Here is a 56,442-nt window from a genome sequence, read left to right as displayed (position 1 = left end):
TCGGACAGCCGCGATTCGTCTTCGTCGTAGCTGCCGCCGATGTCGGAATGGCAGCCGGCGAACCAGACCTGGCGCAACCACTCCGGTTCGCCGGGCTCGTGCGCCACGTGCTGGCCTTTCACGCCCCATTCGACGCGGGCGAAGTCGGCGCGGCGCTCGTCGATGGACAGCGCATGGCGTGCGTAACGGACGCGGCGGCCGAGCAGGCGGTCGTAGAAGCCCGAACGCCAGCCGGCGAAATGCCAGCGAAAATCGCCCGGGTTCGGAAAGTCGCGGATCGACCGGTAGTGTTGCTTGAACAACTGGTAGACGCCGGCCAGGATCAACCCGCCGAGGTAGGGGACGATGTAACGCCCCAGATCGAAGCCGTACAGGACGGCGCAAGGCAGCAGGATGGTCAGCGCGACCAGCAGAGACACCATGACGAAGCGCAGCAGGCCCTTGGCCCCGAGCGCGGCAACGGTGTCGAACACGCCGATGAAATACGGCACGACGTTCGACTGGCCGTCGATGTCGCAGCCGTACTTGAGGCGGAAGCGCCGGGCTTTCTCCTTGCGTTCGGGCTCGTACTTGCCGCGGTCCTTACCCGCGCCATGCTCGTAGACCTGCAGTACCGCCTCGCGCGCGACCCGCATCAGGCCGCGTCCGTAGCGAGGGACCGGCTTGCCGTCCGCGTCGTGGGTGGGCACGCCGCACAGATTGAGTACGCCGCCGACGCAGCGCGCGGTGTAAGCGCCACGGCTGAAACCGAACAGATAAATGCGGTCGCCGGGCTCGTAGTGTTTCAAGATCGCCGCATAACATTCGACGATGTTGGTGCTGATGCCGGTGCCCATCGCCGAGCTGAAGAACTTGCGCAGGGTGCGTAGGAAACGCAGGCGGACCTGGCCGGCATCGGCGTCGGTGCCCAGGCCGGCGTCGTAGAAGGCGACTTGCTCGGCCGGGTCGATCGGGCTCTCGGGGCCGTTGCGGGTGGCCCGGTACAGTTTGTAGACGTTGCTCAGGCGCTGGTCGGGCCGCAGCCCACCGGCCTGTCCGGTGCCATCGGCGAAGATGAGGATGTTTTTCGATCGGTCCACGGCCGACATTGCGATCTTCCCTGTAGCCCTGTGGCTATGGGTAGGCAACGTGGATCGGGGCGCAGGTCGGCCATGGACCCGCGATCGGGGCCGGCGGCCGCATCGGCAGCGCGCCGGCCCGCATGCGCAGCGGTCACTGCTTGGCGTCGTCCTTGGCCAGCGGTCGCACGTATTGCAACAGACTGGCCAGGACCTTGCCGGGTTCTTCCCACTGGATCATGTGCGAGGAGTGCTCGAACCACACGCCCTGCTTGTACGGCGCCTTGACCTGGGCCAGCCAGTCCGCGGTCGGTTGCGACGGCGTGGTGTAGTCGTGGCGGCCCATGAACATCACCACCGGGATCGGGAATTCGCGGACCTTGCTGAAGTCGACGGTGACGAATTCCGGCAGCACGCGGCCGAGGCTGAACTCGTTGCCGCGGTTGACCGCGGCGCGGTCGCAGTCGTTGTACTCGGGCGACAGCAGTGGGGCGCGGTAAAAGTACAGCGACTCGTCGCGGTAGGCGGTCATGCCGCCGTAGTACTGCGACCACTTGCGTGCGGCGATGATGCGTTCGCGGGTGATCGGCTGGTCGCCGGGGTAGGGTGCGATGGCCTCCATCTCCTTGACCGCTTCGGTGTTGCCGTGGGCTTTGGCCTGCTGCATGCCGTAGTCGAAGCTGATGCGCTCGTTCTCGCGCACGTTGATGGCCTGGCCCACGCCGAGGTAGGCATGGAACAGGTCCGGCCGCTTCAGCGCCGCGGTCATCGCGACGATGGTGCCCCAGCTGTGGCCGGCCAGCACCACCTTGCGCTTGCCGTAGCGCTTGCGCACGTACTCGGCGATTTCGATGGCGTCGTCGGCATAGCGTTCGACCTGCAGGGTGTCGGCATAAGCCTGCGGATCGTGGGAGGCGAAGGTCTTGCCGGCGCCGCGCTGGTCCCAGTTGACCACGGTGAAGAATTCCTCCATCGGACGCTGGAACTGCCACATCGTTGGGATCAGCGGCGAGGCCGGGCCGCCGTGGGCGAACAGCAGGATGGGGTTGGCCTTGTCCTGGCCGCGCACGTTGAGCCACTGGTCGATGCCGCCGATGCGCACGGCATAGGCTTCCTGGACCCCGTTCGGGGCGACGATGCGGCTGAGGTCTTGGACCACGGCGCGGGCGCGCTCGTAGTCCGAGGTGTTCTTGCATTCCTCGGCCATGGTCAGGCCGGGGACGGACAGCAACAGGGCGAACAAAGCAGGCATCGTCTTCATAGGCAGTTTCCGGATCGGTGGTCGACAGGACGACGCAGCGAACGGATCGGTGGCGCCGGCCGAGGCTTCGTTGCGTGGTGCAAGTGATGCGGCGATGGCGGAAACGGTTGCATCGACGGCGGCGTCGCGCGAGGGGCGATACCTGCAATGTTCAGACGTGGCCGGTCTTATCCACGGGCCGACGCCGGGCGATGCCTCGAGGCCTCATGAGCGGATCCAAGCGCGGTTCGGGCGCACTACGCGCACGCCGGCAGGGAGGTCGGCCAGTTCGGCCGGTCGGGAAGGATCGTCGCGTCCCAGGGGCAGGCCAATGGCGAAGCGGGGTCGGAGACTCTAGCGGTGATGGCGGTCTCCGACCCGGTTCTTACTCGGAAGTCTTCGAATCGGCTCAGGGAACATAACTGCAGGTGACGCTCACCGCACTTTGAGCGGCGGAGAACTGCATCTCGTTCGGGGTGGCGGTGCGGCTGGTCCAACTGTCGCTGCGATAGTCGTAGATGGCGTCGAGATACACGGCATCGTCCACGCCGAACTTGATCACGGCGTTGGCGCTGAGCGTGACCGTGAAGCTCTTTCGGTCCTGGCCCAGCGTATAGCTTTGATTGATGACGCCTTCGGAATAGATGGTCCACTCCTGGTCGGCTCTGGTGTCGTTGTAGATAAAAAGAGTCTTGTTTCTGGACATCGGACGCTCCCATCGGCAATCGCGGAAAGGCAGGACGCGCTGCAAGGTTCGCCATTGCCCGCAGCCGCGCCTGGTCGGAACAGGCGCTAAAGCGCCTCGTCCGTTGCCTGTTGGAACGTGGGCCAGGCCGGTGCGTGAACCCGCCGGGGAGTTTTCTCGCGGTCCGCTTGCGTCTGCGATGATGCGGCCGCTGCGGTCCGATCAGTAGTCTTTCAGTTCGCCGAGCGGGATGCGCTGGATGTGCGTGCGCGGTTCGACGCCGCTGTCGCGGTAGTCGTCGGCGGCGCTTTCGTAGGTCACCCAGACTTCGTTGTCGATGACGTTGATGCCTTCGGCGTAATGGTCGAGACGGTAGACGCTCTGCGCATCCTTGGCCGCTTCGAGTCGGAAGTTCGCGCCGTTGCCGGTGAACTGCTGAAAGACCAGCTCGCGCGGCGATTCGTCCTGGCCCCCGAAGGAGGTGCTGAAGAGCAGGCCCCGGTCGGTCGCGGTCACGCCCTGGGCGTAGTAGGGCGTCTCGACCGGGGCGCTGGGGTTGACGAACTCGCCCTTGGCGCCGATATCGAAACGCACCAGGCTGGGTTTGCCGTCGAAATCCTGTTTGGCCTGGTCCGAGCCGAAGCCGTTCGGGTCGACCGCGAACTGGCCGACATAGGCCTGGCCGTCCTTGACGGTCAGGTAGCTGGCGTTGCTGCCCTCCGGCATGCGGTTGATCCACACTGGCTCGACCGAGCCGCCGTTCTGGGCGGCATCGATGTCTTCGCGCCGATACACGTAGACCGATTCCGTATCGGCCAGGTACACGAACTTGCCGTCGGTCGCCACGCCGCCGCCCTTGTCCGGCGCGATCGCGCACAGGTTCTCGGCGCTGCCGCCGTCGAGCTTGACGTGCTTGACCTCGGGGCCGCCGTCCTGGTTCTGGATCGACAACAGGACGCCGTCGTCCTTGTTGTAGTAGGTCGTCAGGACTTGCCGACGCTGGGCATCGTAGCCCTGGCCCTGGGGGATGAACTCGCCGACGTGGATCAGCTCCGGGCCGTCGGGCAGGGTGGGGCGGGCGGATTCTTGGACGGGAACCGACGTCTGGGGAATCCAGGCGCTGCCGCTGGTGCCGGAGACGTGCATGGGAAGGCTCCTCTCGCCGACAGGGCACTGCCGATGCGGGCACTTTAGGCCGCGCCCGCCGCGGGCACAGCTAGGGTTGCCCCTATCGGAACGTCATCTTCAACGCGGTTTCTTGATACCGGTCGTAAAACAGGCAAGGATTCAGGCCCGATCCGCCGGTTCTGGGGCGGGCACGACTACATGACGACGGGAGAGGCGAGCATGGAAACGCAGGAACTGCACCGCGGCCGTTTGATCGATCACATCCAGTTGGTGGTGCGCGATATCGAGGCGAGCCGGAAGTTCTACACCGCGGTCTTCGCCGCCTTGAAGGTGCCGATAGCCGGCAGCGGCGACGATCATTTCTGGGCCGACGAGTTGTTCGTGTCGACCGCCGACAGCCCGGCCGCCCAAGGCAGCCTGACCGGGCGCCATCACCTCGCGTTCCAGGCGCAGGACTGGGCGATGGTCGATGCCTTCCACCGCGCCGCGATGACCAACGGCGGCAAGGACAACGGTTCGCCCGGAGGCCGCGACTATCACCCCGGTTATTACGCCGCGTTCGTGCTGGACCCGGACGGCAACAACATCGAGGCGGTGTATCACGGCGAAGCCGAGCGCAGCGCGCCGTCGGTGAAGATCACCTTCTGAGGCGCACCACCCGGCCCGCAGCGCACACGGCGGGGTTTGCGGCGATGGCGCGGATATCGCGCCATCGCCGCATTCAAACGAAACCGGTTTCCCCTCCGGAAAACCCGGGCGAGTGCTTGCGATGAATGCGCGTTCGTGCAGTGCGGCGCACGCGGCTCGATGAAGTTTCAAACAGCGAAAATCACGCATCGTGAATGCGGGCTAATGTGCTTTGTGCGCAGCGTATGCGCCGTCGATTCGCAGGGGATGAAATCTCGATACGCGACTGACATCGAATACATCTGCAGCGATTCGCTGCCATATGACGATTCGAAATGAAGGAAGTGCAGGAGCAGTCTCACCGCAAGTGAGCAACTGCGCTGCGATCGCACGACAGCGTTGTTGACGAACCCTAGAGTCGGGACATCGCATCACTCAGGGTGGCCGATGCGAACGAGAAAGCACACTGCGCTCGATGCCGGATCTGTCGTTGCGGACAGGGCATGCATGCCACCCCACATTCGACGAGAGCGATACGATGAAGGCGATTTCTAAAGCACGACTGGGGTTGTTGGCCTGCTGTATCGCAGCGGCCATCGGCGGCACGGCGACGGCCGGCGGGCGCGATGCGAACGCCGCTGCCGGGTTGAGCGGCCAGGACCTGGTGTATTCCTACGACGAGATGTTCGACTTCGACACCGCGGCCTATCTGGCCAAGCACGCGCCGCATCTGGTGCGGCACAGCGAGTCGATTTCGCACTGGGCCGGTTACAGCAGCATCAGCCCGAAGGTGTTGATCGCGCTGATGGAGCAGCAGAGCGGCGTGGTGTCGCGTCAGCGCGCCAGCGCCGATGCGATGCGCCGTCCGTTCGGCAAGCTGTCGACGGCGAAGGATTTCAATGGCCAGACCCGCGAGGTCGCCACGGCCTTGCGCCAGGCTCTGTACGAGCAGGAAGACGCGTCGCTGGCGCCGCAAGGCCGCGTGCCGCTGGCGCGCAGCAATCCCTTGCAAGCCCTGTACCTGCAGGCTGGCGAGAGCCAGGCCAGTGCCGCGCTGCGCGGCGACGGCGAGTTCCAGCAGGTCTACGGCCGCTTGTTCAACGAGCCGCGCAAGGCAGTGCCGGCGTCGGCGCGTTTCGCCGATACCAGCGACGTCAACGCCCTGGCCGGGCCGGCCAACGGTTTCCTGCAGTTCCCGTACCCGCGCGGCGCGTCCTGGCATGTCGGCGGCGCGCACACCAACACCGGCTCGGGCAATTACCCGATGTCGTCGCTGGACATGTCGCGCGGCGGTGGCTGGGGCAGCAACCAGAGCGGGAACTGGGTGTCGGCCTCGGCCGGCGGCTCGTTCAAGCGCCATTCCTCGTGCTTCGCCGAAGTGGTGCACAGCGGCGGTTGGTCGACGACCTACTACCACATGATGAACCTGCAGTACGGCACCGGCGCGAGCGTCGCCGCCAACAGCCGTATCGGCAACCCGGCCAACACCCGCGCCCAGGCGCTGTGCAACGGCGGTGCCTCCACCGGCCCGCACGAGCATTGGTCGCTGAAGTACAACGGCAGCCACTATCACCTCAACGGGGTATATCTGTCGGGCTTCCAGATCACCGCGCTGGGCAGCAGCTACGACACCAACTGCAGCCGCTTCTATCTGAGCAAGAACGGCTCGCGTTATTGCTCGGGTTATTTCACCAACCCCTGAGCGAAGCCGCGCATCCGGCGAGCTCGTCGCCATCGCGAACGAGCCCGCCGGGTGAATTTTCGCGTCCGCCCGAAGCCGACGCGGCTTCGGGCGGATCCGTTTGCGGCGCCGTGCCCGACGAAGCGCATCGAGGCTTCAGCGTTTTTTAGCCGCTGCCGGTCTGACCGCCATCGCCGGCTTGGCCTTGCCGGCGTTGCCGCGGTTGAGGCATTGCCAGGTGATGCGACCGACTTCCTCGCCTTCGAACAGTTGGCGGATGGCGATGCTGGCGCCCTGCATCTGTTCGGGCTTGGCGCCGCGCACCAGGAAGCGCGCCGGCAGGCGCGCGCCGCGCGGCAGCGGCAGGCCGCACAAAGGCAGGCGCGGCAGGCCCGGCAAGGCGATGGTGGCGCGATCGCCTTTACGCGGTACATCGACCTTCCAGGGCACCCGGGCACCGATGCGTCGGGCGAGGTCGCGCGGCAGTTCCAGGTGCACCGTGACGCCCTTGGGCAAGCGCCGCACGATCTCGAAATCGAAGGCGCGGGCGCGATCGGGCGTGCCGGTGATCAGGAGCGGCAACGACAACCAGGCCTGCGGATCCGGCGGCGGGTCGACGACGTTGAAGTTGCGCCAGGTGATGTTGTTGTGGGCGCGGATGTAGTCGCGGAAGGCATCCCAGTCGAAGTTGGGCGGACCGGGCGGCAGCGGCGGCGCGGCGTCGCTCGGATGGTCGAGGCTGGCGACGAAGCAGTAATGGCCGGGCGCGGGGATGTCGGCTTGCGGCCAGGTGATCGCATCGGCGACCACCAGGGTGTCGCCCATCGGCACGTCGACCGGCGCCGAGGTGCCGATCAGGTTCCACAGGTCCGGGGTCAGCAAGGTCGCGACCGGGCTCCAGTACACCGTCGCGCGGACGTCGTCGGCATCGGCGGCACCGCGATTGCGCATGCGCACGTAGAGGAAATTGTCCTGCCCGGTTTCGGCCTCGTGGCCGAGGGTGTTGCTGTTCTCGGTGCCGCTGCCTTCGCCGAAGGCCGCGTCGGGGTTGGCCACCGCGGTCGGGCGCAGGATCACGTCGGGGCTGGAGCTGATGGCGCCGGTGGACGGCACCGCGCCGCTGTCGCCGACGGCGTCGCGCAGGTAAACATCGGGCACCAGGCCCAGGGTGTCCTCGATGATCGCGCGCAGGTCCGGCATTACGCCGATGGCGCCGGCCACGCCGCCGCCCTGCGGGGTATTGATCGCCGGGTCGGACAGCAGGCTGCGCATCTGCCCCGGCGACAGGCGCGTGCCGGTCGTCGCGGCGTACATGCCCTGGGTGACGAGCGCGGCGCCGGTGACGATCGGCGAGGCCGAACTGGTGCCGTTGAAACCGGCGGTGTAGGTGCGGTTGTCGTCGCCGCCGCCGTTGTCGAGATCGCCGTAGGCGCAGGTGGTGACGTTCTCGCCCCAGGCATAGCAATCCACGCGCGAGCCGAAGCTGGAGAAACCGGCGCGGTTGTGCGGCAGCGGCGACAGTGCTGCGCCGACCACGATCGCGCCGGAATCGCGGAAATCGGCGCTGGCGCGGTTGAATACCTGGAAACCGCCGCCGTCGGTGTAGGCGTCGAGGTCGTTGCTGCCGTTGCCGGCGGCTTCGACCACGATCACGCCCAGGGCGCTGGCCAGGCGGATCGCATCGAAGTCGGCGTTGTCGACTTCGGTCAGGATCGCGCCGCCGCGTTGCACTTCCAGCAATAGCACGTCGCCGACCGCCATGCTCGGCAGCGCGGCGACGATCGCATCGGCCACGTGCAGGTTGGTGTCGGTGCCGGCGTCGTAATGCGAGGTCACCCGCACCGATCCCACGTCGGGGGCGATGCCGACCACGCCGAGGGTGTTGTCGATGCCGGCGATTTCGCCGAGCACGGCGGTGCCGTGATTGCCCTTGTAGGTGCTCACGCCATCGCGGTTGTCGCCGAAGATCAGGCTGGGCGCGTGCCCGACCAGGTCTTCGTGGCCGAGGAACCAACCTTGTTCGAGATCGACCACGCCGATGCCGCCGCCGGTGCCGTTGGCCTGGGTCCAGGCCCAGCGCGCGTCGATGCCGGTCGGAGCGGCATCCAGGTAGTCCTGGCCGGCGCAATACGGGTCGTCGGCGTCGTTGACCGGTTCGGTGACTTCGAGTTCGCGGTAGGCGTCTGCGATTTCGGCGAGCCGGCGCAAGCGTGCGACCAGGGCTTCGGCGTCGTCGGGACGATGGCGCAGATCCAGGCGCCAGTAACCGGTCAGGCTGCGCAACGGCGGAAACGGCGATTGCGCGGCGCGGCGCTCCATTTCGATCAAGCGCTTGGCATCGACGCTGCGGATCACCGGCCGGGTCGATTCGACCGTCGCCTCTTCCAGCAACTTGGACAGCGCCACCAGCTTGTGCTTGCGTGCGAGGCTGCGCAGGTCTTTGTCGGAACCCGGCGCAATGCGATCGGACAAACGCAGGATGACGAAGCCGCTGTAGCGCGGCGTCGGCGAAGCGGTGGGCGGATGTTGCGGTGGACGCGTCGGACCGGCCGCGCAATGCAGCGCGGGCGTGCAGTGTCTGGATTTCATCGGACCTCTCCTGGTGGCGACCGCAGTCCTGCGCGCTGGTTGGCGATGACGCATGCGGACGTCCGTGTTTCTGCGGCCGGTGAAACAGGGCGAGCCGAGCAGTCCAGTGAAGCCGGCCGTTCTCCGCGGCCGCCGAAGAGACGCTGCGCGCGGCTCCTCACCGGAAGCGAACGCCAAGACCCGAAGCGGGCGGCCAAACCGGGCCTGTCCTCGGCCGGCGGAGATCCGCATTCCTCGACGCGGCACTGTCGCACTCGCACCTGCGAAGCCTGTGCTCCGGAAAAAGCAAAGGCGGCCGTAGCCGCCTTTGCGCCGTGCCTATGGCGGAACGACCGCCGCCACGCATGCCGTCACGGCGGCAGCTTGGTGCCCTGGTCGGCGATCGCGAGCCACTTGCGGCCGTCGTGGCTGTAGGTGACGCCGGTCAGGGCTTTCTGGCGATAACCGATACGCGGGATCTCGTAGACGGTTTCGTACAGGATGTAGGCCGAGTTGCAGCCGTCGACCACGCGATAGCGTTCGGTCCAACTCCACTTGGCTTCGCGGTTGGTGAAGTGGCCGGCCAATGCGGTCATGATCGCGTCGATGCCGATGCGCACGCCGCCGCTGTCGAACACGGTGATGGCGCGTTCGTCGTGGATGGCGCGGAAGGTTTCGGCGTCGTAGTCGCGGAAGGATTCCATGTCGGTGCGCTGGGCGACGTCGAACTGGCGGGCGCAGATGCGGGTGAGGATGTCGCTGACCCAGCCGGACGCGGCGGGTTGCGGGGCGCTGCTTGCGGCTGCGTTGCTTGCAGGGGCCGCGGCGAACGCCATAGGGGCGGTGGACAGGGCGAGCATGGACACGGCGATCAGCGCCGACGTGCGGGCAGAGCGGGGAGTGCGGTGGGTCATCGTCTTGTCTCGGTGGTTGGGACGATGGCGACCTTAGGTGCGCCAGCGGTTCCAATGGAGGCCCAATCGGTTGACGAGCGATGGAGCCAATTTGCGACCTGGGAGGAAGATGTTGAACGATTCCTTCGAGCCCGCGTTTGCACTCGCGTCCGTCGTGGCATGGATTGCCGGTTGCAGCGTATTTCCTGCACTTTCGCCGTGCTCCGGTTGTTCCGTCTGCGCGCTTTCGACAAGGCGGTCTGACCGGAGTCAGCCTGCTTCCACGTTGAATGAATCGGCAGGCTCGGTCGGCGAGGGTATGTTCCTCGGTGCCGTTCGGTCCCGCGCCGAATGCAGCGACGCGGTCCCGAGGTTTCGGCCCCGGGCCATCCGTGCGTGCGTCCGCGCCGCAAGCGTCCGCGAGAGCGAGAGCGATGGCCGCCGGGCCGAATCGGGCGCGGCATTCATTGCAGGGTTCCGTGGATTTCGCTGCGGAGCAGCGTCGTGACTCAGCCAGGGGGCGGGATGAACACGCAAGTCGAGGAGCGTTCGCGGACGTTGGTGGTACTGCTGCACGCCTATATGCACACCGCGGCCAGGCTAGAGTCGGTGCAAGCCCTGGTGCGCGGCGCCTGGCCGGATGCGGAAATCTATTGCCCGGAGCTGCCGGCATCGCGCTTGTCGATGGCGGATCCGAACGAGATCGTCGCAGGCTTGTTGACGGAGATCGATCGCAAATACGCCCAGGCCTACGCTCAGGCCACGCGCTACGGCAATATCGTGCTGGTCGGGCACAGCCTCGGCGCGCTGCTGGCGCGAAAACTTTACGTGGTGGCCTGCGGCGAAGTCGAAGGCGCTCCGTTCGAGGCCGTGTTCAAGCCGGCATCCGCCGACGAAGCGGCACTCGTTCCGGCGCGGCCCTGGGCCGGCTGCGTGTCGCGGATCGTGCTGCTGGCCGGCATGAACCGCGGTTGGCGCGTGTCGCATCACCTCAGCCTCGCCAACGCGCCGGTGTGGAGCCTGGGCAGCTTGTTGTGCCATGTCATCCATGCCTTCAGCCGGCGCTGGCCCTTGGTCTTCACCTTTCGCCGCGGCGCCGAATTCATCACCCAATTGCGCATCCAGTGGTTGCTGATGCGCCGCCGCGCCAGCCGCACCGGTCCATCGATGCAGGGCGATGCGAGTGCGCCGGCCGCGCCCGGCAGCGCCTTGACGATCCAGTTGCTGGGTTCGCGCGACGACATGGTTGCGCCCGAAGACAACGTCGATCTCGTCTCGGGAGGCGATTTCGTTTACCTCGACGTGCCTCATTCCGGGCATGCCGACATCATCGACATGGCCGACCCGATCGTCGGCGCGGGCCGCACCCGCGCCTTCGTGCTGGCCTTGCAAGCCGACAGTGCGCAACTGCAGCGCGAAGCCGTGGTGCCGTCCGACGAGCGTTTCGCCGCGCCCGACGAGAGCATCGAGCGCGTGGTCTTCGTCATGCACGGCATTCGCGACGTCGGCTACTGGACCCACAAGATCGCGCGCCGCATCAAGCAACGCGCCGGCGACCGCCTGGCCACCTGGGCCACCGAGACCTCCAGCTACGGCTATTTCCCGATGCTGCCGTTCCTGTTCCCGTGGTATCGGCGACAGAAAGTGGAATGGCTGATGGACCAGTACACCGAAGCCCTGGCGCGTTATCCGAACGCGAGCTTTTCCTATGTCGGACACAGCAACGGCACCTATCTGCTGGCCCGCGCGCTGGAGCTGTATCCCTGCTGCCGTTTCGATCGCGTCGTGTTCGCCGGCAGCGTGGTGCGCCGCAGTTACGACTGGCGGCGCTTCCTCGACGGCAAGCGGCCGAGGGTCCGGGGCGTGCTCAACTTCGTCGCCACCGGCGACTGGGTGGTGGCGTTCTTCCCGAAATTCTTCCAGTTCTTCAGGCTGCAGGACCTCGGCAGCGCCGGACACGACGGCTTCCTCCTCTCGCAACCGGATGCCGGCGTCAGCCAGGTGACCTACGTCAAAGGCGGGCACGGTGCGGCGATCGTGGAGTCGGTATGGAACGTGATCGCCGGCTTCGTCGTCGACGGACGCGTCGACATGGACGAGATCCAGCCGGTGCCGAGGCGGCAGAATGTGTTGGTCAAGGCGCTGGGGTTATTTCCGCCGTTGGTGTGGCTGGTGTTGATCGCGGCGGCGTATTTTCTTTGGCAGGGCATTGCGGCGGCGATCTGCCTGCTCGGCATGGCGCCGGCGACGCAGGCCTTCGTCACCGGCTTCTCGTTCGCGCTGTATTTGTTGTTGCTGTGGTTGGTGGTGACGCGGGTCTAGTCCCTGCGTCACTGGGGACGGCTGCGAACGGGCGTGCTTGCCCAAGCGTGTTTGCCAAAACGTGCTTGCCCAATCGGGCGGCTGTCGCGCGGGAGGACGCGTCCGCGCCGCTCGACGGCCCACCGAGTTACCATGCACGGCGGCCGCAGGCTGGTTTCCTTTTCGCGGCTCCTCAAGGGCTCGCGCATCGTCCACTGGCACCGATCCCGTCCCGCTGGATACCCCGGCGGCACGGCGTCGTGTCGGTGCGGGGATCCCGACCCGGCCGCGCAAGCATCGCTCCGGTTCCCCACGGGTGGCGCTCAGGCGCCGCTGCGCATCGGACGCATCTCTCATCAGCAAAAGGACATTGTCTTGAAGAAACTCAATCGCCTCGTTTCGATCTGCTTGTTGGCCTTCCTCGCTGCCGCCTGCAGCAGCGGTGGACGCAGCACCATGACCGCCGAGGAATACCTGGAGCAGAACGTCTCGGTGTGGAACTCCGCCAGCACGCCCGCGGTCCGCTGGCTCGGCGGCGATCGCGCCGACGAGTTCAGCAAGGTGCTGCAGACGCGCAAGGGCATGAGCCGCTATCAGCCCCAGTTCGCCGGCCTGCGCCGCGAGCTGGCCGCCAACACCACGGTGACGCAGGCGTTTCCGCCGCCGGAGGACGCCGCTGCGCTGCACGCGAGCATGCTCGACTACCTCAAGAGTGTCGACGCAGCGTTCGCCAAGCTGGAAGAAATGGGCAAGCTGCCCGACGGTTACAGCGATCAGCAGTTCGGTTCGCTGGGCACCGACATGGAGCGCCTGATCGGCGATGTGGATAGCAAGGCCATCGCCTGGAATGCGGCGCAGGAGGCCTACGCCAAGCAGCACGGCGTCACTTTGCGCGAAACCGGCGGCTGATCGGTCCGGCCTTGCGTTCGGTGCGCATTTCGATAAAGAAAAGCCCGCCACTCGGCAGGCAGGTCCACTTCGATAAAGAAAGGCCCGCCATTCGGCGGGCAGGCGCACTTCGATAAAGAAAGGCCCGCCATTCGGCGGGCAGGCGCATTTCGATAAAGAAAGGCCCGCCATTCGGCGGGCCTTTGCGTTCAAGCGCTATGGCAGGGCTTGGAGCACCAATAGCAGCCGTTGGTCTGGGCGAAGTAGCGTTTAGCCGCGACCACCGCCGATTGGCAATGCAGGTAATACCCCAGATCTTGTTTGTTGAACGGCACGAACGGGCAGTCGGAGCGATGCACCTCGTGGTTTCCGTTCGGCTGTGCGTTGCGGTTCACGTAATAGACGTACATGGCGGCCTCTGCGATCCCATGGCATTCCCGAATGCCTGGATACGTCACCTGCATCGCAATGCCTGCGACGATGAGCCCTCGGACCGCCGGGCGTGATGCAGGCCCGGAACCGGAAGCGTACAGCAGTGCGCCGCCATTCTTGCTTCACACCCTTGCGGCAGGCCCCGCCGGAGCCTGCCGCTTATGGCCTGCCTGGTTTACGGTTTGGCGATCGGCGTGGTGGTGTCGGCGCTCAACCGCCATTGACCGCGCACCCGCGCCCAGTTGGCGACATCGATTGCGTGCAGGGTGATGCCGGCCGAGGGAATGGTGAATTCGATGCGGTCGACGACCACGGCGCTGGAGCATTGGCTGATCGTCTGCGCCAGCAGGGTACGCTTGAACACATACTCGTTGGCCATCACCGCGCGATAGAAGGCAGTGATCGCCGGCTTGCCGTTGAGCACCTGGCCGAGGCTGTTGACCTGGACCGCATCTTCGGCGAAACCGGCCATGAAACGATTGAGATCGCGCCGGGCGAAGGCATCGCCAAGCGCTTCGGAGGTGCGTTCGAACTCGCGTTCGCAGTGACGGTGCTGCGCCGCCATCGGGTCCTGCGCCGCCGCGGCGAACGGAGTCAAACCGGACAACGCGAGCGTCATGCCGAGAGCGGCCATCGAAGTACGACTCTTCATGTTCGGTCCTTGCTGGAGTGGTTGGAGACTGAACGTTATCGAAGGCGTTCGCGCGACGATGTACCCGGATCGCGAAAGGAACTGACCGAGTTGTTCAATGCGCGATGCGTCGTTGAGCGTGGTGAGCCGACGGCGAAGAGTTCCTTTGTCTGATGCATTCCTCCTCTGGAGTTCGGGGGGCGACGCGATTCCCTCCGCGAAGAGCTTCCCCTTTGATGAGGGGGCAGGGGGATCGGCTCTCGATCGAAAGAGCCGGCCGCTCGGATGCCAATAGCGAAGCCCCGCGCTGTGCAGCGAGATCGAACGTCCTTGCGCTGTCGGAAGCCACGCTCCATCGCAGATCGCCACCCCGGAATCATGCGCCCGGTCACAATTTTTATGGCCGATCCCTCGCCGATGTGGATGCGAACGCGACATCGTGGCCGGTCGTCGGACCCCATTGCGTGCTGTGGTGGCGAGAGCGGTGCGGTCGGCTGCTCGCATCTGCCTACCGAGAGGAAAAATCCGATGACCACCGATTCCACGAACGCATCCACCCAAGCGACGCTCGACGCAACGCTGACGATCGCACTCGCCGTAGCCTCGAAGGCCGCTTACGACTACTACCAGGGCCAGCCGTTCCAGTCGCCCGAGGGCTATCAGCAGATCGACGCGTGGACCGGTTGGGACGCCTTCCTGATCAGCGGCTCGGAAGAGAAGTACGGGTTGGTGTTCCAGTCGATCGCCGACCCCGGCACCTTTATCTTCGCGTTCCGCGGCACCGACTCGGACATGGACATCTACGAGGACGTACGTTTCCTCACCACCGAGTTCGTACCGAGCAGCGGCACGGTCGCGCCGACGCCGCATGTCGCCTCGGGCTTCTACAGCATCTACGACGACAAGGGCGGTTCGATGGCCCAGTCGATGCGGCAGCAACTGTTCGCCTTGTTGGCCAAATACACGCCGAGCGAGCTCTACGTCACCGGTCACAGCCTGGGCGCCGCGCTGAGCCAGTTGTTCTCGCTCGACCTGGCGGTCAGCCAGTCGATGAGCACGACCAACATCAATTTCTCCAGCCCGATGGTCGGCACCCTCGACTGGCAGACCGCCTATAACGCCACCATCCCGGCGGCGAACAGCATTCGCGTCTACAACTATTGGGACTACGTGCCGACGCTGCCGCCTAGCGACCTGGGTTTCCATGCGGTGGGTTCGGCGTTCCAGACCGCTTTCTACGTCAAAGGCGAGTGGTTTCCGCACGAATTGTCGCGGCACTCGGTGGTCAACCTGACCACGGTGCTGAGCCACGCCTTGCCGGCGAATCCGCAGCAGTGGGTCGGCCAGTTCCCCGATTACATCCAGCCCAAGTGGACGATGCTGAGCAAGCTGCCGCCAGCCGGCGGCGACGTCAGCTGGGTCGACAAAATCGGCGAGCACATGCGCTTCGAGCGCTCGTTGCGCGCGGCCGCCTGAGCCGCCCGCAGCCGGAAGGATGCGGCGGGCCCCCGGGCCCCGTTGCATCCACCGGCGGCCTCGATCGCGCCTACGCGTCTTGACCGGGCCTTGTCGGGCGGCGGGTATAGTGAGGCCTCGTTTCCCCGAGGCCCTCGCCATGCAAAACCTGCCCCGTTTCGCCCTGTTGCTGACCGCCGTGATGGCCTTGGCCGCCTGCGCCACGCCGGCCGACACCACGCCCGCCGATAGCGCGGCCAGCCTGACCCCGAAGATCGGTATGCCGAACCCGGCCTCGGTGCATTGCAAGGACCTGGGCGGCACGCTTGAGATCCGCACCGGCAAGGACGGCGGGCAGTTCGGTGTATGTACCTTGCCCGACGGCAAGGTCTGCGAGGAGTGGGCGCTGTTCCGCGACAAGAAGTGCGTGACGCCGAGCGAGTAAGCCCGGCGGTGCCCATGCCGGTCGACACCGGCATGGGAGCCCGGAGCCGGGAGGCGATCCTGGCCGATCCGGCGGGTGGCGCCCCGGGGCTGGTTGCGGACGGCTACGGATGCCCGGCCGATTGGATCGGATGCGGCGGCGCGCTATCGTAGCGGCGAAGGATCGTCTGCACTGGCCACCAAGGAGAGCGCCCGATGTCACGTACCAACGCAACAAGCCTGCTGAGCATGGCTGTCCTCTTGCTGATGGCGTCGCCCGCGAGCGGGGCGCTGGAGAAGGCGCGCATCGACCAGGCCGTCAAAGCCCAGATGGCCATGTTCTACAGCGACGACATCGTCCAGGAGCGTTTCTCCAGTCGTGCGCAAGCCGCCGACCTGGACGGCGATGGCAAGGAGGAAATCCTGTTCCTGGCCACCGCCCGTTGCGTCGGCGCGAACTTCGACTGCCCCAACGAACTCGTCGTGCTGGTCGCGGGCCCGCCGGCGCCCGTCGTCTCTGCCTTGAGCCCCGACGAATTGGCGCTGCGCGATGCGGCGGCGCGCACCGGCTATCGTTTCGGCCATAACGAACAGGTCCCGGGCGAAGTCGAACGCATACGCGTCCTGGATCGCCAGGTCGAAGTGTCGTTCCTGGTCAAAGAGGATTCGCCGATCTGCAAGCGTCTTTATACGACCGGGAACGGTGAGCAGAAGGAGACCATCCATTGCCCCGATCCGGGCCGCTATCGTTGGAGCTACCGTTGGACCGGCGGAAAACTGGTGAAAGCCCAGCCCTGACAGCCGCTGTCCAGAAAGCCAATGAATTCATCCATCGAACGTTTCGCCGAGACCGCGCGGCGTTTCTGCGCCTGGGCCGAGGGTGAGCCGCAAGCGGCGGCGATCGAGGCGAATATCGCGCTGCGGTTGCTGTACGAGCTTCAGGAACGCGCGTTGCAGCTGCCGGAAGGCGTCGTTCATGGAGACCCTGACGAGCTGTCGCATGAAGCCTGGACCGTGGTGTTCCGCCGTTTCGGGTCGCTACCGTTCAATTACTACGTGCAGCAGACCGATCCCTTCGTCTTCGAAGACGCTGGGCACGAAGTCGGCGATATCGCCGACGACCTCGCCGATATCTGGCGCGACCTCAAAGGCGGGCTGTCCCTGTTCGATGCCGGGCTCAAGGATGCCGCCGCGTCGCATTGGTGGCAGTACTTCTGGATACATTGGGGCAGGCATGCGGCCAGTTGTCTTTACCCTCTGCAGTACTGGATCGCAGAGCGTCGCGAAGATATCTATGAACCCCGCGCCGATGTGGGGGTGGATGCGCAGTGATCGACAATCTCTTGCGAGGCCGGGTGTCGCCGATGTGGCCGCGAGCCCAGGGTAGGAGCAGCGCAAGCTGCGACCACGGCAATGCGCGCGGCGGCGAAGCGGCCTGCGACCGGAATCATCACGGTCGCGGCTTGCGCCGCTCCTACCCGGGAGCGCGATGAACCGGCCCGGGTGGATGCTCGCGGCATTGGTGCTGATGCCGATGACGGTGCAGGCGCATGTCGACCGCGTTCTGCATCGACGCTCCGACGGCAGCGTCGCGGGTGTTCCGCAGCGGTTCGGCCCGGTCGCTCTCGACCTGCGATTTCCCGAAAACCAACCGCCGCTCGTCACACTCAGGATCGGTCCGAACGCCATCAGGCTGCCGAACTGCATTGCCGAGCTGATCAAGGCGCGGCGTGTCGAGGATATCGAACTGAGTGGTTCCTGGTATCACGAACAAAGCAACATTCCGTACTACATCTCGGTCGATTTCTATGCGCCGGGCGTCAAGCACGAGCAGATGTCGGGTGACTACGTCAACGTGCTTTTCAGCCTGCACGATGCGCGTGTCCTCTCGATCGGCGAACTGAGGCCCGGGTGGTTGTGGTTCGGACCGCGCTATCGCCAATTGGAGCCAGAGCAATTATGTCGCAAGCACGAGCTGCGTTCGGCGCGATTGCGGTGAGCATCTGTCGAGCGCCGAGGCGAAACTCGATGAGTGTGGTTCGGTTTGCCCTGAAGCGCCTGGTTCTGGCGGCGGTGCTGGCGGCTTGCACCGGTTGCAATGGCTCGGGTAGTGACCCGGCTCACCGTGAGGGATCGGACAAAAAACCAGCCGTACAGCAGCGCGTGCCGGCCGGCCAAGCCCCGGTCGAGGTCTTCGAGACCGAGCATTACGCGATAGCGACCACGGCGACGCCGGAGCAGACCCAGGCCATCGGCGCTGCGGTCGAAAGCCTGCATCGGGCCTATAGCGGGTTCTTCGCCAAGGAGCTCGCCGCCAATCGTGAGCCGGGCAGGCTGCAACTGCGCCTGTACCGTAACCGCGGCGAGTTCGTCGCCCATAACCGCAGCATGCCTTGGGCCGAGGCCTATTACCGTGCGCCGATCTGCCACGCCTATTACTCGGGCGGCGGGCAGAACCCCTATCACTGGATGGTCCACGAAGCGACCCATCAGTTGAACAACGAAGTCGCCGGCTTCAAGAACCGGCGCTGGATGAACGAAGGGCTGGCGACCTACTTCGGTGCGAGCCGAATCGAGAACGGCGTGCTGCTTCCCGGCACCGTCGATGCGACGGCGTATCCGATCTGGTGGCTGACCCGGATTCCGTTGAGCGGCGATCTCGGCCGCGACATCGCGCAGCGCCGCTGGATACCGCTGCGCGACCTGCTCGCCGACACCGGGCCGGAGATCGGCCGTCATCTCAATCTGTACTACGTCGAGTACTGGAGCCTCAGTCATTTCCTGTTCCACTATGGCGACGGCAAATACGCGCAAGGCTATCGGGCGCTGATCCGCGACGGCGGTTCGCCGGAGGCGTTCGAACGACGGATCGGGCCGATCGATCGCGTGCAAGAGGAGTGGTACGGCTACTTGCGCGACAGACAAGCCGAGGCCGCGGTGCGGACGCCGGACGAGGCCTGGTTCGTGCCCGCGGGCGGTTAGCGTTCCGAAGCCGTCGCGTTCGGTTGCTACACTCTCGGGCGACGGCTTGAATCGCCGACCTGACACCGCTCGAATCGTCGTTCGCATGCGATTCGCCGGGCGCAACACCCCTGTTCGCATTCATACGGAGCCGCGATGGCCCATCCCCGGATCAATCTCGGTTCGCTGAAAGTGTTCGAGGCCGCCGCGCGCGCGCTGAGCCTGACCCGCGCCGCCGAAGAACTCAACGTCACCCAGGCCGCGGTCAGCCAGCAGGTTCGCCAGCTCGAAGCGCAGTTGGGCGTGGAATTGTTCCGGCGCCTGCCACGCGGGCTCGCCCTTACCGATGAGGGCCTGGGCCTGTTGCCGGTGCTGCAGGAAGCCTTCGACCGCATCGACGATGCGCTCGACCGGGTCGGCGACGGCCTGGCGCGCGAAGTCGTGCATGTCGGCGTGGTCGGCACTTTCGCGAGCGGTTGGCTGTTGCCGCGGCTGGCCGATTTCATGCGTCGTCATGCCGCGGTCGACGTCCGCGTCAGCACCCACAACAACCGCGTCGATCCGGCCGGCGAAGGGCTGGATTACGCGATCCGTTACGGCCGCGGCAACTGGCCGGGCATGGAAAGCCGTTTCCTGATGGCGGCGCCGTTGACCCCCTTGTGCACGCCGAGCCTCGCCGCGCAATTGCGCGGTCCGGCCGATCTGTCGCGTTTTCCGCTGCTGCGTTCCTACTTCGTCGACGATTGGCGGTTGTGGTTCGAGGCGGCGCAGGTCGTGCCGAACGGGCCGGTCAACGGGCCGATCTTCGATTCGTCGGTGACGATGGTGCAATGCGCCTTGCAGGGGCTCGGCATCGCCCTGGCGCCGCCGGCGATGTTCGAGCGCGAGATCGCCGAAGGACGCTTGCTGCAACCGTTCGAGCCGATGCTCGACGCCGGTGGCTATTGGTTGACCCGGCTTGCGCTGAAGCCGGCGAGCGTCGGCGCGACGGCGTTCGCGGCCTGGCTGGAAGGCGAGTGCGGTGGCCAGGCCGGCGATAGCGCCTAGCTACTCCGGTGCGATGGATGCAGGCGTGCATCCCGTTCGTCGTCGCGGGCCAATACCTATTTACGCTTGCGCGCCGTTTTGTCGCCGCCTTTGCCGAGCGCCCGCTGCAACAACCACAGCATCGCCGCCTTGATCACTTCGGGGTCGCCGCCGGCATCGATCTCCAGGGCCGCACGATCGAACGCGGCCGAGAGCAGTTTGGACAGGGCGTCGATGGATACGTCGTCGCCGCCGCCGATTGCCGCGGAGAGGCCCGCATGCAGGGTCTCGGCCGCATTGGACTCGTCGATCGCCGCGGTCTCGGCCAGTCCGAGCACGGCCGGGCCTTCCAGCAACAGCAAACGGGTGCGGCCGGGCACGGCCATGGCCTGCAGATAGGCCTCGCTGCCGGCGATCAACGCCTCGTACGCGCCCAAGCCGGCCGGCGCCGCGGCGACGATGTCGCTGCGGACGGCCTCGGCTTCGCGTTGCAGCACGTGCCGGAACAGGTCGCGCTTATCGACGAAGTGGTGATAGAGCGCCCCGCGCGTGGTGCCGGCCGCGACCGATACCTCGGGCGTGGAGGTGTCGCCATAGCCCTTGCTGACGAACAGGGCCCGCGCGGCCTCGAGCAAGCCGTGGCGGGTGGCTTCGGTGCGTTCGCGGTTGGAGCGGGGCGATCGGGGCTGGCTAGGTTGTTGCATACATACAGCCTGTATGTTAATTTGGATTTACATACAGACTGTATGTCAAATCCCAGAGAGCAGACAAGATGAAAGTCACCAGCTACTACCCCGTGATCATGACCCACGACGTTGCCGGCACCGCATCTTTCTACGAGGCCCATTTCGGCTTCGTGGCCTTGTTCAACAGCGACTGGTACGTGCATCTGCAGTCGGCGCAGGACCCGTCGATCAATCTGGCCGTGCTGGACGGTCGCCACCACACCATCCCCGAGTCCGGACGCGGCCGCGTCGGCGGCCTGCTGTTGAACTTCGAGGTCGAGGATGTCGACGCGGTCCACGCTCAACTGCAGGACGCCGGCTTGCCGATTCTGTTGAGCCTGCGCGACGAGGCCTTCGGTCAGCGCCATTTCATTACCAGCGACCCGAACGGCGTGCTGATCGATATCATCAAGCCGATTCCGCCGAGCGGCGAGTTCGTCGAACAGTACGATGCGAGCGCATTGCCGGTGGTGTGATCGTACGAGCAGCCGATGCGATTCCTGCGATGGCTGCCGTGCGCAGCACGGTCTGGGCTCGCCGAGATAGCTGCGGAGGCAGCGCCTATCGGTTTGGGCGCCGCCACCGCGATGCGATCAGCAGCCCCGTCCCAAGCAGCGTCAAGGCGATGCCGACAGGTAATGCATAAGGACCCTGCGTCGGCACGATCCGCAGATAGCTATGGCTCGATGATTGCACCAGCAGTATCGGCCGATTGCCCAGAACGTCGGCGAGGATCGCGCACGTACCGGCCGCGGTCAGCGCCACGCCAGATAAGGTCAACAGGATCCGGCCGGTTCGAGCGGGTTTCGGTGTCTGCATGAGCGGGGGCGGGACTTGCTATCGGTCGAGAATGGGCGGCAAGCATAGCTGCTCGACGAAGCGGCCCGCTGCTCGCGGGCCAAGCCGGCAGTCCGGGCTTGGCCGCTTGCGCTGCCCTTTGCTCAAGCCTCGATCGCGCTTACTTCGTCTGCGGCGGATACATTTCGCCGTACTTCAGTTCGGTGTCGACGAAGCTGGTGAGGTTGATCGGGCAGTTGTAGTAGTCCGAATGCGCGCACAGGAAGCTGTAGAGCGTGTTCAAGTTGAGCGTCATCGTGTTCGGCGCTTCGCCGGCGGGGAAGTGCGTTTCGAGCACGCGGCCACCGCCGTAAGTGGTCTTCTTCGAGGTCTTGTCGGTCAGGAACAGCAGGACGTGGTTGATCTTGGTCCAGTCCTTTTCCTTATTGAAGGCGCGCAGGCGGTAGGTCTTGCCGTGCACCGGCAGTTCGATGTCGCCGATCCAGTACATCAGGCCGGTGTGGTTGCGCGAGTCCAGGTGGCTCACGCCGACCGGCACGTTCTTGCGCTTGAAGGTCGCGGTGACCACACCCTTGGGGTCGTAGGGAAAGAAGCTCAGGCTCTTGAAGCGCTGGGCCGGCAGCTTCGGGTTGTAGAGCCAGGCCTTGATCGACTTTTCGTAGACGGTGCCGCGCACGATGAGCCCGTCCGGCAGCGCCTGTTGCTGTTCCTTGGCTTTCAACAGATCGACCTCGGCCAGCCCCGGGCCGCGGAGGAGGGCGCGGCCGTTCTCGTAGGAGACGCTGAACTGGCCCTTGCCGCCGGCCTGTTCGGCCCAGCGGATGTCGGCGGGCGCGCGCGCCGCTGCGAGATGCACGGTCTTGCCGGCATCGACGACGGCGACGTCCTGGATCGCATACATGCCGGTGGGGCCGCCGGCATGTTGGGTCATCGCCGCGCGGAAATCGTCCCAATCCTTGCGCGGATCGGCGATCGCGAGGCTGGGCAGGCTGAGCAACAGGATCAAGCAGAGCAAGGAGCGCATGGCGGGGTCCTGGAGTGGAAGCGTGAATGGGCGGTCGAGGACAGAGCACGCTAGCGCGGCCCAAGCGGCCGTGTGTGCGCTGTCTTGATGATCCGACGAACGGGGAGGGCGGGAATCGACAGCGGTTGTGCAGCGAGGTGGGCGGCCTATTGCGGTTCAAGCCGCGCTGGCGCGCTCGATCGCCCGTATACCGGCCTCCATGCGCAGGCGTGCGGACGGATTCGCCGAGTGCACGCTGATCGCCGGCGGCCGGAATCCGCGTGTGACGACGGCTTCTTCTATCCATACGATCACGTCGTAGCCGGTGCCGCGCTCGTCGTCACCGAGGTCATGATCGAGGCTGATCTGACTGACTTCGCCGGTTTCGAGCAGGGCGATGGCTTCGTCGGGCCAGAACACGCGCACCCAGCCCTCGGGGGTGGTGCGTTCGTCGTCCAGATACACGCGCATCCTGCTGCCCTGTCGGGAATGAGCCGTCATGCTGCCATGGGCCGCATCGCCGTGGAATGTTCGCTGCAACCGCTCCACTCCGGCCCGTATCTCTGGTGTCTCCACAATGGAGACCGACCGAGATGCGTAGCGATTGGCAGAACAAGGCGACGAGCTGGATCGTCGCGGCGGCCCTGGGCCTGAGCGCAGTCACGAATGCCGCGGCGCAGCAGGCGGCGAAGCCGGCCAGCCGCGCCGAGGCCACTCGGCTGATCGCCGATCTGCGCCGGATCGTCACTCCGGAAGGCGTGGAGCGGGCCGAGAAGGTGAAAATCGGCGGCATCGAGCAGTGGGTGTCGATCCGCGGCGTCGACAAGCGCAATCCGGTGCTGTTGATGCTGCACGGCGGGCCGGGTTTCGTGGAAATGCCCTACAGCTGGTACTTCCAACGCGGTTGGGAGGACTACTTCACCGTCGTGCAGTGGGACCAGCGCGGCGCCGGCAAGACCTATCTGCTCAACGATCCGGCCCAGCTCGAGCCGACCATGACGCGCGAGCGCCTGGTCGAGGACACCGAGGAGATGGTGGCCTGGTTGCGCAAAGAATTCGGCAAGGACAAGATTTTCCTGCTCGGCCATTCCTGGGGCAGCGTGCTCGGTCTCGAATTCGCCCAGCGCCGCCCGCAGTGGCTGCATGCTTACATCGGCATGGGCCAGGTCACCAATTCGCCGGAAAGCGAACGCCGAGGCCTGCAGTTCGCGCTCGAACGCGCCAAGCGCGACGGCAATGCCGAAGCGCTGCGCGAACTCGCCACGATCGAGGGCTATGCGCAACCGGGCAAGCCGCTCGCGGCCAAGGACCTGTACCTGCAGCGCAAATGGCTGGGCCATTACGGCGGCGCCCTGCGCAGTCTGCAGGGCTACGACACGGTCTCGGCCGCGGTGGCGCTGGCGCCGGAATACAGCGACGCCGAGATCGCGCGCATCTGGGAGGGCAACGAGTTCTCGGAAAAGCGCTTGCTGGTCGAGGCGATGCAGCGCGACTACAGCTCGGTCCAGCGCCTGGACTGCCCGGTGATCCTGTTCAACGGCCGCGACGACTACAACGTCTCTTCCGAACTCGCGGCCGAATGGTTCGGACGCCTGCAGGCGCCGTCCAAGCAATTGGTCTGGTTCGAGCGGTCCGCGCACGTCATGTTCACCGAAGAGCCCGGCAAGACCCTGGTCTCGCTGGTGCGTTATGCCCGCCCGATCGCCGAGCGGGCCGGAGATGCCGCGCCGGAATGAGCGCTCGCGCACGGTTCCGGACATTGGCGGGCGGTCGGCTGTCCTCCTGATTCGGCCTGCCGGCGTTAGCTGGAGGACACGTCGCGGATGCGGCGTTCCCTTCCGTTTGCGGGGTCCTGCCGAGCCGGCACCGCCCCGCCTCGCCGAGCCTGCCCATGTCGCCTTTGTTGTCCGCCGAACTCGCCTGGTACGTCACCGGACGTTTCTATCGCACGCCTGCCGGATCGCTGGCCGATTACGGCTACTTCCTGCACCTGTCCGGCATCGAGGGCGCCTTGTTCTCCGGCGCGGTCGGCGAAACCACCGCGTACTTCACCTTCGCCGCGTGCCCCTTCGTGGCGCCCGACGTCGACAACGGCGCGCTGACGCTCGGGCTGGACCCGGCCGGCGAGTTCTCGGTGTACCTGCAGCGCGAGCCGGCCGGCGATTTCGATCGGCCCGATTCGTTCGCGCAGGGCGAACGCATCGCGACCTTCCGCCGCACCGGCCTGGTGGTTGGCACCACGCTGGCGGCGCAGATCGGCGCGACCTCGACCTCGGTGTTCGCCAACAACGTGTTCAGCGCGCGCCTGATCGACAGCTGGCCCTTCGAGTTCGGCGGCCGCCGCTACGACCTCAGCACGATCCTCGACGGCGTGACCCAGTTCGGCACCGCCGCGACCACGCCGATCGCATTTCCGGCGACGCCGCCGGCCGCGCCGATCTACGACCTGGTGCTGCCGTTCACCGGGTCGGCGATCGCCTTGTCGGCCTCGCAGCCGGGACGTTGACGATATGCGCAACTTTCGATTGCTCTCGAATACCGCGGGGAAGACCGTTCGACATGACGCGCGTCCGGAAATGCGGAACCGACGATCGCGCGGCGATTCACGCTGCGATCGTTGCGCCGTTTTCTTGCCTGAGGTCTGACCAAGTCGAGAGCGGAGGTGGGCGATGGTTCGGCATTGGATAATGGTCGGCGATACGACCAGCAGCGGTGGCACGGTGCTGACCGGTTCGACGCCGGAGCGCGCCGGCGGCTTCAGTTGGGCGCGCGTCGGCGACGAGGTGCATTGCCACGAGCACGGCCTGACGATCGTCCTGACCGGCGACCCGACCCATCGGGTCGAGGGCAGCCCGGCGGCGCGCCACGGCGACTTCTGCCTGTGCGGCTGCATTCTGATTTCCCTGCGGCAGGTGCGTTCCATCGTCGAATCCGAACGCGGTTTCGGCTTGATGCCGTACGGGCCGATGACCGATTGATGGATAGGGCCTTAGGGCGCTCAAGAGCAAATCCCCCGCGCTACAAGTCGCTTGCTTTCGGCCGATGCGCTGGGCGCTAGCCCCCTTTGTCAAAGGGGGCAAAGGTTCGGCGGCTTCGGTGTCTGAGTTCGGTGCTGCGGTTGGTTCTGAGTCGACCGACTGCCGAATCCGATTCAGCCATCTCGAACCCCATCCGAAGAGTTCCCCCCTTTGAAAAAGGGGGGCGGGGGATATGCTCTCGATCGAGAACCACCCTTATTGAACGGCAACAGCACCCTCCCACGCTGCAGCCCAACTCAATCCGGCTAGACTTCGCCGGGCCGGCGATCGTCCATGCAAGTCATCCGCTGCCGATGACAGGGCCGCCCGGCGGGCATGGATCTGGCGCTTTTCGATTTCGACGGCACCATCACCTTCGACGAAACCTTTCCGGGCTTCGTGCGCGCCACGATCGACCGGCGTACCTTGGCCCTGGGCCAGGTGCTGCTGGCGCCGTACGTGGTCGGCTACAAGCTCGGCCTAGTGTCCGGGCTGACGGTGCGCAAGCGCATCGTGGCTTTCGGCTATCGCGGACGCCCTGAGCACGAAGTGCGTGCCGCCGGCGCGCGCCTTGCGCGCGAGGTGGTCGCACGGCAGATCCGGCCGGAAGCGCTGGAGCGCATCCAATGGCATCGCCAGCGCGGCGATCGCGTGGTCGTGGTGACCGCTTCGCTGGATCTGTTCGTCGCCGCCTGGTGCGAGGACCAGGGCCTGGAGTTCATCTGTTCGTATCTGGAGTCGCGCGACGGCGTGCTGACAGGGCGCTATCGCGACCGCGACTGCTGCGGACCGGAAAAACCGCGGCGTGTGCGCGAGCGGATCGATCTGGACGACTATGCAACGGTGTATGCCTATGGCGATACCGTCGAAGACCTGGATCTGCTCGATCTGGCGCACCGCAAGTATTACCGCTGGCAGGAAGTGGCCTGAGCCGCGAGGCGCGGCGATTCGGGTATTCGCGGTTCATCGCCAGAGACCGCTGAGGTCGGATCGCGACGGTGCGGATGCGGCTTGCATCGTATCCGCGGTTTCATGACCGCGACCCTTCCGACGCAGAGAAGGTTTCGTGACCTGCATCGCGCCACCATCATGACGATGCGCACGGCGCTTAACCGCGCCGTCATGCGTATAGCCATCGGCTATCGCTGCCATCGAATCAAACGATTTCATTCGTGCCTGCGCGAGGACTAGCCTCGAGCAGCGCACCGCGTCCGCGGTGCCCGACAGCGACGTCTTCGCCATCCAGGGAGAAAGACCATGAGGCAGCAGAAGTCTCCACGGCTTCGGCCACTGTGGCTGTTATGTCTAGGCGCACTCGGCGTGTCCGGCATCGCCTTGGCCGCCGATCCTCCGAGCAGCTACATGCCGGTGGTGATCAAGGAAACCTTCGCCGCGATCAAGTCGCGCATGGAGCGCGACAAGCCGGCGGTGATGCAACGCCATCGCAGCCTGCTCGAACAACGCTACGACCTGGGCAACAAACCGGTGCGCGGCGTGAGTATGTCGGGCGGCAAGCCGGTGCAGGGCGGGGTGCGCGCGCGGCTGCCGTCGGGGACGAGTTGGGAGGAGCTTGGCGCGATGAGCCCGGAACAGATCCGCGAGCGCGGCCTGTTTCCGGTCGGGTTCCTGCCCTTGCCGCATCCGAACCATCCCGAGGGCGGCATGCTGTTTCCGCAGTTTCACATCGATGCGGTCAAGCGCGCCGAGCAGCGCGACCTGACCCGCTTCGATCTGGATTTCGACTTGCCCGATCATTTTCTTCCGGACTTTCCCGCGCCGATTTATCTGACCACGCGGCCCGACCTGGGCGATGTGTCGAAGGGCCAATTGGTCACGATCAACAACTACTTCGAGCTGTTCAACGGTGTGTTGAACCCCAAGCAGTTGGAAGGCTTGCGCTTGCTGGTGACTCCGTTCGCGCAGCAGCAGTTCAACCAGACCGAGGACAGGCGTTCGGCCCTGCCGAGCCGCGGCGTCGCCTGCCTGGACTGCCACAGCAACGGGCATACGGTCGCGGCGACGCATCTGGTCGGCGATATTCGGCCACAGCCGTTCCGTCATCGCATCGACACCCCGACCTTGCGCGGCGTCAACATCCAGCGCCTGTTCGGTTCGCAGCGGGCCTTGAAGACGGTCGAGGATTTCACCGAGTTCGAGCAGCGCGCGGCCTATTTCGACGGCGACCCGGTGATCGCGACCAAGAAGGGCATCAACATCCTCGACCGCGGTCATCAGGTACACGCGATGGGCGAGTTCCAGGCGCTGCTGGATTTCCCGCCGGCGCCGAAGCTCGACGTGTTCGGGCGCCTCAAGGCCGATGCCGGCGAGGCCGAGAAGCGCGGCGAGGCCCTGTTCTTCGGCAAGGCGCAATGCTCGGCCTGTCACACGCCGCCGTATTACACCGACAACAGCATGCATAACCTGCAAGTCGAGCGCTTCTTCAAGCCGCACACGATCAACGGCCGCTATGCCAGCGCTGACGGACCGATCAAGACCTTTCCACTGCGCGGCATCAAGGACTCGCCGCCGTACCTGCACGACGGTCGTCTGTTGACCCTGGAGGACACGGTCGAGTTCTTCAACGTCGTATTGCAGACGCGTCTGGAGCAGCAGGAGAAGGAAGACCTGGTCGCGTTCCTGCGCGAGCTGTGATCGGGCGCAGAGCGTCGGCAGCCCGGCCGGAGGCGGATGATAGGGGTCGCCGACGCAGGCTGCGACGCTCTGCACAGACAACAAACGCAGGCCCGGCGGGCCTGTGAAGGACGACGCGCGGCGCGATGCCGCCGCGCGTCGCCGGCAGGCCGTGCTGATACGGCCGCTTCAACGCCCACCATTTCAACGCCCGCCGCTTCAGCGCCTGTAGCGGTTGGCGCTGCCGTCCGGGCGCAGGGTTTCCAGTGCGGCCACGCGACCGTCGCCGTTGCGCTCGAAGCGCACCCGCACGCTCGGGTCGTCGACGAGGTAGAACAGGTCGCGTTCCAGCGCGGCCAGGGGCTGCTGCGGGCGTTTGCCGTTGCGCAGATACAGACGGCCGGCGTCTTCTTCGATGCGCATGCGATCGTATTGGCCGGTGTACTCGGCGTGGGCCGGCGCCGGCACGGATGCGGACTCGGCGCGCACCGCGTCGAGCGCCCAGCGCGCATCGATCGCATCGCCGCCGCTCAGGCCTTTCTTCAGCAGGCTGTCCAGGGCGAGCGCTTGCGCCGTGCGCAAGGCCTCGCGTTGCGGCACGGCGACGTCGGGGGCGATGCCGCTGCCCTCCCAGTTGCGATGGGTGATCGGGCTGGTCGGTGTGCCGGTCGCGACGAAGACGCTGAAGCCGTTGCCGGCGTCGATCTCGGCGCCGGGATTGGCGGCGCCGGCGCTGGTCTCGCCGATCACCACCGCGCGGCCGACGTTCTTGAGCGTATAGACCAGGGCCTCGGCGGCCGAGGCGGTGCGCGGGCTGGTCAGCAGATACAGCGGCACGTCCAGGCGCGGGTTCGGGTACCAGTCCACAGGCGCTTCGGAGGTGCTGCCGAGGCTGTCGCCGTCGCGCCAGTGGAAGCTGCTGTAGATGTCGGCGCCTTTCGGGGTGAACGCGCTGACCAGATAGCCGACCGAGACCGGCGAGCCGCCGCCGTTGTCGCGCAGGTCGATGATCAGCGCATCGGTGGAGGCCAGCAGTTGCAGCGCCGATTCGAGGGCGACGCGCGCCGGTGCGCGTGGCTCGCCGAAGCGGAAGTCGGCGAACTCTTTCAGATCCAGATAGCCGAGATTGCCGGGCAGGACCTCGACCCGATGCACGCCGTAGTTGCGGCGACGCGCGTAATCGACGGGCTGGGCCACGTTCGGGCCGGGCCGCCCGCGCACGCGGGGTCCCGCACCCGGGCCGGCACCGACACCCGCAGGGGCGAGTCGCGGCCCGGCGTCGGCACCTTGCGTCGGCCCACGTGGATCGGCAGCGCGTTGTTCGGGCGCGAGCCAATTGACCCGGAAATGGCCATCGTGGGACTTGATGCGTTCGGTCAAGGCGGTGGCGAGGTCGCGCGGGTCGGTGTAGCGGTCGAATTCGCCTTCGGCCGCGGCCTTGCGCAGGCTCTCGCCGATCTTCGCCGCGCGATCGACGTCGTAGTAATGATCCTGGATGCGGCGGGCGACGTCGGCGACGCTGTCGCGCGGCGTCGCGGCGGCGGCATGGACGGTGCCGGGCAGGCACAGCAACAACAGCGGTGCGAGCAGGGAATGGATCAGACGCTGGGCGGTGCGCATGAGGGTCTCCGGGGAAGGCCGCCGCAACGGAACGATTCCGCCGCGGCGGTCGGCGAGGGGCCATGTCTTCCGTGGATGCCCTCGGGCGCCGATGCGTCGCAACCCGTGCCAACAGGCTGTCTGTTGGCGCCGGATACGGCCTTCGGTATCCGCAGCCGGCGCGACCGTTGCTTTCGGCACTCGCGCACAGTTTTCGTGTCCGCCAGGATCGCTCGATGCCGATCCGATCTCTCTACTTCGTCCATGCTTCCGGGCCCGAAGCCGCATGATGTCGCAGCTCTCGCAGCCCTGGTTGTTGTTCGCCGCGGTCCTCAATGGGCTGGCGGCGTTGGCCCATGTCGCGGTGATCTTCGGCGGCGCCGCCTGGTATCGCTTCTTCGGCGCCGGCGAAGGCATGGCGCGCATGGACGAAGCCGGGCGCCTGTATCCGGCCGCGCTCACCGCCTGCATCGCCCTCATGCTGGCGATCTGGGGCGGCTATGCCTTGTCGGGCTCGGGCCTGATCGCGCCGTGGCCCTGGGCCAAACCGGCACTGTGCGCGATTACCGCGGTGTATCTGCTGCGCGGGCTCGTGGTCGTGCCGATGGCGGTGGCTTCGGTGCCGCAGCCGGCGACCCCGTTCTGGTATTGGAGCTCGGCGATCTGCTTCGCCATCGGCCTGGTCCATCTGTTCGGATTGATCGGCGCCTGGCGCAACCTGTAGGCCGCGCCTTCGGCCGATCTCTGCGCTGCCGCACAGGTCCGGCCCGGGTTTGCGTTTAGGCTGGACGCCGATACGGCAGGCGAGGGCTGAATACGATGAATCGGACGATCAGTCGGAGGACGGTTCCGAGCATTCGACCATCGATGAAACAGCGGTTGCTGGGCTGGGGATTGGCGGCGATGGCGCTCGCGTCGAGCGCGACCGCCATGGCCGCGGCCTCGACAGCGGCACCGGACACGTCGGGCCATCGCATCGATTACAGCCAGGTCTGGCCCGACTATCGCCAGCGCCAGGCGCGTGTGCCGCTGCGTTACGAAAGCCTCGGCAGCACGCCGCTGGAGGGCGTGGAGAAACGCAGTTATCGCCTGGCTTCGCAGCATTGGCCCGAGAACGGCGGCGCCATCCCGCCCGAATGGACGCATCGGGTCGACATCTACATTCCCGATGTGGCCCGGCCGAAGTCGGCTTTGCTGGTGATCAACAACGGCAGCAACCGCGCCAGCGGCAACGACCCGGTGCGGCCGCCGAGCGATTTCGACGAGACCCTGGCGCTCGAAGTCGCCCGCAGCACCCACACCATCGTGGTTTCGGTGTCGGACGTGCCGAACCAATACCTGACCCTGCCCGGCGAGACGGTCGCGAAGAAAGAGGACGTGCTGGTCGCCGCGACCTGGCGCCGTTTCCTCGACGACCCGGCGGCGAATACGACCCTGCCGCTGCACGTGCCGATGGCCGAAAGCGCGGTCAAGGCGATGGACCTGGCCGAGCGCGAACTGCGCGGCTGGCGGGTGCGTTCGTTCGTCGTCACCGGTGCGTCCAAGCGCGCCTGGACCGCGTGGCTGACCGCGATCGGCGACCCGCGCGTGGAGGCGATCGTCTCCTACGTCATCGACATGCGCATCCAGGCCCTGATCGAACACATCAACCGCAGCTACGGCGGCGGTTGGCCGATCGCCTTGCAGCCCTACCACCAGGAAGGCATCACCACGCGCTACCGGCAGCCCGAGTTCGACGACCTGATGAAGATCGAAGACCCTTACGCCTACCTGCGCACGCGCCACCGTCAGCGTCTGCGCATTCCGAAGTACCTGGTCAGCGCCAGCGGCGACGATTTCTTCCCGCCCGATGCGCAGCGGCTCTATGTCGACGATCTGCCCGGCGCGACCAGCCTGCGCGCGGCGCCGAACTCCGATCACGGCGGGGTGCGCCGGCATATGCGCGAGACCCTGATCCCGGCCTTGCAACGCTGGGGGCGCAACGAATCCTTGCCGAGCGTGCGCGCGCGGCTCAACCAGCGTGGCGGCCAGCTGCGACTGAGCGCGCGCGCCTCGGAGCGGCCGGTCAGCGCCAAGCTGTGGGTCGCCGACAATCCGGGCGGGCGCGATTTTCGCTATGCCTGCGGCATCCGTTACCGCGAATCGCCGTTGCCGCTGACCCGCAACAGCGTCGAGGCCGCGTTGACGCTGCCCGCCACGGGCTGGTCGGCGGCCTTCGTCGAATTCGCCTTCGCCGACGGCTTCGTCGCCACCACGCCGGTGCATGTGTATCCGGAAAAGACCTTTCCGCAGCAACCGCCGCCGAACGGCAACGGCGCTTGCCTGATGGTGCCTCAATAGCGCGTGCCGCGGTAAACAGAGCCACGGCGATGCGCCTGGCGCGCATCGCCTTGTGCACAGGCAGACCGAAAACGCGCCCACGGACGACCTTGTCCGAAACCAGCGAGTAATCGCCCGGCACGCAGCCTAGCTTCGCGCCGAGGGTGCTTGCTGGATGGCGATCCGTTGCCGAACCCTCCCGATGCGGCCCGCTATCGCGGGTGGCCGCCGGGAGCGCTTGCGCCTTCGCCAAGGCAATCGCCCGAGGCCTGCGCGCGCGTCCGCACTCCATCGCATCCGCTCGCGCAGGCACCGTCGCCGTATCCACCTCAGCCGAGGGATCGTCCCATGCGCCAGCCCCGTATCTCCGTCCTGCTTTCCGTCCTGCTCGCCTGCAACGCTTCGGCGCAGGCCGGCAGCCCCGCCGTCGACAACGGCAGCCACCACGCCAACCAGCGCGTGTTGTATCCACGCGATTCGAGACCCTTCGGCAAGAGCATGTCGACCTGGGGCGAAACCGCTTCGCAATGGGTGTACGCGCAACCCTTGGAGCGCAGCCCGCTGTACGACCCGACCGGCGCCAACTGCGCGGTCGACCAGCACGGGCCGGTCTGGTACATCGCCCGCATCGCCGGGCCGCCGGTGTTCAGCGGCACGCGCCACTGCACGATCCCGCGCGGCAAGTCGATCCTGCTCTACATCGGCGCGGTGGTGAACACCTATCCCTGTCCCGACCCCAACTTCGAGCCGGCGCCGGGCCAATCCCTGTACGACTTCCTGCGCCAGGATGCGGCCGCGGCGATGGACACGGTGAACCTGCTCGAAGTGAGCCTGGACGGGCGCCCGATCCGCGATGTGTTCGGCTATCGCTACGCGTCCGACAACCTGTTCTCGATCAAGGGCGATCTGAGTCTGCGCCCGCGCATGGACGGCTGCATCACCGGCGCCTGGCAGCCGGCGGTGGTCGACGGTTTCTTCATGATGTTCAAGCCGCTCGCACCGGGTTCGCATACGTTGGTCGTGCACGGCACCAATACGATCGGCCACGACAAGACTTTCACCTATTACCTCACCGCGGAATGATCGGATAGGCGGAACCCGGCCTTTCGGCCCGTGCCGGCGGTCGTGACACGCGCAAGCCGCGCGCTTCACGACCGCCGGCTTCACGCCCGTCAGTCTCCGGCGTTCTGTGTCCCGATGTCGCCCTGCGGGGTAGGCTGTGGCCATCGGATTACGGAGGCGGGGACATGGAAGGCAAGATCCTGAGCAAGGGGGCATGGTTGCTGGCGTTGGCCTTGTCGGCCTGCGTCGGCCCGGACGACGAGAACGCGAAGTCGCCGGTCGCCGCCGCACCGCCATCGCCGCCCGCGACCGTGCCCGCGGCGGCCGCGGCGTTCGATTTCGCCGCCTGGGTCGCCGCCAATGCGGCTTGCCAGGGCGAGTACTTCGCCGATGTGCAGGACGCTGCATTCGCGCAGACCCTGCGCCAAGCCGGCGTGGCGATCGACCCGGACAGCAATCTCGGCGACGTCGGCCCCGGCTGGGGCACGCTCACCCCCAGCCGTCCCACGCGTCTGCACGGTTTCCCGGTGCGCCGCGTCGATTACGACTTCGGCAGCGGTTCGACCTTCGCCGTGGTCGTCGAGGCGAGCGCGGAACAAGCGCGCGCGGCGATCGGCGCGCAGCCGGTGCCCGAGGCCTATCGCGAGTACTTCAAGCTCGGGGTGCCGACCGCGAAGCCGAGCGAGGACGTGCCGATGCCGGATCTGCGCTTCGTGCGTGCCGGCGAGCAGGCGGGCACGCAGGAGATCGGCTGCGCCGCCTTCGACGGCTGACGCGCGCGTCACCTCCGCCACCGCGAAACGTCCGGCCGCGCATGCGGCGGCCGGACGCGGCATCGATCGAGACGCGGTGCCGATCAACAGGTGAGGTTGTTGCCCGGCGGCACGCCGAGGATCGCGGCGAAATTGCGGTAGTAGGTGCCGCGGTTGAGCATCTGCTGGTGGCCCAGGCCGCTGGCGTTGCATTCGATGCCGCCGTTGATCGCACGGATGGTTTCGCCGAACGCGCGCAGGTTCACCATCGCTTGGTGCGGCGTATTGCTGGCGCCGCCGCGTTGGGTCATCCAGTACCACAGCGCGGTCTGCCAGGCGATCGCGGCGTTGGTCGCGACCAGGTCGGGGTTGTTGAGCAGGTCTAGGCCGAGCGCGTTGCCGGCGGCGGCGTAGTTGTAGTTCCAGCTGAGCTGGATCGGCCCGCGCCCGTAGTACTGCTTGTTGCCGCAGGTGCCGGCCGGTGCGCAGTAATGGTTCCAGTTGGCCTGGTTTAGCTCGCGGATATGCACCAGCCCGCCGGTTTCCTGGTTGACGTTGGCGAGGAAGGCCGCCGCTTCCTGGCGGGCGATGGTGTCGCCGCCTTCGTGGGCGAAGTTCGGATACGACTTGATCGCCGCGACCAGGCCGGCGTAGGTATAGAACGGGTTGCGGTTCGGGAACATCTGGTTGAACTGCGCCTGGGTGACGATGAAGCCGCCGCCGCCCGGCGGGGTGGTGTTGTCGCAACTGGTCGGCTGCCAGTACCAGGTGCTGATGGTCGGGTCGGTGCCGTCGCTGCCGTTGCTGCCGACGTTGACCAGCTTGTAGTACTGGCCGTTGGGCAGGTATTTCACGATGGTGCCGAGTGTGTAGTTGATGCCGCGGCTCCAGTCGACATAGCTGCAGGTCGCGCTGGGCCCGGCCTGCGTCGTCGTGTTCGGTGCAGCGGACAGGTCTTCGCGCGGTGCCTGCGGTGCGGCGAAAGCGCCGTGGGCGCAGAGCAGGCCGGCGACGGCCCAGGCGGTGCGGCGGCGCTTGCCGTAGGGGGCGGTCTGGTTGGGTGCGTTCATTACGTATCCTCGGTTGTGGACGCTCGGTCCCCCCGGGGTACGCATGCGGTCGATCCGGATGCGAGGCGTTGCATGCGGCTTGCTTATGCTTATGGGCCTTGCCTGCGCTCAGGCACCGTCGCTGCGACCGGTGCGATAGCCGGCCGTTCCCAGGATCGGCATGCGTCCATTCAGGCCGCATGCGGGTGGCGACGGTCGCGAACGACCTGCAAACGACTGTAGCGGCGCGGTCGCCGGCGAATCCGGGACGCGGTCGCGAAACGCGTCCCGGCCCGGCCCGCGCTTGCATCGAAGCGGCCGAGGCGCGACCGCGGTCGCATTTGCGTTGCGATGCGGCAACCGTTCCGGGCCGTCGCGGGGTATAAAGCGGTCGGGGCGGCCAAGGCCCGGCCGATCGATACGGGCCGTCCTCACTGCACGAGGTGATGCGATGAAACGTGGCGCAAATGCAGTTGGCGCAGTTCTCTGCGGCTTGATGTTGTCCGTGGCGCTGTGCGCCTGCAGCGGCCAGGCCGAGCGCGAGGTGGCGCAGAAACCGGCGCGCGCCGGCGTGCCGATCGACCGCAGCGAAACCGCCGAGCGCCTGGCGAAGATGCGCGGTCAGGCGATCGCCGGCGACCAGGTCGCCTTGCACCAGAACGTCGAAGCGCTCGACCGCGACCTGCGTCGCGCGATCCGCCTGGTCGACCCGGCCCGCCGTATCGACCGCGAGAATGCGCGCATCGCCGCCAAGAGCGTGGCCGGCGTGCGTTCGGCGGTATGGGTGGACGGCGAAAACCTGTTGGCCATCGTCGACCGTAACGGCCAGCGCAGCTACGGCACCATCGATGCGATCTGCAACCGGCTCGAACCGATGGGCGACACGCTCGGGGTGGTGATCAATCTGCAGAGCGGCGCGGCGCAGACCGGCGACGAGCTCGAGATCCTCAGCCGCAACTGCCAGCTCAAGCCCGGCGAACGCGCGGTGGCCCAGGCGCACCGCCAGATCGACGTGCTGCCGCCGGACGTGCGCGCCCAGCATCGCGCCAATGCCGACGCCGCGCTGAGCGGCCCGGACCGCAGCCACGAGCGCGAGGAAAGCGAGCGCATCATCGAGGCCAGCACGCCGGAGCTGTAGCGCCGTCCGGGATGTGCGAGAGAATGTGCCAGAGGACAAGGCCGCCGGTCACGGCGGTCCGGTGAGGCATTGTGCGTGTGCGCGGCGCCGGTTTGACCGACAATGGCCGCCCCACATCCAGGAGGTGATGCATGATCCAGCGATTCGACGTCGGCGCGCGTTTGTCGGAAATGGCGATCCATAACGGCGTGGCCTATCTGGCCGGCCAGGTGCCCGACAGCGAGGACCTCGACATCGCCGGCCAGACCCGCGAAACCCTGGCCTCGATCGATGCCTTGCTCGCGCGCGCCGGCACCGACAAGACCCGCATCCTGATGGCGCAGATCTTCCTGGCCGACATGGAAGATTTCGCCGGCATGAACGCAGTGTGGGACCGCTGGGTCGCGCCCGGGCATACGCCGCCGCGCGCGACCGTGCAGGCACCGCTGGCCAATCCGAAATTCCGCGTCGAGATCGTGGTGACGGCCGCGCTGTAAGCGGCCGTTCGCCACGGCGACTCCTCTCTCCGTCGGCTGATTTGGCGACGTGAAGAAAGCTGCGCATGTATTTCCGCGAAACGAACTGCTACCGGTGCAAACGCGATCTGGCCGGATCGATGACTGCATTGGAAAGCATGTTGTCGGCTTACTTCTGTATGACCTGGACTAGTTACTTCCATCGCTATTGTTTGAGAAGAGGGGCGACATAGATGCCGCTCTTCTATTGACTCTGACGTTGGTAGCGTCGGGTTCCGCAAGCGCATCCATGAGAATAATTTCTACAGCTCCTGTGCCGTACAGTCCACCACTTGGCAAGTCTGTGTCGTGGCAAGCAGGTTCTTCCCTGGCTATGCGGTTTGGATCGTCGTCGGCATAGGTTAGTGCCCACACGGCCCCTAAATGAGGCGATGGCTTCTGAAAACTGCGACGTTATTGATCTATAAGGACGCCATCTCAGTTGATCGTTACTTAGAAGATGGTTAACAAAGGTAGAGTCACCGATCATTTGGAGTTTTGGCATTCCGTTGGCACGAAGTCTGACGGAAGAATATGATCGGGCAGCTGGGAACAAACCGGAATGGAGCCAGCGTAACGCCCGAATTGGCGTGGACCTAACCTGATGCCTATGGAGTCGAGTCAGGGACGCCGCTTCAGAGTCATGCGGTGGGTGGATGGCCGATACGGCAGCACACTCATCGAAAAGTAGTGCGCCTTTCGCCTTAATCCCTCATCGGGACGTATCTTTATGATTCTGTGGTTAACAGAGTCATAGGTCAGTCCGGCAACCAGGCAGTCCGCGGCGACGCGCGGTTGCCGCTCATGCAGGTACGCGAAGTTGCGTCTCGTCCAATTGAGCACTAATTTGTGAAATCTCCGACTCTCTCTTTCGATCTTGCCCTTCGATAAACGTAAGCCAAGGACATTCAAAAAGAAGGCTAAGATTTTTGCACCCTTGAAATTTGGAAAATCGTCATTCCCTCAATTTCGTCGTACAGCAGGCGCCGGAGCTTACGCTTAACTACCCTTCCCGCAGGGCCGTCTAGATCTCTGATCGCCCTCCAAACAGTGTTGTGCTGAATTGTCCAGCACTCCCACCACGGCGATCGAATGGAGCCTGCCAAATAAATCGTTTCGAATGCCAACTCCGCAATGCGATCGTAGTAGTTATTTTCCGGCCAAAAGCCTTCTTTGGTGCGATACCGAATCCCGTCAGGTATGCCCCGTCCATTAAGAATATCGACAGATCGCTCGATGAATCTCAGCATGACCTCAAGGCGCCGCACTGCGTCGCTATCCCAAGTGTCGCCTTGTCCTTCTAGCCGATAAAGATCGAATGCAGCGTGCTCAATGCTCTCTATTGCTCCCGTGAGCGTTGACGAGAGTTCATGAAAGTGGTTGTTCACGTAATCGCGAAACGTTATTAATACGATCCGGCAGTACGCTTCCCACTGAGCCGCGTCCCACTTCCACCGGTCCTCGTAATCTGGTGAAAGCAGAGTTCCCAAGCCTTCCACTAAGCGAAAATTTCCGAACATTGCTTGGCTTAGTGGCTTGTGGTGCCCCAGTAATCCCGTTTGGAAGCCTTCGGTTTCGTGGTAAAGAAACGAATTCTTATTGCGCAGCGCGTAGGTGACGATGTTTCTGGCGAATGTACTCGCCCCGATGTGATATTTCCTTAAGTCGTTAATCGCTTGAAATATGGCAAGTGCTGTGACAGGCGATGACTCCACTACTACTTGGCAAAATCTCCTGTCTGCTATTAACTGGAAAATATCGTTGGCGAGTTGGGCTGTTTTTGTTAATTGTATTGGTTCATCTGACTCCATCAAGTCGCGTCGGCGAGCGTATTCAGGCGAAAACTTGACGAGAGGGTGCGCAGAGGACACAAGTTCGTCGGCCACGACTGCCAGTTCTGTGGGTGAACCCTGAAGAACGTATCGATAGAGTGCCCGCCCGAAACGCTCAGCATTATGCTTGCCAAATTTGGGGCGCCCGACAAACGCAAACCACACCCACCCTAGGAATGTCAGCAGAAAAATGCCAGCCAAGAGGCACTGCCACATCGCGGGCGTCAACAAATCACCAGTCGGAACTAACCATTCCTCCGCTCGCCATAAGTCCGTAAGTAAGGTAAAAGCACCTACTAAGGCGACTGTCCAGTACGTTACGCGCTGGAGCGGTAGAGGAGCAATTTGGACGCGAAACCGATAGCGACTATCTGCGATAGTCCAGGCCAAAACAAGCAAAGCTAGTCCAGCTAGCAGTTCGGGGAATCCAAATAGTTTTGGACTGGTTGAGGCGAGCGGAACGAAACATAATTTCCATACACAAGTTTCAATCGATGGTATCGGCATTCCTTTTTCCGCCCTGATCGTCCACTGGGGCAGATGTTAGCAGTTCTCCGGATTGCAGCTTCCTAGCGGCACCACAAAAGATCGCCTGACTGGCGGCTTCATGATCCAAGCTGTTTCTAGGGGAGTATTCAAGTGCCTATTTCAAGCGGCCCTTAAAAGCTCGCGTTCGTCTGACAATTGCTCTTTGCGTTATGTGACTTCGGTTTTATCTTTAGCTCCTGTGTGTCAATGTCATTCCTGCAATGAAGTTTCCGGCTTCCATTTCTGCTGCAGTCCATTCCTGAAACGGTTTCCTCGTAACGCGAAGCGGTCAAGATCGTAAAATCTGTGCTCTGGTTGGCTTGGTATCGCGCTCGTGCAATAGCTGTATCAATGAAGGCATGTCGCCGTGAGGCATCGCCGCATGATGCCTCCCCTTCTTGATTTTGGAAGCCTTACGTAACGCATGTTCCAACTGCCCTTTCATTTGGGCTGGATTTGCGCCAGCGCCAGCGCCGCTTCGGCCTGCTCGCGCTGGCGCGCCGCTTCCATGAACGCCATCAACAAGGGGCGCCCCGGCAACAGCTCGGGAAAGCGCTGGTCGTGGAACTCCGGGTGCCACTGCACGCCGACCACGAAGCCGGCGCCGGCGCTGCGGATGCATTCGGGAATGCCGTCCTCCGACCAGGCTTCCACTTCCAGGCCCTCGCCGAGGTTCTTGATGCCCTGGTGATGGATCGAATTGACTTGTGCCTGCGCCTGCGGGTACAGCCCGGCGAACCAGCTGCCCTCGCGGATCCGCAACGGGTGCGCGTGTTCGTCGTAGCGCGCCGGGATGTAGTGCTGATTGCGGGTGGCGCCGCCGTCGACCAGGTCCTGGTAGAGATTGCCGCCGTGGGCGACGTTGATCAGCTGCATGCCGCGGCAGATGCCGAGCACTGGCTTGCCGGCCTCGATGAAGGCGCGCAGCAGGTTCAACTCGAAGCGGTCGCGTTCCGGGTCGGTGGTCATCAGCATTTCGCTGGGGCGCTCGCCGTAGGCCTGCGGGTCGATGTCGGCGCCGCCCTGCAGGATCAGGCCGTCGAGCGAACGCGCGTAATCGCGCACCGACAAATCGGTGGCCTGCACTTCGCCCAGGGCGTCGACGGTCGGGATCATCACCACCAGCGCGCCGCTCGACATGACCCAGTGCGCCATCGATTGCTCGAGGTATTGCAGGGTCTTGTTGCGGAAGCCGTACGCCGGCGGCAGGTTGCGCATCAGGCGCGGCGACAGGCCGATCAGCAGTTTGCGGGCGGGCGCGGGCAGTGCGGGGTCTCGGTCGTTCGCGGACATGATCGCGGGCCTCAGGCAGCGGGTACGGTGGTGTGCAGCAGCCAATCGACCACCGACTTCAGCGCCGCCGCGCGGGTCGCGCCGCCGTCGCGTTGTTGGCGGTACAGCGCCAGTTGCGCATGCGCGCTGGTGCCGCGCGCCAGGATGTCGTCGATCGAAGCCAGGGCCTCGGCGCAGTCCAGGGCTTGCGCGTCCTCGCGGCAGAGTGCGCGCAAGCGCTGCAACTGGGCCAGCGCCGGCTCGGTGTTGCCGCGTTCGTCGATGAACTCGGCTTGCAGGCCGAAGCGTTTGGCCCGCCAGCGGTTTTCGTCGATGATCCGGCGCACGGTGGCGTTGCACGGCGGCGCCTCGGCCGGATGCATGACCAGATGGCGCATCAGGCAGCGGTACAGCGACGCGATCGCCAGGCTGTCGTCCAGGTGCGTGCAGGCATCGGCGATGCGCAACTCGACGGTCGGGAAATTCGGCGAGGGCCGGATCGCCCACCACAGCGAACTCGCATCGGCGATCGCGCCGGCGCGCACCAACACCGCGGCGAAGGCGTCGTAGTCGGCTTCGCTCTCGAAGAAGTCCGGAATGCCGGTGCGCGGCCATTCGTCGTACATGGCCTGGCGGTAACTCATCAGGCCGGTGCGCAGGCGGTCCCAGAACGGCGACGAGGTCGACAGCGCCAGCAGCAACGGCAGCCACGGCATCGCCCGGTTCATGACCTGGACGCGGTCGACGTCGTCGGGCAACTGCACGTGCACGTGCAGGCCGCAGACCAGGCTGCGCCGCGCGACGACCTGGAAATCCTCGACCAGGCGCCGGTAGCGCGGCTTGTCGGTTTCGCTCTGTTCGCGCCATAGGCCCAGCGGATGGGTGCCGGCGGCGAGCAGGGCCAGCCCATGCTCGTGGGCGAGCGCGGACAGACCGCGGCGCAGGTCGCCGAGTTGGCGCCGGGCCTGGCCGACGTCGCACAGGATCGGCGAGGCGATTTCGATCTGCGCCTGCAGCAGTTCGCTCTCGATGGCATCGCCGAACTCGGCGCGGGCCCGCTTCCACAAACGCGACGGCACCTGCGAGGCCAACAGCCGGGATTCCGGGCGGACCAGGAAAAACTCTTCCTCGATGCCGAAACTGTAATCGCACTGCGCGCTCATCGCGGATCGTTCCGCGACTGCGACGGGGTCGATGTCGTCATGGCCCCAAGGTAACGCCCCGGATGTAAGCGCGAGTTGAAGAGAGGCGGCCGGCGCGCGCGGCCGCCTCTGCTCGGGACTCTGTTCGAGGGCTTACTTCAAGGGCAGGCAGATCGCGGTCTTCCATTCGGCCGGCGGCAAGCTCGAGGGGTCGTTGAGGTATTCCTCGTACACCGGCGCGTCGCCGGCTTCCTCGAAGCTCGCCGGCAACCATTGGCAGAACAGCCAGTCGTAGGCGCGGTGCAGCTCGTTGTAGGGACCGGTGTGCACGACCACGGCATGACGGCCGCCGGCGATTTCGACCCAGCGCATGCCCTCGCCGAGCTCGGTGCCGCCCGGCACCGTCAGGCAGGCGTCCGAGCGCAGTTGATCCTGCGGCGTATCGGCCGGGCTGTCGTAGTAGATGCCGAGGCAACGCGTGTCCTGGCGCATCAGCCCGCGCGGGCCGGCCCAGGCGTACAAGGCGTGGAAGGTGTTGCCGATGGCTTGGTAATCGCCGGCGTGCGGCAGGGCGACGGTACGGATCGGGGCGAGGGTGGTGATTTCGGCGCTGTACATCAGGCTCTCCAGGGTCGGGTCGAAGGCTGCGCGCGATAACGCGGGCAGGGCGGCACGACGCTTGCGGAACGCGGCCGGCGCACAGGCGTAGGTGGCGCCGAATGCGCGGGTGAACGCGGCCACGCTGCCGTAACCGGCGCGGCCGGCGATCTGGCCGATGCTGTGTTCGGTGGTCAGCAGATCGTTGGCTGCGCGATGCAGGCGCAGCCGGCGCTGGGTGCTGGCGATGGTCTCGCCCATCAGGCCGTGGTAGACCCGATGGAAATGGAACGGCGAGAAATGCCCGGCTTCGGCGAGTTGGGCCAGCGTCAGCGGCTGGTCGAGCCGGCTCGACATGAAGGCGACGACCTTCTCGATGCGAGCGCTGTAGTGGTCGAAGGTGCTGCTGCGGTTCAAGCGGGGCTCCGGTGGCGTCGTGCCGGGCCAGTCTGGGCCGGCGCATTTGATCCAGGTTGCGGATTTGCGGGAAGTGCCCCGGCCGGGGCGGGAGACGGCGATCGTCCGCGATGCCTGGTCGTCGCGTCGTGGCGGCAGCGAAGTTTCCGCCATCGAGCACGCAGCCTGGCTCCGGCGAAGGCGATGCTTCAGACGAAACCGGCGCGTTCGCTGTCGCTCAAGGCCGGCGCCACGGCGCGAGCGGAGGCCGAGGATTCCACCGCCGCTTCCAGCACCGCCATCACCGCGATCGCCTGCGCCGGCGTCACCGGATTCTCGCCGTGGCCGAGCAGCGCATCGCGCACCGCCATGTAGTAACGACGTTGGTCGCCGGCCGGTGTAGGCAAACGGCGGACGCCGTCGCCCTCGTGCAGGATCAGTTCGTCGTCGTCGCGGCCCCAGTCGGGCGCACCCGGGCGCATGCCCGACAACAGCTGCGCTTCCTGGCGGTCGGCCAGAGTCTTGACCACGCTGCCGCGGGTGCCGTGCACCAGGAAACGCGGGCTGCCGCCGGCGGCGAGCATGCTGCCGTGCAGGATCACGCGGCGCGTGCCGTATTCGAGCACCGCATGGGCCCAGTCGCTGACCTGCGCGCCGGGACGCTGGGTCGCGAGGCTGGCGATCACCCGCTCGGGCAAGCCGAACAGGTGCAGGGCCTGGTCGACCAAGTGCGGGCCCAGGTCCCACCACAGCCCGCTGCCGGGGCCGGCCTGTTCGCGCCAACGTTCGCGCACCTGCGGCCGATAGCGGTCGATATGCGACTCGAAATGCGCGACCTCGCCCAGCAGTCCGTCGTCGATGACCTGCCTGATGCCGAGGTAGTCGCTGTCCCAGCGGCGGTTCTGGAACACCGACAGCAGGCGTCCGTGCTGGGCGGCCAACGCGGCCAACCCGCGCGCTTGCGCGAGGTCGAGGGTGAAGGGCTTGTCGACCACCACGTGCTTGCCGGCGGCGAGCGCGGCGCGCGCGAGCGGTGCGTGGCTGTCGTTCGGCGTGGCGATGACCACCAGATCGGCGCGCGCATCGGTCGCGGCAGCAAAGGGATCGGCGAGCACCGCGACCTCGGGGTGATCGGCCTGGACCTTGCCGGCATCGCGCGAGCCGACCACGCTCAGGCGCAGGCCCGGCGTCGCCGCGATCAGCGGCGCATGGAAGGTCTGGCCGGCGAAGCCGTAGCCGATCAGGGCGACGTGGATGGAGGGTGCGCTCATTGCCGGGACTCGTGCGGGGGATGCGGACACCTTGCCGGATCGGCGCGTGTGCGGCCACTGGGGGTTCGGGTCAGTCGGGTTGCAGGCTTTGCCAGAACGGCGCGGCCGCTCGCGGCGGCCGGATATCGGCGCGATCGGGCGCAGGACGGTCGCGGCTCGACCAAAGGAAATCCCTGCGGGACGCCGCTCCAAGCCTGATATTGCGTGGCGGCCTCGCCTGCGAGGGCCCGGATCGGGTAACAATTCACCGGTCCCCAGGTTGGAAAACGCAATGAGCGCAGCCGCACCGGCGTCCGCCAATTCCCCGTCCCGCGTGCTGTTCGCCAGCCTGATCGGTACCACCATCGAGTTCTTCGACTTCTACATCTACGCCACTGCGGCGGTGTTGGTGTTCCCGAAGCTGTTCTTCCCCTCGGCCGATCCGGCCTCGGCGACCTTGCAGTCGCTGGCGACCTTCGCCCTGGCGTTCTTCGCCCGCCCGGTCGGCTCGGCGGTGTTCGGCCACTTCGGCGACCGCGTCGGGCGCAAGGCGACCTTGGTCGCGGCGCTGCTGACCATGGGCTTGTCGACGGTGGCGATCGGCCTGTTGCCGACCCATCAAAGCATCGGCATCGCCGCGCCGATCCTGTTGGCGCTGTGCCGCTTCGGCCAGGGCCTGGGGCTCGGCGGCGAGTGGGGCGGCGCGGTGCTGCTGGCGACCGAGAACGCGCCGCCCGGCAAACGCGCCTGGTACGGCATGTTCCCGCAGCTCGGTGCGCCGATCGGCTTCTTCCTGTCGACCGGCATCTTCCTGTTGCTGACCGACACCATGGGCGACGAGGCCTTCTTCGCCTGGGGCTGGCGGGTGCCGTTCCTGGCCAGCGCGGTGCTGGTGTTCGTCGGCCTGTGGGTGCGGCTGCGGATCAGCGAAACCCCGGCGTTCCAGCGCGCGATCGATCATCACGAACGCGTGCGCCTGCCGATGCTCGAGGTGCTGGTCAAGCATCCCGGCGCCCTGGTCGCCGGCACCTTCGCCGCGCTCGCGACCTTCGTGTTGTTCTATCTGATGACGGTGTTCGCGTTGAGCTGGGGCACCTCGCAACTGGGCTATTCGCGCGAGCAGTTCCTGCAACTGCAACTCGGCGGCGTGTTGTGTTTCGCCGCGACCATCCCGTTGTCGGCGATGTTCGCCGACCGCCGCGGCCGGCGCCTGGCGATGATTCTGTCGACCCTGGCGATCCTGTTGTTCGGGATTTTCTTCGCGCCCTTGTTCGCGACCGGCAGCGCCTGGGGCACCTTGCTGTTCCTCGGTCTGGGCCTGGGCATCATGGGCCTGACCTACGGCCCGCTCGGCACCATCCTCGCCGAGATGTTCCCGACCCCGGTGCGCTACACCGGCGCTTCGCTGGCGTTCAACCTGGCCGGCATCTTCGGCGCGTCGCTGGCGCCCTACATCGCGACCTGGCTCGCCGGCCGCTACGGCCTGGCCTATGTCGGCTATTACCTGGCGGCCGCGGCGGCGCTGACCCTGATCGCCTTGCTGGCGGTGCGCGAGGATCGCAGCGCGGTTTGATTCGCGGTCGATGATCGACGCCCTGCGGCGCTAGTGCGTGCTGCCAGGCGGGTCCTTACGCTTGCGGGTCTTCGCGATGGTATCGACAGCGCGCGGCGGTCCCAGATAGCCGAACACCGCGTGCAGCACGCGCCGTTGCAGCGGCGCGGCTTCGGTCTCGCCGCGTTCGCCGGCGGCATCGACCAGGCTGCGCACGATGGCGATGGTGTCCAGGGCGAGGATCTCCGCGGCGGTGGCGCCATCGCCGACGACGACGGGCGCGTCGGGCCGCTGCAGCAGGGCGAGCACGCAGCTTTGCGCGGCACGGTCGACCTGCAGGTCGCGGTCGCGCAGCGGCAGGCGCCGTTCCTCGAAATCCAGCAGCCGCGCCAGGGCCGGTCGATGCAGTTGATGGGCGATCGCCGCGCGCACCAGGGCGACGACGCCGTCGGCATAGCTCGCCTGTTCCGGCACCGCGGCCAGATCGGCGAGCAGGGTGGCGGTCTCGCGATCGATCAGCGCCGCGGTCAGCGCGTCCTTGTTGGGGAAGTATTGGTACAGCGAGCCGACGCTGACGCCGGCGCGCTCGGCGACGGCGTTGGTGTTGTACGCCGGCAGGCCGCCGCGTTCGAGAATGCGAGCCGCCGCTTCCAGGATCGCCGCGACGGTTTCGGCGGCGCGGCTTTGGCTGGGTTTTTTACGCGGTTTCAGGTTGGTTTTGCGGCGCGGCGAGGGCATGGCGAATGCGAGTAGTGAATGTGAGCAATCGCTCATATTGTGTTCTCACTTTCCCCGCAACGCCAACGAGAACCTCATGAGCGAGCAACAAGAGACCTTCCCCCTGACCGTGTTCATGCTGGTCAAGACCCAGCCGGAGTGGCTCGGTTTCGACATCGACACCCGCTTCCGCCTGCTTGAAGAACAGGTTGCGCCGATCCTGCACAAGCACCGCGACGAAGTGAGCCTGCGCTTCTACGACATCGAGTTCTACAACGCCCGCGTCACCGATATCTGGCAATGGCAGGCGCGCAGCCATCATGCCTACGAACTGGTGGTCGAGGCATTGCGCGAAACGCCGTTCTGGGACCGCTATTTCGCGATCGTCGAGATCCTGCCGGGCGTCGAGAACGCCTATGCGAGCAATTACGGCCGGACGCCGCTCGCGGCCTGAGCGTCGGCGCCGTCGGACGCCGCGGCGCCGGCTTCGCGCCGGGTCGCGGCTTCCAGTTCGAGCTGGGTCAGGTACAGGCGCAGGTCGAACTCGTGCTGGTGATAGTCCGGGTTCATGTGCGCGCACAACTGATAGAAGGGCTTGTCGTGGTCGCGGTGCTTGAGATGAGCCAGCTCGTGCACCGCGATCATTTCCAGGAACTCGGCCGGCGCATCGCGGAACAGGGTGGCGATGCGGATCTCGCGCGCGGCCTTGAGCCGGCCGCCCTGGACGCGCGAGATCGCCGTGTGCGTACCCAGCGCATGCCGGACCACATGCAGCTTGTTGTCGTAGATCACCTTGTTGAGCGGGTCGCTCTTGCGCATGTAGCGGTCTTTGATCTGGACCACGTACTCGAACAAGGCCTTGTCGTCGCGCACCTGGTGGCGGCTGCTGTAGCGGTTGCGCAGCACTTCGCCCAGGCGCCCACTGTCGATCAGCGCGCGCACCTGGTTCAGCACGCGCTCGTTGTAGCCGCGCAGGTAGCGAAGGTCGTCCATGCGCGAACGATACGGCAAACCCGTCCCGGGCCGCGAGACCGGGGTCGAGGCTGCTTCGGCGCCGGCGCTGAATTGGGACTCAGGGCCGGTATTCGACCCTCAGCTTCGCGCTCGCGCCGCGGTCGATCCACAGGTAGTGGGTAGCGCCCGGCGCCTGCTCGAAACGCAGGCGCAACTGGGTGCGGCCGCCGCGGTTGAGCGCATTCAGGCCGGCCGCGCTGAATGCGGTGCTGGTCTGGCGGCCGCCGCTGAAGCGCGCGAGTTCCGCCACCGCCGTTGCATCGGCGGCGGCCGAATAGTCGCCGGCTTCGATGGTGCAGGCGCCGAAGCAGCCGCTGCGCGCATCAACCAGCAGGCGATTGCCGGCCGGCTGGCTCCAGGGATCGCCGTAGGCGCTGCGATAGGCGACGCTGAGCGAGGTGGCGACCACGGTCGCGCCATCGGGCAGGGCCGAGGTATCGAACGAGAGCAGGCTGCGGTTGTATTTGCCGTCGCTGCCGCGGCCGATCGCCAGGCCATAGCTCGCTTCGAGCGTGCCGACCGCGGCCGCGCCGGCGTCGGCATTGGCCTTGACGTAGCCGTCGTTGGCGTCTTCGTTGTCGAATTCCATCACCAGGGGCGGTCCGCTGGTACCGCCGCTGACCTCGACCTGGACTGCGAGCGAGACGGCGGTGTTGCCGGTCACGTCCTCGGCGCGCGCCTGCAGATGGTGGATACCGTTGCTGACGGTGCTGCTGTCCCAGCTCGCCGCATAGGGCGCTTCGCCATCGCTGGCGAGCAGCGCGCCGTCCATGAGGAAATCCACGCGCTCCACGCCGACGTCGTCGCTGGCGTTCGCGCCGAGGGCGACCACGCCGCTGACCGAGGCGCCGTTGGCCGGCGAGGTCAGCGCGACCTGCGGCGGATTCGCGTCCAGATCGTCCAGCCCCCAGAAGCGGCCGATGTAGTAGCTCGAACACAGGTTGACATCGAGCACGTAGGCGCCGGCCGTGCCGCACTGGCTTTCGCCGCTGCCGGGGTCGACCGGCGTGCCGTGGCCCATGCCGGTGATCGAGTAGGTTTCCACGCGCGGCTGCCCGGCGGCATCGCGATAGACCTTATGCGGATAGCCGGCGACGCTGTCTTCGACGTCGGCGACCGCGTCGATGCCATGTACGTTGGTCCATTGCTGCAGACTTTCGGCTTGATTGGCCGGACGCACGACGTAGTCGGCGTCGCCGTGCCAAATCGAGACGATCGGCCAGGGGCCGGCGTGGCTGCTCGCGGCGCGCACCTTGTCGCCCCATTGCGCCGGGGTCAGGTCGGTGCCGGGCGACATGCACGAAAACGCCGCGCTCGAACCGAGCGCGCAGCGGTAGGGAATGCCGGCGACGATGGCGCCGCCGGCGAATACTTCGGGGTAGGTCGCCAGCATCACCGCGGTCATCGCCCCGCCCGAAGACAGGCCGGTAACGTAGACGCGGTCGGCGGCGCCGGCGTGATCGCTGCGCATGCGCTCGATCATCTGCCGGATCGACAAGGCCTCGCCCTGGCCGCGCGTGCTGTCGCCACTCTCGAACCAATTGAAGCAGGCGTTGGCGTTGTTGGCGCTTTGCTGCTGCGGCAGCAGCAGGGCGAAATGCCAGCGCTGGGCGAGCAACTCCCAGCCGGTTTCGGCGTCGTAGCTGGCCGCGTTCTGGGCGCAGCCGTGCAGGGCCACGACCAGGGGCGCATCGGCCTGCAATCCGGGCGGCACGTATTTGTACATGCGCAGATTGCCCGGGTTGCTGCCGAAGCCGGTGACTTCGGTCAAGGCCAGAGCCGGCGTCGCCGCGCACAGCGCGCCGAGGGCGAGGGCGCAGCCGGCGATGCGCGCGGCGGTGCGATACGGACGCAGGCGCGCGGAGGGAAGGTGCGAAGCGAACATGCGGTCGACTCCCTCGCCGGTAGCGAGTCCGGCGTGGCCGCAGTGGGCCACTGCGGACCCGCGCGCGCCATCGTCCGATGGGGCACATTGCGCTGCAGCACGGGGCCGCGCCGCTGCGTCGCGGGCTGGGCGATACTGCCGCGGGCCGCGATCGCGCGGCCGCAGATGCCGATCCGGAGCGGTCCACATGCACTACCTGTCTCAAGACCTGGCGTGGGTGATCGACGGCTTGCCGCCGTTGGCCCTGGCCAAGCCGCATTTCCTCGCCGCCATGCTCGCCGCGGGCGAAGAACATGCGCCGGTGCTGGCCGAATACCCGCAGGCCCGGCATGAAGATCTGGAGGCGTACTACCTCAGCCTGCGCGGTATCGGCGCTCTCGACGAGGATCTGCTCCACGACCTGCTGTTCGCGCATTCCTTCCGCGAGCTGGCCTGCGGCGCCTGGCTGGCGGCCTTGGCGCCGCAACCGTCGTATCGCCGGTACCTGCTCGACGCGCGCGATCGCGCGCCGCATCAGCAATACCTGATCGATCTGGCCCTGGCCATGCTCGACGGTGAAGGTCGCGACCGCGGCGAATGGCCTTGCGATGCGCAGACCTTCGCCGACACGCAGCGTATCCGCGCCGCGCTGGATGCCTTGCCGAGGCCCGCGGTGCCGCTGCGTCGCGCACCTGCGCCGTCGCTACAGCAGCGTCTGCAGGAAGAGGACCAACGCATCCGCGAGCTCTACCGTCGCGAAGGCAGCGCCGCGGCGCTGGCGGCGATGAGCGGCAGCGCTACGGCGTTCTATCGCATGGACTATCCGGCCTGGCATCGCCTCGGCTGTCCCGGCCTGGAGGAGTTCCTGGCCGGGCAGGGCGGCCGCGACGCTTGAATTCGCCGCACGGCGCGGTTGCCGACGGCCGCGACTGCATCAGGGCGAGGCGTTCTCGCGCGTCGTTCGTCGCCGCCGTCAGTAGCTCGACAGCCCGCTGGCTTCGCCGAAGCGGTACCAGAGTTTGCGCCAGCCGGATTCGTCGGCGTAGGCCGCATAGTCGACGCTGATGCCGCGGTGGTCGCCGTTGCCCCAGCTCTGCTCGAAATAGCCCGCGGCCTGGCGCGCGACCGGTGCGTCGGACTCGGCCACGACACGCACGCTGCTTTCCAGGTTGTAGTCGTCGAGATTGCGGCGAGTGTAGTTGGCCGAGCCGGCGATCAGTTCGATGCGGCCGTCGCGGGCGGTCTTCAGCAGCAGCTTGGCGTGGCATTGCTCGCCGTGGGTGTCGCACCAGCGCAGGGGCACGCCGGCGGCCTGCAGTTCGCTGGCGACCTGGCGATTCGGCACGCCGTCCTTCTTGCGCCCGAACGCGTCTTCGTTGGGATCGAGCAGCACGCGCAGGGCGACGCCGCGTTTGTGCGCGGCGACCACGGCGTGTACCAGGTCGCGATGGGAGAAATAGAACACCGCGATGTCGATGCGGTCGCCGCCGCGCGCGCCGTCGATGGCGGCGAGCAAGCCGTCGCGGATCTTGGCTTCGGTCAGCAACTGCACGCGCGGCGCCGAGGTCGTGTCGACGATGGTCGGCGGCGGCGCCGCGACCGGCAGGCCTTGCGGCCAATGCCCGTGCGACATCGCCACCACTGCGCGTTCGCTCATCAGCACGTCGAGCGCGGCGGCGCCGCGAAAGCGCAGGGCGATATTGCCGTGGCGGCTGCTGCCGTCGTGCGGGTTGGCCGAAGACACCAGGGCGGTCCAGCCATCGCCCTCGTCGACGACCAAGGTCTTGCGATGGTTGGCGTTGAGATTGAACAGAGCGAACCAACTGCGCAGGGTGACCTTGCCCGACCCGAACGGATTCGCCAGCCAGCCGCCCTGCGCGTCGTTGCCGGCCCAACTGCAGCACAGATTCCACAGCCCCGACCAGGTCGGGTTCGGCGTGCGCAGGCGGCGCAGGTCGGTGATCACCACTTCCACGCCGGCCGCGCGCAAGGCCTGCAATTGCGGCGATTCGAGACCGCCGTAGACGGTGTTGATCGGATCGGTGATCAGCACCGCGCGCAGTTGCGGCACGGCGCGTTTGCGCGCGATCAAGGCCGCGCTGAGTTCGTTGCTGAGGCGGCGGTGCCGCAGGTTGCCGGCATCGGCGCCGAAGTCGTTGAACAGGAACAGGTCGGCGACCACGCCGCGCTGCGCCTGGCCGATCAGGCGCAGGGTTTCGTCGAATATGTGTTGCTCGGCGAGCCTTTGTTTGGCGCCGTCGACCCAGCTGACGTCGGTCAACAACTCGACGTTGTCGGCCGAGCGCAAGGGCCAGTGCTGGCTGATGCCGGGCGGCAAGGGTTTGTAGACGTGATAGACGCCCGTCGCCAACCAGGCCAGCGCGAATACGGCGAAGGCCGAACGCAGCCAGCGGCGTCGACGGGGGGCGGGCGGATCGAGTTCGATGTTCAAGATATTCCTGTCGGCTGGCGCCGTGCATTCCGTGACGAAGTTATAGGACTGGACATGCGGCGTCGGTGTCGCTCGGCATCGATGCGGCGCGAGCCCCGCGACGACACCGCGATGCAGGGTGCGGCATGGCCGGTCAAGGCGAGGTCATGCGCAATCCGATGGTGCATTGCAGCGGCGTAATTGACAGTTGACATCGGCCGGTCCGAGCGCGCAGCGTGTCGGCGCGGAGTTGAGGCGACGGGTTCGATGGCGGCACGTTATCGCTCCGGAGCAAAGGGCTTCGCTTACGTTCGACGTCAACGATCGGGACCGGCCCAGGCTCGGATATCGATGAACGGATGTCCGGGATGGACTGTGACCGATTTCACTTATGTTGTGAACAAGGAGAAGTTTATGCAACAGATCGACGACATCGTTTCGGGCTGGCTGAATGGTGCGGAAGGCGGCATGGAAAATCCTGCCGGCCCGCTGTACATCGAAGGCACGTCCGCGACCGAAGCCGCGTTGACCGACAGCAGCCTGCCGCTGTGGACGCGTTGCAGCAGCTGTAGCGCTTCCGGCGGCGGCCAGTGCTGCTAAGCCGTAGCTGAAGGGCTCGCTCCCGATGCGAGTCGGGAGCGAGTTTTTGCGGCCGGCGGCGACGATCAGGTCCGCGGCCGCCATCGCCACCACGAGCCCGACCCCACCGCGCCGCCGCGCATCGATAGCCGCGCGGGGCAACGCCTGCGTGCCGAGCGACGGAGCGTCGCCGCTGCAGCGCGTGCCGCGCCGGCCGGGCTCGTGTTTGCTTCCCATCGATCCAGGCAGGATGCGTCGAACCGATGAGCGACACCCGTAGCGGCGAATCGTTTTTACCGATCATCGAGATGTTCACCGCCGACGCGCGCCGCGCGCTCGGCGCGAGCCTGGAAGCGCTGGCGCCACGCCTGCACGGCGACGAGATCGCCTTGCTGCGTCAGGTCGGCGAACAAGGCCTCAACGACAACGCCCGGCTCAAGATCAGCCGCACCCTGTTGCTGGAGCTGCACGCGGCCAGGCTTGGCGGGCAACTCGACGCCGAGGACGCCGCCGGCCAGTTCGCCCAGTTCATCGCCCTGGCCACGCAGGCGGAGTTCGAGCCGCATCTGCGCCGCCGCTATCCGGCGCTGCACGGGCGCCTGCAGCGCTCGCTGGAATTGCAACGTCTGGCGCTGGAATCGCTGGCGGCGCGTTTCGCCGCCGATCGCGAGGCTTTGTCGGCATTGCTCGGCCGCCCGGCCGGGCGCTTGCTCGCCCTGCAACCCGGCGAGGGCGATCTGCACGACGGCGGCCAGACCGTTGCCCGCCTGACCCTGGAAGGCGGGCGGGTCATGTACAAGCCGCGCTCGTTAAAGATCGACCTGGCGCTGGACGCTTTCCTCGCCCAGGTCTTCGCCGACGATGCGCAACGCATCAGGGTGCCGCACGCGCTCGACCGCGGCGCCTACGGTTGGGCCGGTTTCGTCGAGCACCGTTACTGCGACGGCGACGACGAACTCGCCGGCTTCTATCGCAACCTCGGCCATTGGCTGGCGGTGATGCAATTGCTCGGCGGCACCGACATCCATCAGGAAAACCTGATCGCGGCCGGGCCGGTGCCGGTGGCGATCGACGTCGAAAGCCTGTTCGCGGTCGAGATCGAAGCGCCGCCGTCCGGGCGCGGGCATGCCTTCGACCTCGCCTCGGAACTGATCCGCACCTCGGTGCTGCGCACCGGCATCGTGCCGTTCCGCGCGCCCGCGCTCGGCTTCGGCGGGGTCGACATTTCCGCGGCCGGCGCCTTGCCCGGCGAGCAGCCGCAGATCCGGGTGCCGACCATCGCCGACGAGGGCACGATGCAGGCGCGGCTGGCGGTGGTCAGCGCCGACTTCGGCCAGTCGCAGAACCATCCCAGCCCGCATCCGGACGTGTCGCGTTATTGGGACCGCATCGCCGATGGCTTCCTGGCCGCGACCGCGCGCCTGCGCGCGCTCGATGCGCAGGCTGCATTGGCCCCGTTGTTGCAGGTGTTTCTCGGTTGCCGAGTGCGCGATATCCGCCGCCCGACTCAGGCCTACGTCGAGATCATGCGCATGCTCTGGCATCCGGCCTCGTTGCACGACGAACCCAAGGCGATCGAGCGCGCCCGCGACATCCTGGCGCGCAATGCCGCGGTGCTGCCGATCGCGCCGTCGGCGCCGGCCGAGATCGACGGCGAGATCGACGACATGCGCCGCGGCGACGTGCCGATCTTCGTCGCCCCGCTCGATGCCGCGCGCATCGAGGAGGCACTGACCCACTGGCGCGGCATGCGCGTCGAGCTGGAAGAGCTGACCATCCGCAGCGCCCTGGTCACGGTCGACCTCAATCAGCGCCTGGGCAAGAACGAACGCGTACGCAGCGACATCGTCGCGCGTAATCCGCACGCCGAACGCCTCGACGCGCGCCGCCGCGCGGTGGCGGCGCGCGCGGTCGAACAACTGCTGCAACTGGCGGTGCGCGGGGGCGACGGCACCGTGACCTGGATCAGCCCGGTGCTCGGCGACACCGGCTGGGTGACGCGTCCGCTGCAGGCCGACTTGTACACCGGCCTCGGCGGGGTGGCGCTGGCCTTGGCCGGCTATCTGCACGAAGTGGGGCAGGGCCGCGCCGACCCGGTCGAAGGCACCGAGGCCGCACTCGACGGCGCCATCGCGGTGATGCGCGCGATCGAAGCACAGGACCGGCCGAGCACGGTCGGCGGCATGATCGGCTTTGGTGCGCAGGTCTGGACCTGGGTCGCGCTGCACGATCTGTTGCGGCGGCCGCAGATGTTGGAGTGGGCGGTCGAGCGTGCCGAGGCGATGGCCCTGGCCGGCTTCGACGGCGACCAATACCTCGACCTGCTCGAAGGCGCCAGCGGCAGCATCGTGCCCTTGTTGCAACTCGCCGAAGTGCATGCCGACCCGCGTTGGCCGGCGTTGGCGGCGCAGGCGGCGCGCTATCTGGAAACGCAGGCGATCGTCGACGAACGCGGCGCGCGTTGGCCGTCGACGATCTTCGCCGAGCCGGTCGGCGGTTTCGCCCACGGCGCCAGCGGCATCGGCTGGGCCTTGACCCGGATCGGGCTCAGCGAGGCCGGCGATGCCGACGAACGCGCGCGCTGGCTGGCGCTGGCCGAGCGCGCTTTCGCCTTCGAGGACAGCCTTTACGACGACGCGGCCGGCAGTTGGCTCGACGCGCGCGTGCCCGACGAACGCCAGTTCCTGCATGCCTGGTGCCACGGCAGCGTCGGCATCGGCCTGGCCGCGAGCGATCTCTATGCCCGCACCGGCGCGTCGCGGCATCTGCGCACCCTGCGTCGCGCCGCCGCCGCGGCCGGCCGCGACGGCTGGGGGCTGGGGCATACGCTCTGCCACGGCGATCTGGCGCTGTGGGAGCTGTTGACCCGTGCCGCACGCCTGGACCCGGAGGGCAGTGCCCAGACCGACCCGGTCGAGCACAGCGCCCAGATCGTCTCGGCGATCGAGGAACATCGCGGCGCGGTCGGCAGCCGCGCCCGCGACGCCTTCACCCCGGGGCTGATGACCGGCGTGGCCGGCGCCATCCACACCCTCAATCGCATGCACCCGCAGTGCGGCCTGGCCTCCCCGTTGCTGTTCGAGCGGCATGCGCCGGCGTGAGCGCCGCGGCCGCCACAAATCCGTCATGAGCGAGGCCTAGGCTGGCAGGATGAACATCCTGATGCTGTCGGACGTGTACTTCCCGCGGGTCAACGGCGTGTCGACCTCGATCCGCACGTTCGCCCAGTCGCTGGCGCGCAGCGGGCATGCGGTGACCCTGGTCGTGCCCGACTACGGTCCCGGCAGCGGCCAGGAACTGCACGACAGCGACGAGTTCGAGATCATCCGGCTGCAGGCGCGGGTGATCTTCTTCGATCCCGAAGACCGCCTGATCCGCGCACCGGAATTGCGACGGATTCTGCCGCAACTGGCGCAGCGGCACTGGGACGTCATCCACATCCACACGCCGTTCCGCGCCCACCGGCTCGGCGTGCAACTGGCGCAGGCCAGCGGCCGGCCGACGGTCGAGACCTACCACACCTATTTCGAGGAATACATCGGCCACTACCTGCCGTGGGCGCCGGCGCCGCTGCTGCGCTTCGTCGCCCGGCGCGTGTCGCGCACGCTCTGCCACGGCGTCGACCACCTGATCGTGCCGACCGCGCAGATGGTCGAAGTGCTGGATCGCTACGGCGTGACCACGCCGTCGACAGTGCTGCCGACCGGCATCGACCTGGCCGAATTCGCCCGCGGCGACGGCGCGCGTTTCCGCGCCGAGCACGAGATCGACGCGCGGCGGCCGACCATCGTCACCGTCAGCCGGCTCGCGGTGGAGAAGAACATCGCCTTCCTGCTGCAGGTGGCGCGCCGTCTGATCGCCGATTTCCCCGAGCTGATGTTCATCATCGCCGGCGAGGGGCCGGACGCGGAGCGCCTCAAGCGCCTGTCGAAGGAGTACGGCCTGGAACGCAACGTGCGTTTCTTCGGCAACCTCGATCGCCGCACCAGCCTGCTCGATGCCTACCGTGCCGGCGATGCCTTCGTGTTCGCTTCGCCGACCGAAACCCAGGGCCTGGTGTTGATCGAAGCGATGGCGCTCGGCGTGCCGATCGTCTCGACCGCGGTGATGGGCACGGCGACGGTCCTGCGCGGCGCGCGCAGCGCCGTGGTCAGCGAGGAGAACGTCGAAGCCTTCGCCAGGCACCTCGGCGATGTGCTGCGTTCGCCGCAGCGCCGCGCCGAACTGTCCGCGGCCGGCCCGCTCGACGCGCGAGCCTGGAGCACCGAAGGCCTGATGGAGCAGGTGGTGGCCTTGTACCAACGCCTCGCCCAGGCCAAACCCGCCTTGATGACCACGACTTCGACCGCGGCGACCGAGTTGTCGCGCTAGGTTTGGCGTGAGGCCGAGGTTGCGCGGTCGCGACTGATGTCGCTCCTACAGAGCTCCTGTCGTTACCGTCGCACCTGCCGTAGCCGTAAAGATTTTGCCATTGCCATTGCCATTGCCATTGCCATTGCCGTTGCCGTTGCTGTGCGTCGCTTCGCACTAGCGAGGGCAACAGAAGACCCGGAGGGCGGCGCGCAGGGATGCGCGCCGTTTTTCATTGGGACAGGGATGTCCCGTATGAAAAATCTCTGCGTCGGCATCGCTCGTGCGGGCTGGTGATTCAAAGAAAAGCATTTTTCTTTGGTTACCTTTCTTT

Annotated in this window: 50 protein-coding genes and 1 pseudogene (1 of these 51 only partly in view); 29 read left to right on the top strand and 22 right to left on the bottom strand. The window is 66.4% G+C overall.

Annotated elements, in window-relative coordinates:
* From EX88_RS0100255 to EX88_RS0100240, 4 genes are all read right to left on the bottom strand, one after another.
* Positions 1 to 1,079: the 5' portion of a DUF2235 domain-containing protein gene (locus EX88_RS0100255; RefSeq protein WP_200875775.1), read on the bottom strand. The gene continues 373 nt to the left of window position 1, outside the view; 1,079 of the gene's 1,452 nt are visible here — the first part of the coding sequence; it begins with the start codon at positions 1,077 to 1,079; its stop codon lies off the left edge, out of view.
* 133 nt (positions 1,080 to 1,212) lie between these two features.
* Positions 1,213 to 2,319, bottom strand: coding sequence for an alpha/beta fold hydrolase (locus tag EX88_RS0100250; RefSeq protein ID WP_031370023.1), 1,107 nt, complete (start codon positions 2,317 to 2,319; stop codon positions 1,213 to 1,215).
* Positions 2,320 to 2,707: 388 nt separating this feature from the next.
* The gene (locus EX88_RS0100245; RefSeq protein ID WP_031370022.1) at positions 2,708 to 3,004 is read right to left on the bottom strand and encodes a hypothetical protein; all 297 of its coding nucleotides are present in this window, start codon (positions 3,002 to 3,004) and stop codon (positions 2,708 to 2,710) included.
* A gap of 201 nt (positions 3,005 to 3,205) precedes the next feature.
* Positions 3,206 to 4,129, bottom strand: a complete 924-nt coding sequence (locus EX88_RS0100240; protein WP_051884242.1) for a hypothetical protein — start codon at positions 4,127 to 4,129, stop codon at positions 3,206 to 3,208.
* Positions 4,130 to 4,330: 201 nt separating this feature from the next.
* On the opposite strand from EX88_RS0100240, the gene EX88_RS0100235 reads away from it, so the two are divergent.
* A complete protein-coding gene (locus EX88_RS0100235; protein WP_031370020.1) occupies positions 4,331 to 4,759 on the top strand; it encodes a VOC family protein in 429 nt (142 codons plus the stop codon).
* Between the two features lie 517 nt (positions 4,760 to 5,276).
* A complete protein-coding gene (locus EX88_RS0100230; RefSeq protein WP_031370019.1) occupies positions 5,277 to 6,440 on the top strand; it encodes a M23 family metallopeptidase in 1,164 nt (387 codons plus the stop codon).
* 135 nt (positions 6,441 to 6,575) lie between these two features.
* On the opposite strand, the gene EX88_RS24155 is transcribed toward EX88_RS0100230, so the two are convergent.
* Together EX88_RS24155 and EX88_RS0100220 are read right to left on the bottom strand one after the other, a co-directional pair.
* Positions 6,576 to 9,008, bottom strand: a complete 2,433-nt coding sequence (locus tag EX88_RS24155) for a S8 family peptidase (RefSeq protein WP_051884240.1) — start codon at positions 9,006 to 9,008, stop codon at positions 6,576 to 6,578.
* 350 nt (positions 9,009 to 9,358) lie between these two features.
* Positions 9,359 to 9,901: a hypothetical protein gene (locus EX88_RS0100220; RefSeq protein WP_152565992.1), complete on the bottom strand. Its 543-nt coding sequence runs from the start codon at positions 9,899 to 9,901 to the stop codon at positions 9,359 to 9,361.
* A gap of 504 nt (positions 9,902 to 10,405) precedes the next feature.
* Between EX88_RS0100220 and EX88_RS0100210 the strand changes: the two genes are divergently transcribed.
* Positions 10,406 to 12,202 (top strand): alpha/beta fold hydrolase, encoded by a 1,797-nt coding sequence (locus EX88_RS0100210; RefSeq protein WP_051884239.1) that lies wholly within the window; start codon positions 10,406 to 10,408, stop codon positions 12,200 to 12,202.
* 354 nt (positions 12,203 to 12,556) lie between these two features.
* Positions 12,557 to 13,090: a hypothetical protein gene (locus EX88_RS0100205; protein WP_031370015.1), complete on the top strand. Its 534-nt coding sequence runs from the start codon at positions 12,557 to 12,559 to the stop codon at positions 13,088 to 13,090.
* Positions 13,091 to 13,278: 188 nt separating this feature from the next.
* On the opposite strand, the gene EX88_RS0100200 is transcribed toward EX88_RS0100205, so the two are convergent.
* Together EX88_RS0100200 and EX88_RS26355 are read right to left on the bottom strand one after the other, a co-directional pair.
* Complete coding sequence (locus EX88_RS0100200; protein ID WP_031370014.1) at positions 13,279 to 13,479, bottom strand: hypothetical protein; 201 nt, start codon at positions 13,477 to 13,479, stop codon at positions 13,279 to 13,281.
* A gap of 197 nt (positions 13,480 to 13,676) precedes the next feature.
* A complete protein-coding gene (locus EX88_RS26355; RefSeq protein ID WP_161786048.1) occupies positions 13,677 to 14,153 on the bottom strand; it encodes a YybH family protein in 477 nt (158 codons plus the stop codon).
* A gap of 507 nt (positions 14,154 to 14,660) precedes the next feature.
* Between EX88_RS26355 and EX88_RS0100190 the strand changes: the two genes are divergently transcribed.
* From EX88_RS0100190 to EX88_RS0100160, 7 genes are all read left to right on the top strand, one after another.
* Positions 14,661 to 15,608, top strand: a complete 948-nt coding sequence (locus EX88_RS0100190; protein ID WP_051884238.1) for a lipase family protein — start codon at positions 14,661 to 14,663, stop codon at positions 15,606 to 15,608.
* A gap of 139 nt (positions 15,609 to 15,747) precedes the next feature.
* Positions 15,748 to 16,032, top strand: coding sequence for a putative hemolysin (locus tag EX88_RS0100185; RefSeq protein WP_031370011.1), 285 nt, complete (start codon positions 15,748 to 15,750; stop codon positions 16,030 to 16,032).
* Between the two features lie 194 nt (positions 16,033 to 16,226).
* Entirely contained in the window at positions 16,227 to 16,808 is a 582-nt protein-coding gene (locus tag EX88_RS0100180; protein ID WP_152565990.1) for a hypothetical protein, read from the top strand.
* Positions 16,809 to 16,829: 21 nt separating this feature from the next.
* Entirely contained in the window at positions 16,830 to 17,342 is a 513-nt protein-coding gene (locus EX88_RS0100175) for a DUF5063 domain-containing protein (protein ID WP_031370009.1), read from the top strand.
* Between the two features lie 157 nt (positions 17,343 to 17,499).
* Complete coding sequence (locus EX88_RS0100170) at positions 17,500 to 18,009, top strand: hypothetical protein (RefSeq protein WP_161786047.1); 510 nt, start codon at positions 17,500 to 17,502, stop codon at positions 18,007 to 18,009.
* Between the two features lie 164 nt (positions 18,010 to 18,173).
* Entirely contained in the window at positions 18,174 to 18,992 is an 819-nt protein-coding gene (locus EX88_RS0100165; RefSeq protein WP_031370007.1) for a hypothetical protein, read from the top strand.
* A 135-nt stretch (positions 18,993 to 19,127) separates the two neighbouring features.
* Complete coding sequence (locus tag EX88_RS0100160; RefSeq protein WP_036147692.1) at positions 19,128 to 20,018, top strand: LysR family transcriptional regulator; 891 nt, start codon at positions 19,128 to 19,130, stop codon at positions 20,016 to 20,018.
* Positions 20,019 to 20,074: 56 nt separating this feature from the next.
* On the opposite strand, the gene EX88_RS0100155 is transcribed toward EX88_RS0100160, so the two are convergent.
* Entirely contained in the window at positions 20,075 to 20,701 is a 627-nt protein-coding gene (locus tag EX88_RS0100155) for a TetR/AcrR family transcriptional regulator (RefSeq protein WP_031370005.1), read from the bottom strand.
* A 68-nt stretch (positions 20,702 to 20,769) separates the two neighbouring features.
* Between EX88_RS0100155 and EX88_RS0100150 the strand changes: the two genes are divergently transcribed.
* Positions 20,770 to 21,198, top strand: a complete 429-nt coding sequence (locus EX88_RS0100150; RefSeq protein WP_031370004.1) for a VOC family protein — start codon at positions 20,770 to 20,772, stop codon at positions 21,196 to 21,198.
* 482 nt (positions 21,199 to 21,680) lie between these two features.
* On the opposite strand, the gene EX88_RS0100145 is transcribed toward EX88_RS0100150, so the two are convergent.
* Both EX88_RS0100145 and EX88_RS0100140 read right to left on the bottom strand, forming a co-directional pair.
* Positions 21,681 to 22,544, bottom strand: a complete 864-nt coding sequence (locus EX88_RS0100145; protein WP_031370003.1) for a DUF1684 domain-containing protein — start codon at positions 22,542 to 22,544, stop codon at positions 21,681 to 21,683.
* A 156-nt stretch (positions 22,545 to 22,700) separates the two neighbouring features.
* On the bottom strand, positions 22,701 to 22,994 hold the full coding sequence (locus tag EX88_RS0100140; RefSeq protein ID WP_031370002.1) for a cyclic-phosphate processing receiver domain-containing protein: 294 nt from the start codon (positions 22,992 to 22,994) through the stop codon (positions 22,701 to 22,703).
* Positions 22,995 to 23,116: 122 nt separating this feature from the next.
* Between EX88_RS0100140 and EX88_RS0100135 the strand changes: the two genes are divergently transcribed.
* From EX88_RS0100135 to EX88_RS0100115, 5 genes are all read left to right on the top strand, one after another.
* The gene (locus tag EX88_RS0100135; protein ID WP_081930492.1) at positions 23,117 to 24,259 is read left to right on the top strand and encodes an alpha/beta fold hydrolase; all 1,143 of its coding nucleotides are present in this window, start codon (positions 23,117 to 23,119) and stop codon (positions 24,257 to 24,259) included.
* A 155-nt stretch (positions 24,260 to 24,414) separates the two neighbouring features.
* Positions 24,415 to 25,029 (top strand): hypothetical protein, encoded by a 615-nt coding sequence (locus EX88_RS0100130; protein ID WP_031370000.1) that lies wholly within the window; start codon positions 24,415 to 24,417, stop codon positions 25,027 to 25,029.
* Between the two features lie 181 nt (positions 25,030 to 25,210).
* Entirely contained in the window at positions 25,211 to 25,501 is a 291-nt protein-coding gene (locus EX88_RS0100125) for a PAAR domain-containing protein (protein ID WP_051884237.1), read from the top strand.
* Positions 25,502 to 25,876: 375 nt separating this feature from the next.
* Positions 25,877 to 26,470, top strand: a complete 594-nt coding sequence (locus EX88_RS0100120) for an HAD family hydrolase (RefSeq protein ID WP_031369998.1) — start codon at positions 25,877 to 25,879, stop codon at positions 26,468 to 26,470.
* 390 nt (positions 26,471 to 26,860) lie between these two features.
* Entirely contained in the window at positions 26,861 to 28,192 is a 1,332-nt protein-coding gene (locus tag EX88_RS0100115; protein ID WP_200875774.1) for a hypothetical protein, read from the top strand.
* Positions 28,193 to 28,390: 198 nt separating this feature from the next.
* Here the strand turns inward: EX88_RS0100115 and EX88_RS24150 are convergent, their stop codons facing one another.
* Positions 28,391 to 29,791 (bottom strand): S41 family peptidase, encoded by a 1,401-nt coding sequence (locus tag EX88_RS24150; RefSeq protein ID WP_051884236.1) that lies wholly within the window; start codon positions 29,789 to 29,791, stop codon positions 28,391 to 28,393.
* Between the two features lie 268 nt (positions 29,792 to 30,059).
* Between EX88_RS24150 and EX88_RS0100105 the strand changes: the two genes are divergently transcribed.
* From EX88_RS0100105 to EX88_RS0100090, 4 genes are all read left to right on the top strand, one after another.
* Positions 30,060 to 30,494, top strand: a complete 435-nt coding sequence (locus EX88_RS0100105) for a hypothetical protein (RefSeq protein WP_031369995.1) — start codon at positions 30,060 to 30,062, stop codon at positions 30,492 to 30,494.
* A 143-nt stretch (positions 30,495 to 30,637) separates the two neighbouring features.
* Complete coding sequence (locus tag EX88_RS0100100) at positions 30,638 to 32,110, top strand: PhoPQ-activated pathogenicity-related family protein (protein ID WP_051884235.1); 1,473 nt, start codon at positions 30,638 to 30,640, stop codon at positions 32,108 to 32,110.
* Positions 32,111 to 32,437: 327 nt separating this feature from the next.
* Positions 32,438 to 33,172 carry a hypothetical protein gene (locus EX88_RS0100095; protein ID WP_031369993.1) on the top strand — a complete coding sequence of 245 codons (735 nt, stop codon included), beginning with the start codon at positions 32,438 to 32,440 and terminating at the stop codon, positions 33,170 to 33,172.
* 164 nt (positions 33,173 to 33,336) lie between these two features.
* Positions 33,337 to 33,924: a hypothetical protein gene (locus EX88_RS0100090; RefSeq protein WP_031369992.1), complete on the top strand. Its 588-nt coding sequence runs from the start codon at positions 33,337 to 33,339 to the stop codon at positions 33,922 to 33,924.
* 83 nt (positions 33,925 to 34,007) lie between these two features.
* On the opposite strand, the gene EX88_RS0100085 is transcribed toward EX88_RS0100090, so the two are convergent.
* Positions 34,008 to 34,973 (bottom strand): chitinase, encoded by a 966-nt coding sequence (locus tag EX88_RS0100085; protein WP_036147687.1) that lies wholly within the window; start codon positions 34,971 to 34,973, stop codon positions 34,008 to 34,010.
* Positions 34,974 to 35,403: 430 nt separating this feature from the next.
* On the opposite strand from EX88_RS0100085, the gene EX88_RS0100080 reads away from it, so the two are divergent.
* Both EX88_RS0100080 and EX88_RS0100075 read left to right on the top strand, forming a co-directional pair.
* On the top strand, positions 35,404 to 36,090 hold the full coding sequence (locus EX88_RS0100080) for a hypothetical protein (RefSeq protein WP_152565988.1): 687 nt from the start codon (positions 35,404 to 35,406) through the stop codon (positions 36,088 to 36,090).
* Between the two features lie 131 nt (positions 36,091 to 36,221).
* Positions 36,222 to 36,566, top strand: coding sequence for a RidA family protein (locus EX88_RS0100075; RefSeq protein WP_031369989.1), 345 nt, complete (start codon positions 36,222 to 36,224; stop codon positions 36,564 to 36,566).
* 938 nt (positions 36,567 to 37,504) lie between these two features.
* On the opposite strand, the gene EX88_RS25530 is transcribed toward EX88_RS0100075, so the two are convergent.
* From EX88_RS25530 to EX88_RS0100055, 5 genes are all read right to left on the bottom strand, one after another.
* Positions 37,505 to 38,923, bottom strand: a complete 1,419-nt coding sequence (locus EX88_RS25530) for a hypothetical protein (protein WP_152565987.1) — start codon at positions 38,921 to 38,923, stop codon at positions 37,505 to 37,507.
* Positions 38,924 to 39,385: 462 nt separating this feature from the next.
* Entirely contained in the window at positions 39,386 to 40,237 is an 852-nt protein-coding gene (locus tag EX88_RS0100070) for a gamma-glutamyl-gamma-aminobutyrate hydrolase family protein (RefSeq protein ID WP_051884233.1), read from the bottom strand.
* A gap of 11 nt (positions 40,238 to 40,248) precedes the next feature.
* Complete coding sequence (locus tag EX88_RS0100065) at positions 40,249 to 41,379, bottom strand: carboxylate-amine ligase (RefSeq protein WP_031369987.1); 1,131 nt, start codon at positions 41,377 to 41,379, stop codon at positions 40,249 to 40,251.
* Between the two features lie 132 nt (positions 41,380 to 41,511).
* Positions 41,512 to 42,372: an AraC family transcriptional regulator gene (locus EX88_RS0100060; RefSeq protein ID WP_031369986.1), complete on the bottom strand. Its 861-nt coding sequence runs from the start codon at positions 42,370 to 42,372 to the stop codon at positions 41,512 to 41,514.
* A gap of 188 nt (positions 42,373 to 42,560) precedes the next feature.
* The gene (locus EX88_RS0100055; RefSeq protein ID WP_031369985.1) at positions 42,561 to 43,622 is read right to left on the bottom strand and encodes an oxidoreductase; all 1,062 of its coding nucleotides are present in this window, start codon (positions 43,620 to 43,622) and stop codon (positions 42,561 to 42,563) included.
* Positions 43,623 to 43,893: 271 nt separating this feature from the next.
* Between EX88_RS0100055 and EX88_RS0100050 the strand changes: the two genes are divergently transcribed.
* The gene (locus tag EX88_RS0100050; protein ID WP_031369984.1) at positions 43,894 to 45,174 is read left to right on the top strand and encodes an MFS transporter; all 1,281 of its coding nucleotides are present in this window, start codon (positions 43,894 to 43,896) and stop codon (positions 45,172 to 45,174) included.
* Positions 45,175 to 45,204: 30 nt separating this feature from the next.
* On the opposite strand, the gene EX88_RS0100045 is transcribed toward EX88_RS0100050, so the two are convergent.
* Entirely contained in the window at positions 45,205 to 45,891 is a 687-nt protein-coding gene (locus EX88_RS0100045) for a TetR/AcrR family transcriptional regulator (protein ID WP_051884232.1), read from the bottom strand.
* Positions 45,892 to 45,967: 76 nt separating this feature from the next.
* Here EX88_RS0100045 and EX88_RS0100040 point away from each other — a divergent pair, with 76 nt between their 5' ends.
* Positions 45,968 to 46,324, top strand: a complete 357-nt coding sequence (locus EX88_RS0100040) for a darcynin family protein (protein WP_031369982.1) — start codon at positions 45,968 to 45,970, stop codon at positions 46,322 to 46,324.
* Positions 46,325 to 46,371: 47 nt separating this feature from the next.
* Here EX88_RS0100040 and EX88_RS0100035 read toward each other — a convergent pair.
* Together EX88_RS0100035 and EX88_RS0100030 are read right to left on the bottom strand one after the other, a co-directional pair.
* Positions 46,372 to 46,863, bottom strand: a pseudogene (locus EX88_RS0100035) (YgjP-like metallopeptidase domain-containing protein); the annotation flags it as partial.
* Between the two features lie 79 nt (positions 46,864 to 46,942).
* The gene (locus EX88_RS0100030) at positions 46,943 to 48,769 is read right to left on the bottom strand and encodes an extracellular catalytic domain type 1 short-chain-length polyhydroxyalkanoate depolymerase (RefSeq protein WP_051884230.1); all 1,827 of its coding nucleotides are present in this window, start codon (positions 48,767 to 48,769) and stop codon (positions 46,943 to 46,945) included.
* 187 nt (positions 48,770 to 48,956) lie between these two features.
* Between EX88_RS0100030 and EX88_RS0100025 the strand changes: the two genes are divergently transcribed.
* The gene (locus tag EX88_RS0100025) at positions 48,957 to 49,643 is read left to right on the top strand and encodes a hypothetical protein (protein WP_031369979.1); all 687 of its coding nucleotides are present in this window, start codon (positions 48,957 to 48,959) and stop codon (positions 49,641 to 49,643) included.
* 78 nt (positions 49,644 to 49,721) lie between these two features.
* On the opposite strand, the gene EX88_RS0100020 is transcribed toward EX88_RS0100025, so the two are convergent.
* Positions 49,722 to 51,200: a phospholipase D-like domain-containing protein gene (locus tag EX88_RS0100020; RefSeq protein WP_235186170.1), complete on the bottom strand. Its 1,479-nt coding sequence runs from the start codon at positions 51,198 to 51,200 to the stop codon at positions 49,722 to 49,724.
* Positions 51,201 to 51,554: 354 nt separating this feature from the next.
* Between EX88_RS0100020 and EX88_RS0100015 the strand changes: the two genes are divergently transcribed.
* From EX88_RS0100015 to EX88_RS0100005, 3 genes are all read left to right on the top strand, one after another.
* Positions 51,555 to 51,779 (top strand): DUF6229 family protein, encoded by a 225-nt coding sequence (locus EX88_RS0100015; RefSeq protein WP_200875773.1) that lies wholly within the window; start codon positions 51,555 to 51,557, stop codon positions 51,777 to 51,779.
* Between the two features lie 242 nt (positions 51,780 to 52,021).
* Positions 52,022 to 54,859 (top strand): type 2 lanthipeptide synthetase LanM family protein, encoded by a 2,838-nt coding sequence (locus EX88_RS0100010; protein WP_031369976.1) that lies wholly within the window; start codon positions 52,022 to 52,024, stop codon positions 54,857 to 54,859.
* Between the two features lie 49 nt (positions 54,860 to 54,908).
* Positions 54,909 to 56,129, top strand: coding sequence for a glycosyltransferase (locus EX88_RS0100005; RefSeq protein WP_036147682.1), 1,221 nt, complete (start codon positions 54,909 to 54,911; stop codon positions 56,127 to 56,129).
* Positions 56,130 to 56,442: the final 313 nt, after the last annotated feature.

Origin of the sequence: Lysobacter antibioticus (genome assembly GCF_000731095.1) — a bacterium.
In the GTDB taxonomy this organism is placed as follows: Bacteria; Pseudomonadota; Gammaproteobacteria; order Xanthomonadales; family Xanthomonadaceae; genus Lysobacter; species Lysobacter antibioticus_B.
The sequence above is the reverse complement of the archived record's forward strand: the minus strand, read 5'-3'. Positions and strand labels throughout refer to the sequence as shown.

Excerpts from the sequence above, each read along its gene's own strand:
- EX88_RS0100250 (WP_031370023.1), bottom strand. The coding sequence starts at position 2,319 with ATGAAGACGATGCCTGCTTTGTTCGCCCTGTTGCTGTCCGTCCCCGGC.
- EX88_RS24150 (WP_051884236.1), bottom strand. The coding sequence starts at position 29,791 with ATGCGCACCGCCCAGCGTCTGATCCATTCCCTGCTCGCACCGCTGTTG.
- EX88_RS0100090 (WP_031369992.1), top strand. The coding sequence starts at position 33,337 with ATGGAAGGCAAGATCCTGAGCAAGGGGGCATGGTTGCTGGCGTTGGCC.
- EX88_RS0100130 (WP_031370000.1), top strand. The coding sequence starts at position 24,415 with ATGTCGCCTTTGTTGTCCGCCGAACTCGCCTGGTACGTCACCGGACGT.
- EX88_RS25530 (WP_152565987.1), bottom strand. The coding sequence starts at position 38,923 with ATGCCGATACCATCGATTGAAACTTGTGTATGGAAATTATGTTTCGTT.
- EX88_RS0100160 (WP_036147692.1), top strand. The coding sequence starts at position 19,128 with ATGGCCCATCCCCGGATCAATCTCGGTTCGCTGAAAGTGTTCGAGGCC.
- EX88_RS0100190 (WP_051884238.1), top strand. The coding sequence starts at position 14,661 with ATGACCACCGATTCCACGAACGCATCCACCCAAGCGACGCTCGACGCA.
- EX88_RS0100140 (WP_031370002.1), bottom strand. The coding sequence starts at position 22,994 with ATGCGCGTGTATCTGGACGACGAACGCACCACCCCCGAGGGCTGGGTG.
- EX88_RS0100210 (WP_051884239.1), top strand. The coding sequence starts at position 10,406 with ATGAACACGCAAGTCGAGGAGCGTTCGCGGACGTTGGTGGTACTGCTG.
- EX88_RS0100120 (WP_031369998.1), top strand. The coding sequence starts at position 25,877 with ATGGATCTGGCGCTTTTCGATTTCGACGGCACCATCACCTTCGACGAA.
- EX88_RS26355 (WP_161786048.1), bottom strand. The coding sequence starts at position 14,153 with ATGAAGAGTCGTACTTCGATGGCCGCTCTCGGCATGACGCTCGCGTTG.
- EX88_RS0100005 (WP_036147682.1), top strand. The coding sequence starts at position 54,909 with ATGAACATCCTGATGCTGTCGGACGTGTACTTCCCGCGGGTCAACGGC.
- EX88_RS0100155 (WP_031370005.1), bottom strand. The coding sequence starts at position 20,701 with ATGCAACAACCTAGCCAGCCCCGATCGCCCCGCTCCAACCGCGAACGC.
- EX88_RS0100105 (WP_031369995.1), top strand. The coding sequence starts at position 30,060 with ATGTCGCAGCTCTCGCAGCCCTGGTTGTTGTTCGCCGCGGTCCTCAAT.
- EX88_RS0100240 (WP_051884242.1), bottom strand. The coding sequence starts at position 4,129 with ATGCACGTCTCCGGCACCAGCGGCAGCGCCTGGATTCCCCAGACGTCG.
- EX88_RS0100010 (WP_031369976.1), top strand. The coding sequence starts at position 52,022 with ATGAGCGACACCCGTAGCGGCGAATCGTTTTTACCGATCATCGAGATG.
- EX88_RS0100070 (WP_051884233.1), bottom strand. The coding sequence starts at position 40,237 with ATGTCCGCGAACGACCGAGACCCCGCACTGCCCGCGCCCGCCCGCAAA.
- EX88_RS0100135 (WP_081930492.1), top strand. The coding sequence starts at position 23,117 with ATGCGTAGCGATTGGCAGAACAAGGCGACGAGCTGGATCGTCGCGGCG.
- EX88_RS0100145 (WP_031370003.1), bottom strand. The coding sequence starts at position 22,544 with ATGCGCTCCTTGCTCTGCTTGATCCTGTTGCTCAGCCTGCCCAGCCTC.
- EX88_RS0100150 (WP_031370004.1), top strand. The coding sequence starts at position 20,770 with ATGAAAGTCACCAGCTACTACCCCGTGATCATGACCCACGACGTTGCC.
- EX88_RS0100045 (WP_051884232.1), bottom strand. The coding sequence starts at position 45,891 with ATGCCCTCGCCGCGCCGCAAAACCAACCTGAAACCGCGTAAAAAACCC.
- EX88_RS0100200 (WP_031370014.1), bottom strand. The coding sequence starts at position 13,479 with ATGTACGTCTATTACGTGAACCGCAACGCACAGCCGAACGGAAACCAC.
- EX88_RS0100055 (WP_031369985.1), bottom strand. The coding sequence starts at position 43,622 with ATGAGCGCACCCTCCATCCACGTCGCCCTGATCGGCTACGGCTTCGCC.
- EX88_RS0100065 (WP_031369987.1), bottom strand. The coding sequence starts at position 41,379 with ATGAGCGCGCAGTGCGATTACAGTTTCGGCATCGAGGAAGAGTTTTTC.
- EX88_RS0100080 (WP_152565988.1), top strand. The coding sequence starts at position 35,404 with ATGAAACGTGGCGCAAATGCAGTTGGCGCAGTTCTCTGCGGCTTGATG.
- EX88_RS0100125 (WP_051884237.1), top strand. The coding sequence starts at position 25,211 with ATGGTCGGCGATACGACCAGCAGCGGTGGCACGGTGCTGACCGGTTCG.
- EX88_RS0100220 (WP_152565992.1), bottom strand. The coding sequence starts at position 9,901 with ATGACCCACCGCACTCCCCGCTCTGCCCGCACGTCGGCGCTGATCGCC.
- EX88_RS0100230 (WP_031370019.1), top strand. The coding sequence starts at position 5,277 with ATGAAGGCGATTTCTAAAGCACGACTGGGGTTGTTGGCCTGCTGTATC.
- EX88_RS0100170 (WP_161786047.1), top strand. The coding sequence starts at position 17,500 with ATGAACCGGCCCGGGTGGATGCTCGCGGCATTGGTGCTGATGCCGATG.
- EX88_RS0100235 (WP_031370020.1), top strand. The coding sequence starts at position 4,331 with ATGGAAACGCAGGAACTGCACCGCGGCCGTTTGATCGATCACATCCAG.
- EX88_RS0100180 (WP_152565990.1), top strand. The coding sequence starts at position 16,227 with ATGTCACGTACCAACGCAACAAGCCTGCTGAGCATGGCTGTCCTCTTG.
- EX88_RS0100030 (WP_051884230.1), bottom strand. The coding sequence starts at position 48,769 with ATGTTCGCTTCGCACCTTCCCTCCGCGCGCCTGCGTCCGTATCGCACC.
- EX88_RS0100095 (WP_031369993.1), top strand. The coding sequence starts at position 32,438 with ATGCGCCAGCCCCGTATCTCCGTCCTGCTTTCCGTCCTGCTCGCCTGC.
- EX88_RS0100085 (WP_036147687.1), bottom strand. The coding sequence starts at position 34,973 with ATGAACGCACCCAACCAGACCGCCCCCTACGGCAAGCGCCGCCGCACC.
- EX88_RS0100185 (WP_031370011.1), top strand. The coding sequence starts at position 15,748 with ATGCAAAACCTGCCCCGTTTCGCCCTGTTGCTGACCGCCGTGATGGCC.
- EX88_RS24155 (WP_051884240.1), bottom strand. The coding sequence starts at position 9,008 with ATGAAATCCAGACACTGCACGCCCGCGCTGCATTGCGCGGCCGGTCCG.
- EX88_RS0100025 (WP_031369979.1), top strand. The coding sequence starts at position 48,957 with ATGCACTACCTGTCTCAAGACCTGGCGTGGGTGATCGACGGCTTGCCG.
- EX88_RS0100175 (WP_031370009.1), top strand. The coding sequence starts at position 16,830 with ATGAATTCATCCATCGAACGTTTCGCCGAGACCGCGCGGCGTTTCTGC.
- EX88_RS0100040 (WP_031369982.1), top strand. The coding sequence starts at position 45,968 with ATGAGCGAGCAACAAGAGACCTTCCCCCTGACCGTGTTCATGCTGGTC.
- EX88_RS0100245 (WP_031370022.1), bottom strand. The coding sequence starts at position 3,004 with ATGTCCAGAAACAAGACTCTTTTTATCTACAACGACACCAGAGCCGAC.
- EX88_RS0100100 (WP_051884235.1), top strand. The coding sequence starts at position 30,638 with ATGAAACAGCGGTTGCTGGGCTGGGGATTGGCGGCGATGGCGCTCGCG.
- EX88_RS0100050 (WP_031369984.1), top strand. The coding sequence starts at position 43,894 with ATGAGCGCAGCCGCACCGGCGTCCGCCAATTCCCCGTCCCGCGTGCTG.
- EX88_RS0100075 (WP_031369989.1), top strand. The coding sequence starts at position 36,222 with ATGATCCAGCGATTCGACGTCGGCGCGCGTTTGTCGGAAATGGCGATC.